Raw genomic sequence first — 54,785 nt, 5'->3', positions numbered from 1 at the left:
ATAGATGGCGCCGTCGAGATGCCGTCCTGCCTGCTCCAGCCGTCCCGCCAATTCGCGGAGGGACGCGAGCTGAGCGCCGCTGGTGAACTGATCGGTTATGTAGAGCTCGGCCCGCACGCTGCTGACACGGCGAGCGTTGTCCTCCAGCGCCGAAGCCTCATTCTGTGCGCGGGCGGTTTCGACGCTGGCCAGCAGATGCTGCACTCGCCGAGCGCGCACCACGCGCTCCCGCTTGGCGATCAGCCGCTTCATCCGCCGAACGCCTCTTGCAGGGAGGCGGTGCTCGCAGCAAAGTCGATATGGCTTCGCGCGTCCTGCCTAAGGAACTCAAGCAGTTCGGACCGACGGGCAACCGCCTCGTCGATCACCGGATCATTGCCGGGGCGATAGGCTCCCATCAGGATCAAGTCGCGATTTTCCTCATAAGCAGCCCACAGCCGCCGGAAAGAGGACGCGGCGTGACGGTGCTGATCGCTCACCACGTCGGCCATAACGCGACTCAACGATTTGCCAATGTCGATGGCCGGGAAGATGCTTTGTTCCGACAGTTGGCGGGAAAGCACGATATGGCCGTCGACAATCGCGCGCGCGGCGTCGACAATCGGATCGTCGGTGTCGTCGCCATCCGCCAGCACAGTGTAAAGCGCCGTGATCGAACCGCCCGAGCGGCTGTCCACGCCGGCGCGCTCCACCAGGCGTGGAATGAGCGAAAGGGCAGAGGGCGGATAGCCCTTCATGGCGGGAGGTTCGCCCAACGCCAGTCCGATTTCCCGCTGAGCATGAGCGCAACGCGTGAGGCTGTCGATCAGCAACAGCACCTTTTTGCCCCGCGCCCGGTAATATTCGGCAATGGAGGTCGCACGCGCCGCGGCGCGAAGGCGCAGCACCGGCGGATGATCGGCGGGTACCGCTACAACGATGCTTTTCGACCGGATCATGCCCTCCAGCTTGGTTTCCAGGAAGTCGCTGACCTCTCGTCCGCGCTCTCCGATAAGGCCGACCACCACGACGTCCGCCTCTGCGCCTGCGATCATCTGGCCCATCAGCACCGATTTACCGACGCCCGATCCGGCAATAATGGCGATACGCTGACCCCGGCCGGCGGTGAGCAGCGCGTTTACGGCGCGCACGCCCAGGTCAAATGCTTCAGTCACTCGCCCGCGGTCGAGTACATTGCCCTTCACGCCTGCAAGTGGCCAATAGGCATTGGCCATGATCGGCCCCTTACGGTCGAGCGGCATGCCCATGGCGTCGATCACGCGGCCCATCAGGCCGTCACCCACCTGCACCATGTTCGCAGCGCTATCGGGTTCCACCCGCGCTCCGCTTTCATGCGGCGCATCGAGATCGAGAGGAACGAGCAGGGCCCGGTTGCCGCGAAATCCCACGACTTCGGCGCGCGCTACAGTGCCGTCCGCCGCTATCACCCGCGCGCCCGCGCCTATCGGCCGGTTGAAGCCCGTCACTTCCAACATGCCGCCATCGTGCGCCACCAGCCGCCCAACATGGCGGGGCCCCGCATGCGCGACCTGCATGGTTTCGAGCAGGGTATCGGCCTGTTTGAGAACCGCGCCGATCATGAGCGTCCCGTCATGTCATCGAGCAGACTTTGGAGGCGCGACAATCGGATTTCCGGTCCATCCTCCACCCAGCCTTCGGACGTCTCAAGACGGACGGATCCGCGCAACATCTCTTCATCGGGAAGCAGCCGAACGGGCAGGTTCTTGGACCGCATCAATTCGATGTCGTCGGGATGGAGAAAGAGCGCTGGCTGGCCAATCTCGGCCTCGACGCATTCGGCAATCGCCAGGCAACGCTTTTCCAGCAAATCGGCGTCGACCTCGACCTCTCCTGCGATTTGACGCACCAGGCGCAACACGGCTGTAGACAATAAAGCCGAAAGCGCCCCGCTCGATTGCGGCTGAAGCTGTTCCAGCGCCAGCGCCAGGCGCAGATGCGCGGCACGATCCGCTTCTATCTCCGCCCGGGCCACCCGCACGCCTTCATCGAAACCCTGCGCAAAGGCTTCGCCGGTCAGTTGCTCCACCGATGGCTCTTCGACAGCGGGCTGTTCCGCGTCCAGGAAAGATGAATCCAGCGGCGTGAAACCAATTTCGTCCAATCCATAGAGCGGCCGAAAACTGTCCTGGGGGTCAATATCCCCCCAACTGCCAAACCGCGCAGCCTGCGCTTCAACGCCCTGCCAGAGATTAGACAAAGTCCTCGCCTCCCTTGCCACCCAGCATGATCGCGCCCGATTCCGCCATGCGGCGAGCGGCGGCGATCACCTGCTTCTGCGCCTCTATGACATCGGCGAGACGAATGGGTCCGCGATCCTCGATCTCATCCTGGATGGCCTGCGCGGCACGGCTGGACATGCAGCCAAAAATCTTGGCCTTCAACAAGTCGTTGCAGCCCTTCAGCGCCACTACCATGACATCATTGTCAACGGTACGCAGCAGCGCGCCCAGATTCTTGTCGTCCATCTCGATAAGGTTATCGAAGACGAACATTTCCTCCTCGATGGTCTGGGCGATGGCCTTGTCGCGCTTGCCGATCTGCTTGATGATCCGTTGTTCGTTAACCTTGCGAACATTGTTCATGATCGCTGCCGCTTCGGTCGTTCCGCCGCGCTGAGAGGCTGTCCCTGTAGCGGTTTTCGTGCCCCGCCGCACGAGCAGCGCCTCCAGATCGTCAAGCGCCTCGGCAGTGACCGGCCCCAGCGTCGCGATCCGGTAAACAATGTCGTCCTGCATATCCAGCGGCAGCAATTGCAGCACATCGGCGGCAACCGGCGCATCGAGATGGGCAAGCACCAGCGCCATGATTTGCGGATGTTCATGCTCAATGATTTGCGAGATTTCCTTGGGCTCCATCCATTTCAGCATTTCCAGCTTGTTGGAACGCGCAGGCGGCGTGATGCGCGCCAGCATATTGTCGGCGCGGTCTGGCCCCAGCGCCTTGTGCATCATCGCCCGGATATGCTCGCCCGCGCCATAGCCTACGGTCGTCCGGCTTTTTGCCTTGCTGACGAACTGATCGAGGGCGGAGTCGACCTCCTCCACGGCAACATCGGCGACGTCATACATCGCAAAACCGAGCTGCCGCACCTCATCTGGTTCCAGGCGGGAAAGAATCTGCGCTGCCTCATCATCCTCGAACAGCATCAACAGGACAGCAGCGGCGGCGCTACCGGACATGGGACGCTTCATCAGAGCTGCCTCAGGCATTGACCGCTTCCTTGCGATTGGAGTCACGCAGCAGGTCGCGCACCACGAGGGCGGCGCGATCAGGATCCTGCTTCACGAAATTACGGATGAGCGCCGCACGTTCGGCATAACTCTGGGTAGAAGAGATCATGTCCAGCGTCACCGGCCGGCTGGGATCGGCAACGGCAGCGCGGCTGATCTCCTGCGATATTTCGGCGCTGAGGGTTGCGCTGCGACTGGCGGACAGACCCACATCGGCCTCCTTCATCGCAGCGCGACGTTTCATCAGCGGACGGCCGATCCCGAAGATCAAGGCAAGCGCCACCATCAGGGCGGACAGATTGCGGGCGAGCATTGATACCCAGCCCGCTTCATACCAGCTGCCAGTCGCTTCTGCTTCGCTGCTGGCGGCGAACTTGCGGGCCGTCAGCGCGACGACGTCGCCGCGCGCCTGATCGAAGCCCACCGCGCCTTTCACCAGCGCTTCCAGCGAAGCGATTTCCTGAGGCGTGCGGGGCTTGCCGGTTTCAGGATTGCGCAGAGCGACCGCGACCGACAAACGCTTGACGGTGCCAAGGGCGTTGCGCGTCACCGACACCTCCCGGCCCAGTTCAAAGTTCCTCACGTAATTTTCGGCGGTTTTCGCAGCGGCTTCAGCCGTCTGCGCCACCGCTGCGGGATCGGCCGGCTGCGCGCCTGGCGTCGCGGCGGGCGGAGCTTGGTTCGCCAGCGCGCCGGGGATGCCATAGGCGGGGGGTTCCCCTTTGTCGGACGTCCAGCTTCCCTGTTCCGATTTGACCCGGCTTTCATCGGAAGGGAAAGTTTCCCGCGTCGCCTGGCTTTCTGCGAAGTCGAGCTCCGCATGCACTTCGGTACTGAAATTATCTGCACCCAAAATTGGCGTCAGCAGCGCGATCACTGCCTGCCGATACCGTTCCTCGACCTTGCTTTGCACGGCAATCTGCCGGTCGGTTTCCGCCGAGCCGCCGGCATCGCTGGGGTTTGAAAGCAGACGGCCATTCTGGTCAACTACTGAAACGCCATCCGGCGAAAGCCCCGGCACCGAAGAGGCGACGAGGTGAACGATGGCCTGGACCTGCGCATCGGATAGCGCCCGACCATCGGCCAGGCGCAGCATGACCGATGCTGCCGGCTTGCTCTTGTCCCGAAGGAAAATGCTGGGCTGTTCGACCGCCAAATGGACGCGGGCGCTCTGGATCGCATCGATGGCCTCGATCGTACGAGCAAGGTCCATTTCTCTCGCGGACCGAAGCTTTTCCCCTTCCACAGCCCGGCTGGCGCCCATTGGCAGGGAGTTGATGAGGCTGTCTCCGTCCGGTGCACTTTTGGGCAGGCCCTCGGCAGCGAGCGCCATCTTCGCCTTGTGATAATCGTCTTCCGACACGGTGAGCGCACCGGTCGCATCATCGAGGTCAAATGCGATGCCCGAAGCGCCGAGCGCCTCTGCCACTGCCGCCTTGTCGCTGTCCGGCAAGCCCCGGAACAGATCCCGTTGGGGCGGCTCACGCAGCGACAACCAGGCAAGCGCCGCCAGGGCGACGACCGCCAGCATGCCGATCATCGGCAGGCTCCGGGCGACTGCGGGCTGGCGGATGAATTCCTGGAAACGAAGGCGCACGTCGTCAAAACCGCCTTTGCCGCCGACAGGCGAACGGGCGGGAAGATTGCGGGCGGGCGAAGGCGGATTGTCTATGGTCAGGCTGGTTTCGCTCATATCACACCGGCATGCTCATGATGTCTTTGTACGCAGACAGAAGCTTGTTCCTGACCTGCAAGGTGGCTTCAAAGCCGATAGACGCCTGCTGCTTGGCGAGCATCACCGACGCGATGTCGGTGGTCTCGCCGCGTTCATAAGCGGCGGCGGCTTCGGAGGACTGGTTCTGGAGTGCGTTAATCTCGTTCAGCGCCGACTTCATCGCCGCCCCGAAATTGGTCGCGCCCGCACCCGAAGAACCGGATACGGGCGATGCGACCGGATCGGCAGCAGAACTGGCTTCACGAAGCGCGGCGTTCTGCTGAAGGATGGCGGCGCGCATCGCCATCACGCTGTTGGTGTTGATGACCGTCATAGCTCAGTCCCCATCAGGCTGCCGCAGCCAGCTCTCGCATTTCTGCAAGGCGATAGCGCAGGGTTCGTTCCGAGATGCCGAGCCTTTGGGCGGCGCGGGCGCGATGGCCATCGACCTCGTCAAGCACCGACTTGATCCGGTTGAGCATTGAAGCACGAGCGATGTCGTGCAGCGTTGCCGACTGGGGCGCTGCGATGGACGGCGTTTGGGCCAGTGCAGGCGTTGGAGCCATGGCGGCGGCAGCGACCGATGTGATCTGAAGATCGTCAGCCTCAATGCGGTCCCCTTCGCGGAGGACCAGCGCGCGTTGCAGGACATTCCCCAGTTCACGCGCATTGCCGGGCCAGCTATGCGCCATCAGCTTTTCGAGCGCCTTGGCGGTCGGCCAGACGAAAGCCGCGTCCTGCGCCTGTTGGCGCAGCAGCAGCGCGGCGGCGATGGCGCGGACGTCCTGACGCCGCTCGGCGAGTGGCTTGAGGTTCAGCGCCATCACGTTGAGTCGCCAGTAAAGATCGGATCGGAACCTGCCTTCATCGCGCAGGGCCGCAAGGTCCCGGTTGCCCGCCGCGATGATCCGCACATTGACAGGCACGGGATGCGTCGCGCCGACGGGCAGCACTTCGCCTTCCTGGAGAGCGCGAAGCAGCTTTGCTTGCAGAGCGAGCGGCAGTTCGGCAATTTCATCAAGGAGCAGCGTGCCGCCATCGGCCGCCTGGAACAGGCCATCGGAGGAGGCCGACGCGCCGGTGAACGCGCCCTTGCGATGACCAAAAAGCATCGCCTCCATCATGCTTTCCGGAAGGGCGGCGCAATTGACCGCTATGAAATCCTTGTCGGCCCGGCCGCTGCTCGCATGAACGAAACGCGCTATGCCTTCCTTGCCCGTACCGGTATCGCCCTGGATCAGAACGGTGGCGTCGCTCTGGGCTATACGGACCGCAAGTTGCAACAGGCGGGCGCTGTCCGGTTCCCCCACCGCCGGCTGGCTGGCCGGCCGCACCAGTTCTGCCACCAGCGCATGACCCAGAGCGGCATCCGGGAAACCAAAGGCGATGCGCGCAGGCATGCCCGAACGGGCGCGAACCAGCTCCGGCTCGCCGTCGCGCCATTCGATCAATATGTCCCTGTGGGTAGCTCCGCCAATTTCCTCAGGCGTAAGCAGTCGTAGCGCATTGCGATCAGGACGTGGCGTTTCCGCCAGAATGGCGACGTCGAAACATGCCCCCTTCAGCCAAGCTGCCAGCGTTGGAATTTGCTCATTGAGTGTCGCGCTCAGCTCAACGTGCTGCATCAAATGCCCCCCAATATTTGGCGACCCCTCGCCAACTCAACCAGCGACCCCCGCCAGCAGAGACAATTTTAAGCAACAAGCATGCCAATTTCTGCTCGCCTCGAAAGGCGCAGTTTTTCTGGGGTTTCCGGACTCCCTACGCGCGTGCGTCGCTCGCCCGACGCGCGCGCGTCAAATTTTTGACGGGCAACAAGGCCGCCGACAAAAATTTGACGGCACGATTTAAAGTCCCCTGAGCCCCGCCGTTATCCCCATTCGAGACCGACGAACTGCAATTCACCTGAGGTCTCGACAACATAGCGCGGAAGGAATTTTGAAATGACTGTTATCGGAACCAATGTATCGGCGATGCGATCGTCAGCCGCCGCCAACCGGGCGGAAATGTCACTCGCCGTGTCGCTGGAGCGCCTGTCGAGCGGCAAGCGCATCAACAGCGCCAAGGACGACGCTGCGGGCCTGGCAATCGCCAGCAAGATGACCTCCCAGATCAAGGGCATGACTGTTGCCATTCGCAACGCCAATGACGGCATTTCGCTGGCGCAGACGGCGGATAGCGCTCTTGGTGAAATCAGCAACTTGGTTCAGCGCCTTCGGGAACTGGCAGTACAGACGGCAAACGGAACTGTTTCGAACACAGACCGTGAATCGACCCAGGCCGAAGCCAGTCAGTTGATCGCCCAGATCGATGATATCGCGAACAACACCTCCTTTAATGGCGTGAAGTTGACCGACTCAACGGCAGCGATCACCATTCAATCCGGTGCCAGCTCCGGCCAGACGATCACCATCAATCTAACCGATGCAAACGCCGCGGTGCTCAACCTGACGGACCAATCAGCGTCCGGCTCCACGGCTGGCGTACCCAATGTCGGCGCCGTGACAGCGGCCGGCATCAGCCTTGAAACCCAGGCGAACGCAACCGATGCTCTGACCAAGCTCGATGCTGCGCTTGATACGATCAACTCCAGCCGAGCCAATTTGGGTGCCGTACAGAACCGGCTTGAATCGGTTGTAACCAATCTCCAGTCCACATTGACCAACCTGACGGAAGCCAGGTCGCGGATTGAAGACGTCGACTTTTCGGCGGAGACCACTGCCCTCGCAAAGGCGCAGATCCTCAGCCAAGCGTCGACCGCCATGCTCGCTCAGGCCAATCAGAGCCAGCAGGGCGTACTGAAATTGCTTCAATAACATAAGCGTGGGCGCCGGACCGTAACCCCGGACCGGCGCCAAAATTGCGGGGACATCATACCATGAAGAAGGAAGACGATTATGACTGTAATTGGTACGAATGTCGCCGCAATGCGTGCAGGAACTGCGGCCTCCAACGCCTCTATCGGCCTGCAGAAATCCATGGAGCGCTTGTCCTCCGGTAAGCGCATCAACGGATCGTCCGACGATGCTGCCGGCCTTGCCATCGCAAGCAAGATGACCTCGCAGATCAAGGGCATGGAACAGGCCGTCCGTAACGCCAATGATGGCATCTCGCTGGCCCAAACCGCCGATGCTGCGATGGGCGAAATTTCCAACCTTGTGCAGCGCGTTCGTGAACTGGCCGTCCAGGCATCCAACGGCACGCTTTCCAATACCGATCGAGAGTCCATCCAGCTTGAAGCCTCCGAACTGCTGAAGCAGGTCGATGACGTTGCGAACAACACGTCCTTCAACGGCGTGAAGCTTACCGACGGCAGTACTGGATCAATCACCATCCAGGCCGGTTCCGGTGCGGGTCAGACGATCTCGATCAGCCTGACGGACGTGAACGCAGTCAAGCTCGACATCAAGGATGATGCAGATAACACCGTGACAGCGGGCGTTCCGAACGCCGGTACTCCTACGGCCGCTGGCGGTCCTGGCGTCGGTGGCGGCGGCATCAGCCTTGAAAACCAGGCCAACGCGGTCGACGCCTTGGCAAAGCTGGACGTAGCTCTCAACACAATCAACGAAGGTCGCGCGAAACTTGGTGCCGTCCAGAACCGTCTGGAATCGGCCATCACCAACCTGACCTCGCAGTCCACCAACCTTACGGAAGCCCGTTCGCGGATTGAAGACGTCGATTTCTCCTCGGAAACCACCGAGATGGCGAAGTCGCAGATCCTGAGCCAAGCTTCCACCGCAATGCTGGCGCAGGCAAACCAGAGCCAGCAGGGCGTGTTGCAGCTGATCCGCTAAGGCTTGGCTGAAGAATAAAAAGAACAGACTTGATCGTTGAAGGTATTGGTCCACCTTTAGCCGATCAAAAACGGCTCCCGGGGCGCTATTGTCCCCAACGTCCCCGGGAGCCTAACTTATCCCTGAAAGGGGTGTCCGCGCGAGTCCCCATCCTTTGCAGAGGGTGGGGGCTTTCGCACGTTGGAGGATTGGCATTGGCCGGCTGGTTTCGCCGTGCTCCTGCGGAAGCAGGAAGCCAAGGAAGCCTGGTGTGGCGCATGAAACCCTGAGCTCCTGCTTTCGCAGGCGTACAGGCCAATCACAACGATCCTTTACACCCCGCACCCCGGTTGAAGGTGGCAATCGCCAGCGTCGCTCAGTTCCACTTGCACCGTGGCGTGACCGATATGGAACTCATGCTCCAACCGCTCCTGCACATCGAAGAGAAAGGCGTCGCCCGGATGTCCGGAAGGGATCACCAGGTGAACCGTGAGCAATGTCTCGGTCGTACTGATTGGCCAAATATGCAGATCATGCACATGATCGACGCCGGGCAAAGCGGCCAGCATCGCTTCGACCGCATCGATATCGATACCGGCAGGCACCGCAGCGAGCGACATTTTCACCGAGTCAATCAGAAGCCCCCATGTGTTCCACAAGATGATGGCGGCAATGACAAGGCTCATCACCGGGTCGATCCATGCCGCGCCTGTGCTCATCATCACTAGTGCGCCGATGACGACCGCCGCCGAAACAGCAGCATCCGCCGTCATGTGGATGAACGCGCCGCGAATATTGATGTCGCCCTTACGTCCGCTGGCGAAAAGCAGCGCGGTCGCGGTATTGATCATGATACCGATCGCGGCGACAATAATAATTGTCTTCCCAGCAACAGGCTGCGGATCGCCAAGCCTGGTGATGGCTTCCATCGCAATCGCGCCGATTGCGACGAGTAACAACAGCGCGTTGAGCAGTGCCGCAAGTATGGAAGAGCCACGCAAGCCATAGGTAAAACGACGGGAGGCGGAACGCTTGGCAAGGCTCGCCCCCACCCAGGCAATGATCAGGCCCAGCACGTCGGAGAGATTATGGCCGGCGTCGGCCAACAACGCCATCGACCCTGCGATCAGGCCATAGGTCGCCTCCACTGCCACGAAACCGCCGTTGAGCAGGATACCGATGGCAAAGGCGCGGCCAAAATCGACCGGGCCATGGCTGTGATCGTGCCCGTGACCGTCACCGTGTAAAGGAGAGTGATGAGGATTTCCGTGCATTCGTCCTGACCCAAGCTGTTGGGCAGGCTCATTATCAGCGGATGCATAGGTTACACTAGGACATGATCCAATAAAAAAGCCCCGGCGGGGGCCGGGGCTTGGTCTTTCGGGTCAGCAGCTTACGGCGTCATTCCCATTCGCTCAGCATTTCACGCAGTTTCGTGAGCGCCACTTTTTTTATCTGGCACACACGGGCTGCGCCAATGTCCAGAGTTTGACCGATTTCTTCCAGGTTCATTTCCTCGACGAAATAAAGCTGCAGCACCATTGCCTCGCGTTCGGGGAGCTGGCCGATGCCATGCGCCAGCGCCTGCTTCATGGACTCTCGCTCCATCACATCGTCCGCGCGATCCTCGACATCGGCAAACCACATGCTCTGGTCGGAATAGACTTCGTCCATGCTGTGATGCTGGGCGATCTCGCTGCTGTCGACGATCTGCCGATAGTCCGCCGGAGTGAGCCCCATCTCCACCGACATTTCGGCGTCCGTGGGAGATCGGCCCAATTTCTGCTGAAGCCGGGCTCGGGCGGCGGCCAGTTGTTTGCGCCGGGCCATGGCAGAGCGGCAAATGGTGGCATGGCGACGCAGGTGATCGATCATCGCGCCTCTGATCCGCATCTGGGCATAGCTCGCAAAGCCAAAGCCGCGATCCTCGAAGCTATTGGCGGCTTCGACGAGGGCGACCATACCGATCTGCAGCAGATCTTCGATGTCGATGGCGTTGGAGACCCGGCCATGAACGTGCCAGCCGATTTTGCGGACAAGCGGCATATATTTGCGGGCCAGCGCCTCGGGCGTCACCGCAACGGCCCTGCGGCCATAAGTGAGGCTGTCTTCCTGAGCCTTTATATCCTGCATTAACATCTTTTAGTCCCCCGACTTTCAGAAGGTTTTGTCCGCCGCTTGCGACGTCTTGTTATCCCGCCGGTTCACCGGCGCCTCTCCTCCAACAACCGCAACCACTTCAACCGGTTTGCTGTCCGGGATTTCCAGGAAGGACAGCACCGGCGTTTCCGGAAGGTGCGGTTTGAACAATCGCGCCAAAGCGCGGCGCGCTACGGGCGAGGTCACAATGGCAAAGCTGCGCGCCTGACCCATTATGGGTCGCGCAGCATTCATCACCGCTTCAACGATACGGTTGGCGAGCGCCGGCTCGATCGGATGTTGCGCGCCGCCCGACACACGCATCGCCTGCGCCAGCATTGCTTCCAGGTCGCCGTCCAGCGTGATCACTGGCAGCGGCATCTTCACTGGCACTAAGTTCTGAATGATAAGGGAACCGATGCGTTGACGGACGCCCTCGACGAGTTGGTCCGGACCAACGTCGGGCGTCGCGACCTCGATCATGGCCTCGCAAATGCGGCGGAAATCCTTGAGTGGAACGCCCTCGGCCAACAGCGAACGGCAGGCAGCAGCAATAGCCGCCAGCGAGAGCGGGTTTGGCGTCAGCCCGTCGACCAACTGAGGCGCCTTTTCCTTGAGCGCGTCGAGCAGCTTGCGTGCTTCATCGAGGCCGAACATTTGAGAGGCGTTAAGCGCAATCAAATGATTGAGATGCGTGGCCATGACCGTCGGCGGATCGACGACGGTATAACCCGCCACCACCGCTTCCGACCGCTTGTCGGTTGCTATCCAGACCGCATCCAGCCCGAAGGTCGGATCCTTCGCCTTCCGGCCGGAAACTTCATTCTCCAGATCGCCGCTATCGAGCGCCAGCAGGTCTTCGGGCCACACTTCATCCTCACCGACGATGACGCCCGCAATGGTTATACGGTAACTATTGGGCTCCAACGCCAGATTGTCCTTCACGCGCACCATAGGCACGACGAAGCCCAGTTCCCGCGACAATTGCTTCCGGATGCCGGTTATCCGCGCCATCAGCGGAGCGCCCTTGCGCTCATCGACGAGGCCGATCAGGCCATAACCGATTTCCAGGCCAAGGGTCGCGCCATCGGACACGTCGTCCCAGTTGATATGCGTGGGATTTTCCGCCTTTTTCTCTTCAACAGCGGGTTGTTCTGCGGCAACCTTTTCGCCCTTGCGCAGCCGCCAGGCGGCATATCCGGCCAGGCCTGCAGCCGGCAGGATGATCAAGTGCGGCATGCCTGGCAGCAGGCCAAGGATCGTGAGAATTCCGGCGACCGGCGTCCAGGCTTTGCTGGAGCCAAACTGGCTGGAAATCTGCCCCGAAAGATCGAGCGGCGAGCTGACGCGCGTCACGATGCCCGCCGCCGCAATCGAAAGCAGCAAGGCAGGCACCTGCGCGACCAGGGCGTCGCCAATCGCCAGCAGCACATATGTCTGCGCGGCGTCCGCAAGCGATAATCCATGGCTTACGGTGCCAAGGACGATGCCGCCGAGGATATTGATCACCAGGATCAAAACGCCCGCGACCGCGTCACCCTTCACGAATTTCGATGCGCCGTCCATGGAACCATAGAAATCGGCTTCGGTCGCCACTTCCTGCCGCCGGCTTTTCGCATCTTCGGGCGTGATGAGACCGGCATTGAGATCCGCGTCAATCGCCATCTGCTTGCCGGGCAAGGCATCAAGGGTGAAGCGGGCGGAAACTTCCGACACCCGGCCTGCGCCCTTGGTGATGACGACGAGGTTGATGATCATCAGGATGGCGAAGACAAAAATACCGACAACATAGTCGCCCCCGATCAGGAAATTGCCGAACGCTTCGATCACATGTCCCGCCGCCCCTGGCCCTGAATGTCCGTCGACCAGCACGACCCGGGTTGAAGCCACGTTAAGCGACAGGCGAAGCAGAGTGGCGAAGAGCAGAACCGTCGGGAAGCTCGAAAAATCCAACGGCCGGGCGGCATTCAACGCCACCATCAGCACCGCCAGAGAAATCATGATGTTGGTGATAAAGCCGATATCCAGCACAAGCGAGGGGATTGGCACCACCATGAACATGACCAGCATAAGCGTGGCAGCGGGCAGGATTGCGCCCTTTGCCGCTCCCATCCAGACTTTGCCGTTCACTTGGGTGCGCGTCATAAGGCCCTTACCTTCCAAAAGTCGCGAGCATTAGATAGGCGAGGCGAGCCGTTTCAGGCTGCGGCGCGACGGTCGGGTAGCTACGGTTTTCCAGCCGCGCGGTTTCGATCCGCACATAATCGGCGGGCTGAACCTGCTGGCTGTCCGGCAGGTCCGGCAATTGCCGGGGGTTGCCGGACGGCAAATAATTGCCGTCGCCACCGAGCTTTTCCGCGAAACGCTGGCGCACCTCGGCCAAGCTGCGCGGCGCGCCGTTGCGATCATAAAAGACCCACCGATTGGCCGCTGCTGCCGACGGCAGCACCGCAGCAGCGGAAGCTCCCGGATTTTGATCATGAGCGCGCAGGAACTTGGCGGCCCCACCTACGCCCAGGAAATGAGCAAGATAGAGGTCCGTCGACGTAACGCTGCGGCCGAGTTGGCCTTCAAGCGTCGCCTGATTGTCGGCGGCGTGTTCGGCCGCCATGATCGAGGCAACCTCCGGCTGGGTGCGCAAATCCATAATCTGCTGGCGCAGCGTAGTGTCGGCTACATAATAGCGTCCGCCGCTGGTTTTGCCGATGGCGTTTGCCGCCCAGCCAAGGCCGTGCTTTTCGCCATGATCGTTGATGACGCCCAGCCAGCTTTGGTCAATGAACTGATACAGGCCGGTGGCGCTGGAAGTGCTGGCCTTGGCCTCAGGATTAAGGCTGCTTTCAATCTTGGCCTGGTTGAGCAAATAGTTGAAGTCGACGCCCGTCCGCTGACTAGCCATTGCAATAGCATTGGTTACGCGGTTGCCGCGCCCTGCTCCTGCTATGCTCATTTCGCCAAAGGACGGCATGAAACTTCCTCAATTCACCGGACAGCAAAAAGCCCCCGATCTCTCGGGGGCTAAAGAAGCAATGTTCGTGCCAATTTTTAGAACGGCCCGAGGAATGGAAAATCAGCGCTTATAGGTACTCAACGTCATACGGCCGCCATGGTGCGCCAACATGTCGACGCGCTGGCGATTCTGGTCCGTCAGGAAATTGACGCGGATACGCGCCGCCTCCACCAGAGGCATGATTTCGCGAATACGGCCGGTCACCTCCTGAGCGTCGCGCCACGCACCTTCGGCACGAACATCCTCAAGGGCGATCCGCACGTCAGCTATCACGGTTTCCAGCCGTTCGACATCATCGCCGTCGAGCAGTTCGATAAGCTCGGAAAAGCCGTTTCCGAGACGATCAAGCGCTTGTGCGGTCATTTCAACCTTCTTTGCCCGGCAGGTCCAGGTCCATCATTTTTTCAGCAATTTTTTGGGGATCGACCGGATAGTTGCCGCTGGCTATGGCCGCCTTGATCTCAGCGACTTTGAGGCTGTCGACCGGCGAACCTTCAGCCGCCATGCGCGAGGCAGGGCTCAGCGTTGCTGATGTTTTCGAAGCGCCGTCGCCAAGCCCTGCGGACGCCTGACCCTTCCCGGCCTCGCGGAGCTTGATCGAATTGAGTGCTGACGCCCTTGCCTGTCCGATGGGTTCAACCATTGATCTCTTCCTTTGCTCGTCCCGCTACGCTCTATAACGGCGGGAGTAAGAATTAATTAAATCCTGGTGCGCTGACTATACCTGCATCGACAATGCGCGCCACCACCGGCGCGGATTTCCGGTCAGCCCGGACGCGAATCATATCGCCTTTGGCGCCGTCTTCATCAGCGATCATCTGGGTGGAAACCGAAAAAGCGAGGCCGCTGGCCACCATTTCCACCGGGTCGCCCTTCCGTACCAGCATTGCTGCCGGGGCCGCCGGAGCCATGTTCGTAGCTCGCAAAGGCACGCGGATACGCCAGCCAAGGGCCTCGCAACGCACGACCGCAGCGCCTAGCACGGGACCTTCTACGACCGGAGTGCCCGGACAAGCAGCAAGCTTCAATCGCCGATCCACGGGTGCTGCGGGGCCGCCAGGCTGACCAACGGAAGCGCCCAGCCTGCCCACCACCAGCGCTTCAAGGCCGTTAATATCCTCGAAACGCTGCGTCTGGGCATGGGCGGGGGTCACCGAGCCGATCATCAAGACAATTGCGACAATGGCTTTACGCACGATTCACTCCTTGGCATTTCAATCCCGCATCGGGAAGCAAGATACATGCCAAGGTGGCTCATCCTATTGTTTTCGGCACCTCCTTGCGCCAAATGACGAGGCGCTGGCCACGCTCGCCTGCTGGGGCTTCATCAAGGCCGCGAAGCTGGATCTGATCCTCCGCCAAGCCCGTTTTGCGCAGCGCGCGGGCCGCCGCGGTAAGCCGGGCAGCGGACAGTTCCCAACGGTCGAAGCGGCGACCAGCTCGATCCTCTCCCACCGAGGACATCACGAGAATATGTTGTTTCTCAACAGCTTCCTTTCCAATGCGCTGAAGCTGCAGAGCACCTTGCCGCGTCAGCATTGCTTCGCCAGGCTGAAACAGGCGGGCGGCAGGAATGGAGAGCATCGCTGATACAGATGGCTTGCCGCCGAAATATTCCGAAAGTTGGGCAACGGCGATTTCGGCACGGCGCGGGGCGGCGTTCAGCAACACGAAAAAGCCAAGCAACAAAAGGCAAAGGTCGGCGAAACTGAGGGCCCAACGGCCGCGGCGAAGCGTCGTCACGCCGCCTCCCTGACAGGATTTTGACGCGGCCGGACGACGTCGGGACGACGCGCCACGGGCTGGGATGAAGGGATTTCTGCGCGTGCCAACTCCACCATTCGGTCGATCAGGTCCCGTTGCCAACTGATTTCCATTTGGGATAGCAGCGCCAACCGCGCAGCGAACGGTCCAGCCACCATATTGGAAAGGATCACGCCATAAAGAGTGGTCAACAGCGCCATTGCCATGGCGGGCCCAATGGTTGCAGGATCGTCCATTCCGGCAAACATCCGGATCAATCCAAATATGGTGCCTGCCATGCCCAGCGCGGGCGCAGCATCCGCAAGCGCGTTCCAGGTTCGAGCCATCATGTCGTGGCGCTCGGTGCGAGCCGCCAGTTCCTGGGTCGCCCAGCGTTCAAAATCAGAAACATTTCGGGCATTCGCCAACTGATCGACCGCCTGTTTCAGAAAGGAGCCAGTGGCGGCGATCCGATCGGTGCAGGCAAGCCCTTTCAGATGGGCGACATGTTCCACGCGAAGCATCGCATGGCGGGCCGCATCCCTATCCGCACGCGGGCGCGCGCGCAGCAAGGGTCCGAACGATCGCGGCAGACGCCGGATATTGTCGGGCCCCATCTGAACGAGGGCGATGGCCAGCGAACCGGCAAAAATCAGCAGGGCAGCGGCCGGGTCAAATATTCTGCCCATTAAAGCTAGAAATTCTGCCACTTTTCACTCCATCCGGCAGGAGACGGCAAGATATTGCCGCCGACCGGCAAAAATGTGCCGCCATGCTTGCCGTCAGCAGGAGGAACCCTAGAAATGCGCGCCAAACTGGCACCGATGAGCCGGCCTTCAGAAATTGGCACGGCCCTTGCTAGATGCTTTCCGTTAACCAGCCGCAACGCCTGCAAGGACAAGAACGGCAGCGGCGGAGCGAGATTTAACGGAGGCCTTTAATGGCGGTGGAAGACAGTCTGTTCGGAGTGCATGGAAAGGCGCTGGCGTTGCGTTCGCAGCGCCTGAGCCTGCTTGCCTCCAACATCGCCAACGCTGCCACGCCGCATTACAAGGCGCGCGACATCGATTTCGACAAGGCGCTGGCCAATGCAACGCAGAAGGGCGTCAGCGCCGATAGCGCCGCGACCCAGGCCATGGGCTATCGCGTGCCACTGCAATCCTCGCTCGACGGCAATACGGTCGAGCTGTCCACCGAGCAGACGCTCTTTGCCGAAAACGCCGTGCAGTATCGCACCACCCTCTCCTTCCTTGAAGGGCGGCTGAATACGATCACGCGGGCGCTGAAGGGAGAATGACGGCAATGGCAGGACCCATGAACATTTTCGATATCGCCGGACGCGCCATGTCGGCGCAGCTGGTGCGGCTTAACGCTACCGCATCGAACCTCGCCAACGCGGGCACGGTTACGGGCGATGAGAAAACCGCCTACCGGGCGATCAAGCCAGTATTTCAGACCATCACCGATGAACCCGGCGTCGCTACGGTCAAGATCGACAAGGTTGTCCAATCGGACGCCCAACCCGTGAAGCGCCACGACCCCGGCCATCCCCTCGCCGACGCCAATGGCGACATATGGGAAGCCGGCGTGGATCAGAGCGCCGAGCTGGTCGAGATGATCGAGACCGCTCGCCAATATCAAAACAATGTGCAGGTACTTCAAACGGCCAAGTCGCTGCTGCTCGACACCATAAGGATGGGCAAATGACCTCCATCGCAAATAACTATATTTCAAGCCTGAGCAACCCGACGAACGGCATCAAGACGGCCGGATCGGACAAGCTGGACCAGTCGAGCTTCCTGACGCTGATGACGGCGCAACTCAAGATGCAGGACCCCTTTGAGCCCATGGATAATACGCAAATGGTAGCGCAAATGGCGACTTTTTCGCAGGCCACCGGTATATCCGAGATGAATCAGTCGCTGGGCAAGATCGCCGGCATGCTGGACAGCATGGCGGGCAGCCTCTCGACCTCGCGGATCCCGGACGCCGCCAACTGGATCGGCAAGTCGATGCTGGTCAGCAGCGATATCGCGACGCCCGACCGGTACGGCGTTTATGGCGGCGAGGTGAAGCTGAATGAAGCCGCGAGCGACCTTTCCATCGATCTGGTGGATGCCAGCGGCAATGTCGTGAAGACGATCGACTTCGGACAGAAGGCCGCAGGCTCCACGATCCCTTTCTTCTGGGACGGCACCGATGACGCCGGCAACATGATCGACAGCCAGGCGCTGCAGGTCGTGGTCAATGGGACCAATCCCTCCTCCATCTCCACCTGGGCCGCCATCGCCGGCGTGCAATCGCCAGCCGATGCGAGTTCGGCCCGCCTTATCACCGCCATTGGCGAATTTTCACCCAGCGACGCGAAGAAGCTGAGCTGAATTGTTCACGTAGGAGTAGCAAGCCATGTCATTCTACATCTCTCTTTCAGGGCTGAAGGCGGCGCAATCCGACCTCACCACCATTTCGAACAACGTCGCTAACGTCAGTTCCACCGCGTTCAAGAAAAGCCGCGCCGCGTTCGGCGACATCTTTTCATCCTCGGCGCTGCAAACGGCCGGAACCGTAGCGGGACAGGGCGTTCGCCTGAATGGCCTGACGCAGCAGTTCACCCAGGGCACGTTGGAAACGACGGACAAGACGCTGGATCTTGCCATTACCGGCGAAGGCTTCTTCACCGTCTCCACGGAATCCGGCCAGATTGGATACACCCGCAATGGCGCTTTCAGTCTGGATGAAAACCGCTTCATCGTCGACACCACCGGCAGTCGGCTCCAGGCGCTTCAGGTGGACCCGGTAACGGGCGTTGTAGCCGGCACCACCGCCGCCAACCTCATCGACGTCGAAGTCCCCGAAACCTATACCGACGCGAATGGCGATGCCATCGACCTTTCCAGCCTCGGCATTTCGAAAGCGGGCCTGATCACCGCCACCTTCGCCGACGGACACACTGAGGCGCTCGGCAACGTCGCATTGGCGAGCTTCCCGAGCCAGGAAAGTCTGCGCCAGAGCGGCGACGCGCATTGGGAGGCCAATGCCGCAACTGGCGCCGCGACCTACGGCACCGGCGCTTCAGGCCTGTTCGGCACCATCCAGTCCGGCGCGCTCGAACGGTCGAACGTCGACATTACGGAGGAACTGGTTGGCCTCATCTCTGCCCAACGGAATTTTCAGGCCAACGCGAAAGCCATCGAAACCGCAAGCACGATGACGCAGGCCATCGTCAATCTGCGGACCTGATGCAAGCGGACCGGATTTAGAGGGCTGATCCATGGACAGGCTGGTTCACACGGCGATGACGGCGATGCGAGGCGCGATGGCGCGCCAGACCGCAATCGCCAACAATCTGGCGAATGCAAACACCACCGGTTTTCGCGCAGAAATCGCCAATGCGAGCACCACCTGGCTGAATGGTCCGGGCGTAAACGCCCGCGCCCAGGCCAGCGAACAGGTCATCGCGGCCGACATGGCGTCGGGATCGGTAACGCACACCGGCAACGCTCTGGACGTCGCCTTGAACGGAGACGCCTTGCTGACGGTGCAGGCTCCTGATGGGGACGAAGCTTATACGCGGCGTGGTGATTTGAAGTTGACCGATAGCGGCCTGCTGACGACGGGGGACGGCAATCCGGTGCTTGGGGAGGGGGGTCCCATCACCTTGCCGCCCGCCGACAGCATCACCATCGCCAAGAATGGCGGAATATGGATCGTCCCGCAGGGCGGTGATCCAGCACAGCCGCAACAAGTGGACACGCTGAAGCTCGTTTCGCCCAAGGGTTCGCAGATCGCCAAGGGACTGGACGGCCTGTTCCGCGAAAAAAATGGGGGGGCTTTGCCGCAGGATCCGGACGCCACCGTCACCGCCGAGGCGCTGGAAGGTTCCAACGTCAACGCTACGCAGGCTTTGGTTCAGATGATCGAAGCCAGCCGCGCCTGGGAAACGCAAATCAAGCTCGTCAGCACCGCAAAGGATATGGACGACGGCGGCGCCAGCCTGATGCGGCTGCCGGACTGAAGATAATTTAGGGGAATCCACGCCATGACCAACGCCGCCTTGCATGTCGCCCGCACCGGGCTCGACGCGCAGAACATGAAGATGCAGGTAATCGCCAACAACCTGGCGAACGTGAACACCACCGGCTTCAAAAAGGACCGGGCGAATTTCGAAACGCTCGCCTATCAGCAAATGGTGACGGCGGGCGCGCAGTCCGATGCGCAAAACCAATATGCCGTCGGCCTTTCACTGGGTTCGGGCGTGCAGATGGCCGGAACGGCGCGCGTCGATACTCAGGGATCGCTTACCACCACCGGCAATGCGCTTGACCTTGCGATCGAAGGCCAGGGTTATTTCCAGGTGGAGATGTCCGACGGCACCACGGGCTATACCCGCGCTGGCAACTTCAACCTGTCGAGCGAAGGCGTGATTGTCACTGCCGATGGACTGCCGCTGCAGCCGCAGATCCAGGTTCCCGAAGGTGCCACCGGTCTTACCATCGGCGCGGACGGCACGATCTCGGCAACTCTGGCGGGATCGTCGGAGCCCAGCGAAATCGGCAGGATCGATACCGCCCGCTTCATCAATCCAGCAGGACTGCAGGCGCTGGGAAACAACATTTACGCTCAAACCGCCGCCAGCGGCCAGCCGCTTGTCGGCGCTGCGGGCACCGAAGGGCGCGGCGCATTGAGGCAGGGGGCGCTTGAGGGCTCCAACGTCAATGTCGTCGAGGAACTGGTCGACATGATCGAAACCCAGCGCGCCTATGAGGTCAACAGCAAGATGATCTCCGCCACCGATGAGATGCTGCAATATGTCAACCAGAACCTCTGACATGCGGGCGGTCCTTATCGCCGTCGGATTGTACGCAACCGGCGCTGTGCAGGCGCGGGAGGCGAAGGCCGATTATGCGCCCACCTATGCGCAACCGGCGAGCGGTCAGGGCAGCAATGGCGCAATTTTTCAGACGTCGCACGGCTATGCTCCGCTTACGAGCGGTACGCGCGCATCGATGGTAGGCGACATCCTCACCATTGCGCTGGTCGAACGGACCCAGGCCAAGAAAAGCACCGCGCAGACCACCGACCGCGCCGGCAGCATCGGCCTCACCCCACCCAGCAGCGGACCGCTGTCCTTCTTCAGCAGCAGCGATATCGGCATGGGTGGAAAGCAGGACTTCAACGGCGGCGGCGAGGCCGAACAGTCGAACGCCTTGTCAGGAGAGATTACCGTTACCATTGCTCAGGTTTTCCCCAATGGCACCATGTTGGTGCGGGGCGAAAAACAGCTGACGTTGAACCGGGGCGACGAGTTCATCCGGATTTCGGGTCTCGTCAGGCAAGCCGATGTAGGGCCGGACAATCGCGTGGCTTCCACGCGCGTTGCCGATGCCCGGATCACCTATTCCGGCAAGGGCGAGTTTGCGCGGTCTAGTCGCCAGGGCTGGCTGCAGCGCTTCTTCTCCCGCATCAGCCCATTCTGACGGAGCCTGTGATGACATTTCTGTCCCGCTTCCTTTGCGTTTTCGGCCTCGCGCTACTCTGGGCTAGCCCGGCTGCGGCGGAGCGTATCAAGGACCTTGGCACGTTCGAAAGCCTGCGCGCCAACCAGCTGACCGGCTATGGCATTGTCGTAGGCCTTGCCGGGACGGGCGATGACAGCCTCGATTATTCGACACAGGGCGTCAAAGGCATGGTGTCGCGCTTTGGCCTGACACTGCCCGCCGGGGTCAATCCCGCACTCAAGAACGCGGCCGCAGTCATGGTGACGGCGGAACTGCCCGCCTTTGCCAAGCCAGGTCAGCGGGTGGATATCACCGTATCGGCGCTGGGCAAGGCCAAATCCCTGCGCGGCGGCACTCTGGTCATGATGCCCCTGCGCGGTGCAGACGGGCAGATCTATGCCATGGCGCAAGGCAATCTGGCGGTGGGCGGCCTAGGCGTCGAAGGCGCTGATGGTTCCAAACTCTCGGTCAACATACCCTCGGCAGGACGCATTCCAGGCGGGGCGACAGTTGAGCAGGCGGTCGCGACGGGCTTTGCGGACAGCCCGTCGCTGACCTTCAACCTGGCAGAGGCCGATCTGACGACGGCGCTCCGGGTGGCGGATGCCATCAACCTGACTTTCGGTGATAATCGGGCGCAAGCAACGGATGCCGTCTCCATCAGGATCAATGCCGAACCCGGCGCGGAAAAGCGTATCATGATGATGGGCCTTATCGAGAATATCAGCGTGAAGCCGGCGGAGGCCCCTGCAAGAGTCATCGTCAATGCGCGCACGGGGACTGTCGTCATCAATGGGGCGGTGCGGATCAATCCCGCAGCCGTCAGCCATGGCAAGCTGACGGTCCGGGTGGGCGAAGCGCCGCGCGTGGTTCAACCCCTGCCCTTTTCCAAAGGAGAGACGGCGGTGGAACAATCGAGCACCCTCGACGTGACAGAGGAGCGCAATCCCATGTTCCAATTCAAGGGCGGAGCGTCACTCGCCGACATCGTGAAGGCCGTGAACGCCATCGGCGCGTCTCCTGCCGATCTTGTCGCGATCCTTGAAGCCATGAAGCAAGCCGGGGCCATGAAGGCCGAACTGGTGGTGTTGTAATGGCCATAAGCAAGATTTCCGGGTCAAACGGTTCCGTCGCGGCTGCTGCAACAGCCGCGGCGGATCGGGACGGGCTGAAGCAGGCGGCGAAAGCATTCGAGGCCGTCTTCGTCCGTCAGATGATCTCGTCGATGCGGTCGGCTAGCCTTGGCGATGACCTGCTGGGATCAAATGCGGGCGACCAGTTCCGCGACATGTCCGACGCCCGTGTTGCCGACTCCATGGCGGAAGGCGGCGGCCTGGGCATCGCGACCATGCTGCTCAAACAATTTGAGGGCAAGATATGAGCGATCTTCTCTCAATCGGCGCATCGGGCGCCAAAGCTTATAGGGCGGCGCTGGGAGCCATTTCGGAAAATATCTCCAACGCCGATACCAATGACTATGCCCGGCGCACGATCCGAATGAGAGAATCGGCGGTATCGACAAGCACCTCAATCTATTATGTGCCCAGCGCCACGTTCGGCGGTGTGGAAATTGCCGGTGTAGTGCGCGCCAGCGATCCCTATCTCGATGCCGCGGCACGGTTGACCGGCACGCAACTTGGCAGCGCCACCGCCCGCGCGAAATGGCTGACGGATACGGAAGCTGCACTCAACGATACCGAAAATGGCGTCGGCCAATTGATGACCAACATGTTCTCTTCGGCCGAGACACTTGCCGCCAATCCGACCAGCCAGACATTGGCTACCAATTTCCTGTTCAACGTCGAACAGATCGTTACAGCTTTCAAGCAGGCATCGAGCGATTTGCAGACCGTTTCTGAAGGGATCGGGTCAGCGTCCGACGTCAGCGCGTCGACAATAAACGATGCCCTGGCGGAACTGGCGCGGGTCAACGATGGATTGCGCCGCATCATTCCGGGCACTACCGCCGAAGCGCAACTGCTGGACAGCCGCGATACCGCCTTGTCGGTTCTTACCGATCACCTTGATGTCAGTATAGCGTTCGGCACGAATGGCACCGTCACCGTCCAGCATGCCGGCAACACCATTGTCGAAAACAGCGCGGCAAGCAGTTTTGCGGTCACCCAAAATCCTGACGGCACCTTGGCGCTCACTCTGGACGGCAACGCCATCGGCGCGCCCAGTGGCGGCACGATGGGCGGACTGTTCGCCAGCGCCAGCGTCACCAGCAGTCGGATGGCGAGCCTCGATACGCTTGCGGTGCAATTTGCGCAGGATATGAACAGCTGGCATCAGGGCGGCTTCACTCGCGCAAATGCGGCCGGGGGACCAATTCTGTCGGTCGGGACGACCGCGGCCTCGCTCCAGGTCCTCATTACCGACACGGATGATCTTGCTATTGCGGATGGGTCGATCAACGGCAATCTGCTCAATATCGGCAGCATTCGCGGGTCCGGAGGTGTCGAGGATGGCTGGACTCAGCTTGTCAGCACCCATGCGACGCTGCTCACCTCCACGCTCACCGAAGAGAAATCCGCCGCCGCACGAGACCAACAGGCCCGGGCGGCGCGGGAATCCGTGTCCGGCGTCGATCTGGACATGGAAGCCGCCGAGCTATTGCGAATGCAGCAGGCTTATTCGGGCTGCGCAAAAGTTATCCAGCTCGCCCGCGAAACATTCCAGTCCATTTTGGAAATCATGTAAAGGATAAGCAGCCATGGTCGCCATCAGCCGTCAGACTGTAGCCGACGAAATCAAGCGCCAGCAGGCGTTGACCCAGGAAATCGCAAAAGCGCAAATTTCCGTTTCCTCCAAAAAGAGACTGAACGCGCCATCCGACGATGTTCATGCCTGGGTCGAGATATCGGAAATCGGCAGGATGCAGTCGAGCTATGCCGCGTGGACGCAGAATATCGGTTATGGCGTGAGCCGATCCGAAAAGGCGCTGACCAACCTCCAGCAGATCAATTCGCTAATGATACAAGCCAAGGATTTGCTGTTGCAAGCCTCGTCCAGCCCTACTGGCGACAGCGGGCGAGCCGCGATAGCCGAAGAACTGAAGTCCGTGCGCGAAGCGGTGGCAGAAATGCTGAATGAAACGGATTACCAGGGCATACCGGTATTTGACGACACAACGACCGTGAAAATTCCGGTAGGCCGTGGCATCCAGTTGGAAGCTGTGGGCACTCGGCAAGCCATAGGCGAAGGCATTGACGTTGAGGGCACCGCAATGACCCTGGACGACATTTTGGGATCTGCGATAACAGCCGTGTCTACCGGCGATGACGCCGACCGGGAGACAGCACTGAAGGCCTTGGGCTTTGGACTGGACCATGTCATACAGGAACAGGCGAAGCAGGGTATCCGGTCGGAACGGCTGTCATCTATTGCGGATCGCGTGCAAGACATAGTGCTGACGTTGAAGGAACGGCGTTCCACCCTGGAGGATACGGACCTCACTGAAACCATCGCCAAGATGCAGCAAAATCTGCTGACGCTGGAGGCGGCGCAGTCGGCCTTCGCGCGGATCAACAGGCAGTCCTTGTTCGATCTGATTAGTTGAAGACATTCATAGCCTGAGATTTGTTGCGCAATTCGAGCTTAGTTCCAGACGTCGAACCAAGAAGATGGATAGGTTCCCGCTTTCGCGAGAATGATGATGCTGGATTTGTGGCGGGAATAGCCTCAGCACCGCATTTGCGAAGTTCCACTCCCTAAACCTTCGCCCTCTCCTGCCGTTCTCCCGCATGTCGGTCCGTATCTTCAGGGCCGGGACCAATTGGCACCAGCGCGGGGATCATCATGTTTGCAGGAATCGGGCTTGTCGTCCTTCTCGTCATGGTATTTGGCGGGTTTATCATCACTGGCGGCGACATCGGTCCGGTTCTTCATGCCCTGCCCCATGAAATGATGATCATTGGCGGCGCGGCCGTCGGTGCGCTGATCATCGGCAATAGCGGCGCCGATTTGAAAGCGCTGCTCGGCGGCGTGAAAAAGGTGTTCAAGGGTCCCCAATATAAAAAGCAAGATTTCCTGGATTGCATCTTCCTCGTTTCGCGCCTGATGAAGACGCTGCGCGTCGAAGGGCCGGTGGCTTTGGAGCCGCATATCGAGGATCCCAAATCTTCGGTCCTCTTTACGGAATATCCCCGGCTGCTGGCGGACAACACGCTGATCCACCTCATCTGCGACACATTGCGCTTGGTCGTCGTCTCGTCGGGGACGCTCGACCCGCATGCCGTGGAGGACGTGATGGACAACAGCCTGAAGACCCACCACCACGAAGCCATTCGCCCCGCCGACAATCTTCAGGGTCTTGCCGACGCGTTACCGGCACTTGGCATCGTCGCGGCGGTTCTGGGCGTCGTGAAGACCATGGGCTCTATCGACAAACCGCCCGAGATTCTGGGCGGCATGATCGGTTCGGCGCTGGTCGGCACCTTTCTTGGCGTTTTGCTGGCTTATGGCATGGTCAACCCGTTCGCCAACCGTTGCCGTTCAGTGATCGAAGCGGACGGCGCCATTTATCATGTGGTGAAGCAGATCATCATCGCCTCTTTGCATGGCCACCCGCAGCCCTTGGTGATCGAGGCGGCGCGGTCCAGCCTCAATCACGCGAACCAGCCGGCCTTTGCCGAGGTGTTCGACGGCATGCGGGGCAAATAAGCCATGGCTCAGCCATCCAAGAAGCGTGGTTCCAACGAGCCGGAACCACGGCCGATCATCGTCAAGAAGATTATCGTCGATGGCCATGGCGGCCATCATGGTGGCGCTTGGAAGGTCGCCTATGCCGATTTCGTGACGGCAATGATGGCTTTTTTCCTGTTGCTCTGGCTGCTGGGTGCGACCACCGAGCGACAAAGAAAGGCGCTTGCCGATTATTTCACCCCTACTTTGGTTGAAATGAAGCTGGAAAGCGCGGGTTCAAACGGCATGTTCGGCGGCGACAGCCTGGTTGCCAAGGACAGCTATCCCACAACGGGAGGCAAGGGTAATCGGTCCATCACCATTCCGCGCGACGCAACGGGTGTGAACGATGAAGGCGGCAAGGACATGAAGAGCCGGGACCGCGCGAAATTCGAAGAAATGAAGAAAGCGCTGGAAAAGCGCATGGCCAAGAACAAGGATATGCAGCGCCTGCGCAAGAATATCCGCTTCACCGAAACCCGCGAGGGCCTGCGCATCGACTTGATTGACGAAGCCGATTTCTCGATGTTCTCGCTTGCCACCGATCGGCTGTTGCCGCAAGCGCGGTCATTGGTTGCAGAGGTCGCTAAAGTCATTGAAACTATGCCCAATGACGTGATTGTCAGGGGCCACACGGACGCACTGCCCTATGCCGGCGGGCGAACCATGAATAACTGGATGCTTTCGACGGCACGGGCAGAAGCAACGCGGCGTGCACTGCACGAAAACGGCGTCCCGCTGTCCCGCTTCGCCCGGATTGAGGGCGTGGCCGATCGCGAACCCTATGCTCCGGAAAATGTTTATGATCCACGCAATCGCCGGATGTCCGTTACGCTTGCCTGGACCGGGAGCGCCGCCGCCAGCAAACAGGGTTCCGTCATGCTTCGCGACAAGCCGGAGGAGATTCGGAAACGCCCGCCGGGAAAACATCAACCAGTCCCACAAGCCGACAATCATGAACTCGGCGGCTCTGCCCTTCCCGAAGGCGTGGAATTGAAGAGCATCCGCTGAAGAAGGCGGCAATCTCTGTTTATTAATTTCATTGGTTTTTTCCGGAACCATTTCTTTTCACAAGGTGTTTCAGCCCGGTACGTCGTTAGGGATATGCTCGGTGGAGATCCCTGACGGGTCGCAGCCATGGGGCGACAGGTAAGGGATAGCCTGACGTCCCCTTTTTTGGTTGAAGAGCTAGGGCGTCGCGCCTTGTATGAGGATCGCTCGGTTTGCCCACCGAAGTCGAGAACGTTGCGCTATGTGTCTCGACTTTGCTCGACACGAAACGGGAAGTGGGTCAGATTTTCCGCACAGGCCTTTTAGGGTGTCATAGCAGCTTCGCGCTGCGCCAACCTGACTTCCGGCTGGGCATCCGCGCCGTCGGGCAACAGAAAATAGACTTTCTTTCGCCCAAAATCGACGGCCACTCGATCAAACCGCCGCAGTACGTCCATACCCAGCAACAGCGCAGGTTTTTCATGCAGTTCCAGCTGTTCAAAGGGGCTGGCGTCCGTGAATGCGACCGCCAGATTGTTGAGGCTGAAGCCGCCCACACGAACATTCCGGATGACGTTCCATCCGCCGACGATCGTCTCGCCGGTGACGCTGGTGATCTCGACCGGCCTTAAGGCATCGATTTTTCGTTTCTTCGTCAATTTCCGCAGCAGCGCCAGATTGCCGATGCTCTGGTCGGTTCCTGTATCAAGGATGACGTTGATCTTCTCTCCGTTCGCCTGCGAGTCGACCAGGATGAGTTGGCCAAAGCGGCTGCGCGCCCGGACGACGATAGCGTCGCCATAGTCCATCTCCACCGGCTCACGGCTATGGCTGATCTCCATTTTTTTCTTGCGAAAGTCGATGGTGAGCCGTTTCGATCCGAGCCCGTCCAGCCCCAACAATCCCGCCGCACCCAGATTGGCTTCCGCGAAGACGGGCGCCTGCACCATCGGCATTTCCCCATGGCCATAGGAAAGGCGCGGAATGGTGACGGTGTCGACCTGGCTTATTCCCGAGAGGCTGTTGATCCGTACCGGCTCATTGGGCTGCAGGGCGAGCTTAGCCGCCAATTCGCGCGATATGACGGTACGCTCGGCACCCGTATCTACAATGAATTCAAAGGGTCCCTTGCCATCGATATGAATGGGAAGCGTAATGCGGCTGCCACGATCCTGACCAGTCTCTATGGTCATTGAGTCTGCCAGAGGGTCAGGCATCGGTTGCGCGGTGGGAGCCGCCACAGAGCTACCGACGACCGCCAGCGATAGCGCCAGCCCCAAGGAGCCCGCGAGAAACGACCGTCTCATGACATCCGTCTCCTTCTTATGCAGGAGATATTAGCATTTGGGCGGATCAGCGGCAATCGTGACGAGCTTTATCTGGCCAACGTCAATCCTGCCGCATCGCCTCTGCCGCCAGCGCCTCCGCCTCGATCAGGAGTGCGTCATCAGTCGTGGATTGCGCCACATGCTCCCTGCCGATCAGGATCAATACCGGCACGGCGAGGGGACTGACGCGGGGCAAATCCATATGCAGCATCGTTCCAGAAGCCCGCTCCAACAGGTCCGCCAGGCGTCCGACATCGGTCATGCGGGCGCGGGCATCCTCCCAGGCCGCCTTCAGCAGCAAGTGGTCGGGCTCATATTTCCGCAAGACATCGTAAATGAGGTCTGTTGAGAACGTGACCTGCCGGCCCGTCTTTCGCTTGCCTGGATGCTGCCGCTCGACAAGGCCACTGATTACCGCAACGTCACGGAAGGCGCGCTTGAGGAGCGAACTTTTTTCCACCCATTCGACAAATTCATGCTCCAATATGTCGGCCGAAAACAGCGCCGCAGGATCGGTAACCGGCTTCAGGCTATAGACGCCCAGAGCGTAATCATTTGACACGAATCCGATGGGAAGCAGCCCTCGGTCCTCCATTCGGCGCGTGAGCAGCATGCCAAGCGACTGGTGAGCGTTCCATCCTTCAAAGCTGTAGGCCACCATATAATATCGGTCTTCATGCGGAAATGTTTCCACCAGGAGCTGCCCCGGCTGCGGCAGGCGCGAACGCCGCGCCTGCACCTCCAGCCATTCCCTGACATCAGAAGGAAAACGCTCCCACTGCGCGGGATCGCCCAGAAATGCGCGCACGCGCTTGGCGAGGTTGGTGGACATCGCCATGCGTGTGCCGCCCCAGCTGGGAATGCGTGCCGATTTGGCCGATGCACGGACGAGAAGGTCGGTCGCATGCATCCTGACGACTTCTAGCGAAAGTCCGGAAAAGAAGAAGCGGTCGCCGGGGGATAATGTGGCGGCAAAAGCTTCCTCCACCGTTCCCAGCTTCCTGCCATTGACGAAACGGACATCCAGAATGGGCTGGTCGACGATGATACCGGCATTCATGCGATATTGCAGAATAAACTTGGGATGGGATACCCGCCATAGCCCCTTGGCATCCTTGGTAAGCCGCCGAAAACGATCATAGGCACGAAGCGCATAGCCACCATTTTCGATGAAGCCGAGCACTTGCCGGAACGTCTCTTCGGCAAGGCTGCTATAAGGAAGCGCCGAACGCACTTCATCCAGCAGTTCCGCTTCATAAAATGGGGCGGCGCTTGCTATTCCCATGATGTGCTGTGCCAGCACGTCAAGACTGCCCGGGCGAAACAGGTCGGGATCGCGCTCGCCCGATTCCACAGCGTCGAGAGCGGCCCTTGCTTCTAGATATTCGAATCGGTTGCCAGGGATGATTATGGCTTCGCTCGGTTCATCCAGCCGATGGTTCGCGCGCCCGATCCGTTGCAACAAACGGGAACTGCCCTTTGGCGCCCCCATCTGGATCACGCAATCGACGTCCCCCCAGTCGACCCCCAGATCGAGCGAAGCGGTCGCTACCAATCCGCGCAGTTTTCCGGCGGCCATCGCAGCTTCGACCTTCCGCCGCGCTTCTCGGGACAGGCTGCCGTGATGAATGCCGATCGGCAGGCTCGTGTCATTCACCGCCCATAATTGCTGAAAGATCAACTCGGCCAAACCGCGCGTGTTGGCAAAGACCAGCGTCGTCTTCCGCCGCGCGATTTCAGCAATCACCTGGCGCGCGGCATAGACGGCGCTATGGCCGGACCAAGGGACAATCCCCTCCGGAAGCAGGATGGCGATGTGGGGCTCTGCTCCCGGATCGCCCAGTACTGGGGTAACAGCGTCAATGTCGCCATCAGGAGCCAGCCAGGCGCGATAGCTGTCCACGTCAGCCACAGTGGCGGATAGCGCGACGCGCCTTAGGCCCGGAGCAATGCGAGTCAGCCGGGCAAGCAACAGCGCAAGCAAATCACCGCGCTTTTGGGTGGCGAAGGCATGCACCTCATCGACGATCACTGTCGTCAGGTCGGCAAACATCCGAAAGCTGTCTTCGTGACTGAGCAGCAGCGCGAGCGACTCAGGAGTGGTCAGCAAGATCTGGGGCGGTCTGGCCCGCTGCCGCGCCTTGCGATCGGCAGGTGTATCGCCAGTGCGCGTTTCCACGCGAATGTCGAGCGCCATCTCGGCTATGGGCGTCAGAAGGTTACGCTGCACATCAACGGCGAGCGCCTTCAAGGGCGAAATATAGAGGGTGTGCAACCCTTCGGCGGGACGGGCGATGAGATCGGTAAGCACCGGCAAAAATCCGGCAAGAGTCTTTCCCGCCCCCGTCGGCGCGACCAACAGTGCGTGACGCCCCGCCCCCGCCGCCTCCAGCATTTGCAGCTGATGCCGACGCACCGTCCATTTGCGGTCCTCGAACCACTTTAGCAGGATGGAAGGCAGACCGCTGTTGGGCATGAAGCGGATCTAATGTGTTTCGCTACGAAGCCAAGCGAGTTCCAACACAACCCAGTCGCTTACCGATCGTCCTGTTCCTCACGCGCGATCTGTTCGTGCATTCGACGGGTGGCGCGCTCCGTATGTTCAATACCCCGCTTGCCGCCACGGGTGCGATTCCGCACGATGGCATAAATCAGGACCAGTCCCAGCAGGATGGGGCCCAGGATCGTCAATAATGCCCAAAGGCCGCCCATTTCACTCTCCATTATTACCATTGCGATAGGGCAACAACGAACAGACGAGGGAAGCTATCCGAAAAAAAGCCGCCCCGAAGGGCGGCGTGAAAGTTTTAGGAGAGGATGCCTGAAAGGCAGGTTCCTTGTGCACTGCAATAAATGTTTTCGCAAGAACAAAATGCACTTCTTTTTAGAAAATGTCATTTTTCCCCATCTGACACGGTAGATGCCGTTCCAATTTCCGGACATCCGGCTTCCGGCTACTTTTCGTTCAGTCCCAATTAATATTGTCTGAATCCAAAGGGTTTGGCTGAACCATGAACCAAAACCTCCTTAGGTCAGCCCCTGCAGTTCACAACGATGACCAAAAAAAAGCCGCCCCGAAGGGCGGCATAAAGTTTTAGGAGAGGATGCCTGAAAGGCAGGTTCCTTGTGCAGCGCAGCAGCTATATTTGCAATTGCGAAATAAGGATGCCGGTTTGCACAAAATGCAACTGAGCGATTTACGCTAGGGAATACTGCCTTCCGGAATTTAAAAATAAGGTGATTGCTCAATGACTCGCCTGCGCTCCACGCTTTAATCCCGACAAAGCCAGCTGGCCGTCGATCTGGGCCATGAGCCGTTCGAGTCCGGCTTCATCCTTTGCTTCGGCCCTGGCGACCAGCACGTCCTGTGTGTTGGATGCCCGAAGCAGCCACCAGCCATCGGCCGTGTTGACCCGCGCGCCGTCCGTGTCATTCACCTGCGCCCCATCCGCCTTCAGCCGCGCCAGAACCTCGTCTATCACGGCAAATTTGCGGCTTTCATCCACTTGAAACCGCATTTCGGGCGTATTCACCATGGCAGGCATGCTGCCGCGCAGTTCGGTCACGCTCTTGCCCAAGGTAGTAGCAGCTCGGATCAACCGCACCGCCGCATAGATGGCATCGTCAAAGCCATAATATTGATGCTTAAAGAAGATGTGCCCGCTCATTTCGCCAGCGAGCGGGCTACCGGTTTCCTTCATTTTGGACTTGATAAGGCTGTGACCTGTCTTCCACATCAACGGGGCGCCGCCCAGCTCGGATATCCGGTCATAGAGCGCTTGACTGGCCTTCACATCGGCAATGATCGTCGCCCCAGGCACCTCTTTCAGGACCGGCTCCGCCAGGATCGACAGAAGCTGGTCGCCCCAGATGATCCGCCCTTCGCCGTCGATCGCGCCTATGCGATCGCCGTCGCCATCAAAGGCTAGTCCAAAGTCGAGGTTCTTTTCCGCGACAAGCGCCCGAAGGTCGGCCAGATTCTTCTCTTCAGTGGGGTCAGGGTGATGATTGGGGAAATTTCCATCCACATCGGTGAAAAGCAGATGATGCTCTCCCGGGAGCAGCTTGACGAGCTTCTCCACAACTGGTCCCGCCGCACCATTGCCGGCGTCCCAGCCGACACGATAGGCGGCTCCGTCAAAATCCTGGACAAGCCGCTCGACATAGCGGTTCATGATATCGACGCTTTCCGATCCCGCCGTACCTTCGACCCAATCGCCGGCCGCGGCCATTTGCCCCAGTTTCTGAATGTCGGCGCCGAAAAATGGACCGTGCTGAAACACCATTTTGAAGCCATTATAATTGGCGGGATTATGGCTGCCGGTTATCTGGATGCCGCCATCAACGTCCAGCACCGCTTCGGCATAATATAGCATCGGCGTCGGCCCCATTCCGACTCGCACAGCATGCACGCCGCTGGCGTTCAGCCCCTCGACCAGTGCATCTTCCAGGGTAGGGGAGCTTAGACGCCCGTCATAACCAATGGCCACCCGGCTACCCCCCGCCCGCACGATCAGCGTGCCAAATCCTCGGCCAATGGCATAGGCATCCCTTTCGGTCAGCGTTTCTCCCACTATGCCCCGAATGTCATATTCGCGGAGGGAAGTAGGATGGAAATTGTGGGTCATGCTCTGTCCTTCTGATTTTCATATTCCCGCGGGGCAGGAAACTGGGGGTCAAGATCAAGAGAGACTCCCAAATTCCTGGTTTCGCAGGAGCACCAATTGGATCAACTGCTTATTAGTGGCACCTATTTTTCGCCATGATGACGCAACAGCACGTCGCGTGCCGCATTGATCCTGCCGGCCAATGCTTCTGTGCCGCCCCGGTCAGGATGGGTTAACGCTATAAGCCGGCGATATGCCGCCTGGATTTCGTCCGGATCGGCGCTTTCGTCAACGCCCAGCAAGGCGCGCGCCTCGGCCACGTCCATGGCAACGGGAGTCGCTTCTGAAACTCTTGCTTTGGGTTCCGGTCGATTGAAGCGCCACAAAGCGTAAAGTCCGGTCAGCAACGCTGGAGCGACACCCAGCAGGGGCCTGCCCTTAGCCAACAGTACAAGGCCAAGAACGCCCATCGCAATGGCCATCGCATCTTGTCCGGTGATCCGTTTCAGCCGGCCTGTCCACCACATCCAGCCCAGAAGGGCGATGACGGCAAGGGCAATCGGACCCATTAGAAGACGCCATGCTCCACGGCCATGGGAAGAGAAAGACCGGACACCATTTCCCGCAATTCCTGCCGCGCGGCGATATGGCTGACGCCCAGTTCGCCCAAATGCCCCTTGTCCAGAAGAGTGAGGCCGGACGGAAAGAGTTCCCGATAGATAACGCGTTCGGACAGGCCCGGAATAACCCGAAAACCGACGCGTTTGGAGAGTTCCGTCAGGGCCTCTCCCACCCGGCGCATATTACGCGCCTCGATATGTTGGAGGCGGTTGCGCAACAGCACCCAGTCTATAGTTACCCCGTCGGCCTTGGCGCGGGTCTTTCGGGCTTCCCAGATCAGCTCGGAATAGAAACTCAGCTTCCGAACCTTGAAATTTTCTGGATCCACCTGACCAATCAAGTCAAAATCGACGAAACTGTCGTTCATTGGCGTCACCAGCGTGTGCGCTCGAGCCGCCATATATTTGGCGAAGCGATCATCGCGTCCGGGCGTATCGACAACCAGGAAATCCATTCCCTGCTCCAGCGATTCGACGCGCTGCTCAAGCTCCGCCAGCACATCGCCTTCATGCACGGCATATACAGGTGTCGGCAGGACGATCTGCCGCCGTCGGGCAGTTTCCTCGCGATTTTCCAAATAGCGGGTCACGGTGCGCTGCCGGGGATCGAGATCCAGAACGGCCACTCTATGCCCTTGCATAGTCAGTGCAACGGCAACATGCACGGCCGTTGTCGACTTGCCGGTGCCCCCTTTTTCATTGGCGAACACGATATAATGCGGCTGTCCGTTCGGCATCATCCCGGCTCTTCCCCCCATTGCGCTACCCAATCGATTCGCGATCTTGATCCTGTCATCTTGTCGCTGCATAGCAACATGAACAGGCATAAATCGCCCTTATCGGAGCCTTGATCAACGTGCAAATCATCCGTGAACTTGCGCTCCTTAGGGAAGCGGTCGGGATCCTGAGAAACGGAGGCCGCAAGCGGATCGCGCTTGTGCCCACCATGGGCGCCCTCCATGACGGGCATCTCGCATTGATTGATGAGGCCCGGACGCACGCCGATCATGTCATTGCCTCGATCTTCGTTAATCCAAAGCAGTTTGGCGCGAATGAGGATCTGGACAGCTATCCCCGTCGCGAGGCGACCGACGCCAAATTACTGACGGATCGGGGTTGCGACGTGCTTTGGTGTCCGACGGTCGATGAAGTCTATCCCGACGGTTTTGCCACAACTATTTCTGTAAGCGGCATAAGCGAGGGCCTTTGCGGTGGCGCTCGGCCGGGCCATTTCGACGGCGTTGCCACGGTCGTCGCCAAACTGTTCAACCAGGTTCAACCTGACGTGGCCATATTTGGCGAAAAGGACTATCAGCAACTGGCCGTGATCCGCCGCATGGCGCGGGATCTTGATTTCAACATCGACATCATCGGTGTGCCGACTCAGCGAGATACGGACGGATTGGCTCTGTCTTCCCGCAATACTTACCTGACCGATGAGGAACGCAAAGCGGCCCATGCGCTGCCCAGAGCCCTTGGTCAGGCCGCAGCGCGCATTGAAAAGGGCGGCGACGTTGCTGAAGCACTGGACAAAGCGAAAGCGGCGCTGGCGGCGGCGGGCTTCGATCCCATCGACTATGTGGAATTACGGGATGCAGTTACGCTGAAGCCTGTATCGAACGCGAAACAACCGGCGCGGCTGCTCGCTGCGGCAAAGATCGGTCAAACAAGACTGATTGATAACATCGAAGTAAAACGGAAATGATTTTCAGCCCGTGACATGCGAATAATTGCGTTTTATCGCATGGTGTCTACGCCATTAACCATTTCTTCACGGGCGTGCATCAAAAGTCGACCCTGACGAGAACCGATGGGGTTGAATGTCATGGGTAACAGTTTCAAGAGCGCTGCGTTCCTTATTGAAAGCCGGCTTGCCGATGCGGCCCGGGGCGATCCCAATGCTTATTTCGAGCTCGGCATCGCCTATTCTTCCGGCTCCGGTCGTGAAGTCGACCTGATCCAGGCGCATAAATGGTTCAATCTCGCCGCCCTTGCAGGCAGCGAGGAAGGGCAGGCATGCCGTGCGGAGATTTCCGAAGAAATGTCCGCCCGCGAAGTCGCCGAAGCCCAAAAGCAGGCACGAGCTTGGCTGCACGAAATTGGCAGACGCGCGGCCTGAGCGTCAGCGCAATTAGCGTTCGGACATCCTGTCGCGTAGCCGGTTTTCCTGGTCCTGAAGCTCCGGAGTCAGGATATCGCCGAAGTCGGCGGCTTCGAACACCGGCCGGATTTCTATTTCACTGGGGCCGGGCATTGGATTGGGGCAACGTTTCGCCCATTCGACCGCTTCGGCCATATCCTTGACCTCCCACAGCCAGAAGCCGGCGACCAGTTCGCCGGTTGCCGCGAAGGGACCGTCAATCACGGTGCGGTTAGGCCCGTCGAAGGCCACCCTTTTGCCTTTTGAGGAAGGATGCAGGCCTTCGCCAGCCAGCATTATACCGGAATTGACCAGCTCCTCATTATATTTGCCCATTGCCTCCAGCAGTTCAGTAGAGGGCATCTGGCCCGCTTCGCTGTCCTTCGTCGCTTTCACCAGAACCATAACGCGCATCGCCTAGTCTCCTTCGTCAAGAGAAGGCCGCTCATGTTTTCCTGAACGGCGTTCTTTCCCCCAGCCATTCCCGTTCCTGCGCCGCCGCCTCTCGTTCGCGAACCAAGAAATCCTCGACCGCCTGCCGAAAGCCGGAATCAGCGATATAATGCGCGGAATATGTGGGCACCGGGGCGTAGCCGCGAGCCAGTTTATGGCCGCCCTGCGCGCCCGCCTCCACTGTCTTCAATCCTCTGGCGATCGCCACGTCTATGGCTTGATAATAGCATAGCTCGAAGTGCAGGAACGGTACATCCTCCATGCAGCCCCAATAGCGGCCGTAAAGCGTTTCAGAACCGATCATATTGAGCGCGCCGGCGATCGGCCGCCCGTTCCGTAGCGCCAGGATCAGCAAGATCCGATCGGCCATCCGTTCGCCCAGCAGGGAAAAGCAGGAGCGGGTCAGATAGGGCCGGCCCCATTTGCGCGACCCGGTGTCCTGATAGAATTCCCAGAAAATATCCCAGTGGGCCTCGCTTATGTCACTGCCAGTAAGGTGCAGGATGTCGAGACCCTTGATCGCCGCCGCCCGTTCCTTGCGGATGTCCTTCCGCTTGCGGCTGGACAAGTCGGCAAGAAAATCATCGAAACTGGCATAATCCCGGTTAATCCAATGGAATTGGCTGTCCTCCCTGATCATCCAGCCGGACCTCTCGAACAGCGGAAGTTGCGCGGGTTCCACAAATGTGGCGTGGGCGGACGATAGGCCATTCTGTTCCACGACCATTGATGCCGCCGATAGCAAAGCAGGCGCCAGTCTGGTATCGCGCAGCAGCAACCTTGGCCCTGGCACCGGCGAAAAGGGCGATGCGATCTGCAGTTTGGGATAATAGCTTCCGCCCGCTCGCTCATAGGCGTCAGCCCAAGCATGATCGAATATATATTCGCCCTGACTGTGGCTCTTCAAATAAGCCGGTAGAGCCGCCGCAAGCCGGCCGTCGGATCCGACGATGACGATCGGCGTGGATTTCCACCCAGTGCCGGGTCCCACGCTGCCCGAATCTTCAAGCGCACTCAAGAAATCGTGCGAGACAAAGGGATTGCCGCTACCAGCACAGGCGTCCCACTCCTCTTTGGGCAGCGCCGCCACCCCATCTGCAATGCGGGCGGTGATACTTTGCGGATCGCGATCAGCCATGAAGCATTCGCTCCGAGGGAAAATTAGGCGATTTTCTCATAGATGATTTGATCCGAATGCTCCATTGCGATCCGCTCCTGCGCGGCATTGCCCACGGTCCATGTCAAAACCGGAAGCTTGCGAGCGCGGGCGTGCGCAGCAAAAGGCGAAGGCAAATCCCTTATATCATATGCCAGGAACTCGGCGCGGGAACGCCACAGCGACAATCTGCGTTCAACGCGGCCCTTGAGCCCTTTCTTATCCTCCTCGCTGACCACTAAACCCCGCACCAGATGGGGCGCGTGCGTCGCGAACCAGGCGGGCACCAGAGGATTGAAGGACATGATTGCAGCCTTGCCTCTATAGCCCTCCAGCGCGCGCCGTACGCCCAGGCACATGCCGGTGATATTGCGGTCAGCCGATTTGATTTCAATAAGGATCGGCTTACGTCCGCCAAGCCGGGCCAATATCTCGCTCAGGCGAGGAATGCGCTCGTCCGTGCCCTTCAGCAGCACTTTATCCAGATCCGCGGCCAGACGCGATGCAACAGCGCCCTGCTCCGCCGTCAGCCGACCGAGTTCATAATCGTGAAAGACAAAGGGAACCCCATCGGTGCTGATTTGCACGTCGCATTCAAAGCCATGTTCCTCGCCCAGCGCCGCATCGAACGCCGCCCGGCTGTTTTCGATCAGCCCCCGGCCGTGCAGACCCCGGTGGGCAAAGGGCTGCTCATACAGAAAGGCAACCCGCGACCGTTCCGGAGCGGGACTGAAAAAGGAATCAAGCCTGGCGGACTGCGACAATCGCGTCGATCTCTACAGCCGCGCCCAAGGGCAGCACCGGCACACCCACAGCGCTACGGGCGTGTCGCCCGGCATCCCCAAAGACCTTCTGCATCAGCTCGGACGCCCCATTTGCGACTTTGGGCTGATCGGTAAAATCAACTGCGCTGTTTACAAAAGCGCCGAGCTTCACAATCCGTTCTACCCTAGAGAGGTCGCCCAGGGCCAGTTTCATCTGCGCAATCAGCATCAGGCCACAACGCTCCGCCGCCTTGACGCCAAAATCGAGGTTCCGGTCCTCGCCCAACCGGCCGGTCATCAGAACACCGTCATCAAAAGGCAGCTGTCCGGAAATATGCAGAAGGCCGTTCGCTTCGACGGCCGGCACATAAGCGGCAACGGGCGCTGCCGCCTGAGGAAGGGAAAGGCCGAGTTGCTCAATCTTTTCTTCGATGGTCATGCAAGGGCAGAAGCATGACGGAAAGGGAGAGGTCAAGGACTTATTCCCTCCCCGAGGAGAGGAAGATGGTGGGCGCGGCAAGGATTGAACTTGCGACCCCACCCGTGTGAAGGGTGTGCTCTACCACTGAGCTACGCGCCCGCCGGCCATTATCCGGGGTGGCTTCCGTTGGCATTGGACGGTCCGGGAGTCAAGGCGTTCAACGCCATTTCAACGCTACGTCCCCTTGACCCTGCGTCGCGCCCGGCGAGCCGATCCGTCGCGCAGCGCCCAGCGGAGCGCCATTGCCATGCCCTGCGCTCCACCTCTTACTATCGGCCTTGCTTGCCTGGGCATCGGAAGCCTGTGCATGCGGGCGGCCCATTCGGGCAAGAGGTCGATTGCAGCGCTATTGGTGACGGATTGAAACAGCAGTGGCCCCAGATGCACGGATCGCGGCACCAGCAGCGCCCGTGCGACTTGGCGTGTTCGCTCATCGCAGCGAAGGGTTGGACGCATGTCTTCGATAAACGCCATAGCGTCAGCCAGTGTTTTGGGCACATGAAGAGCGCCCAATCGATCTGCAATTTCCGCCATCTCCGCGAAATAGCGGTCTTGGGCGGACTGGGGGAACCAGGGCGCGCGATAGCGAACATAGGCATTCAGAAAGCTGGTGGTCTCTGTCACATGAACCCAGGCCAACAGGTCCGGATCATGCGCCGAATAATGTGCCCCGTCCTGGGTCCAGCCTTGCACGTGGTCGTGAATGACCTGCACCTTCGCGATGAGCGCCAGCGCCTGCGCGGTAGAGCCATAGGTCGTGCCGGCAATGAATTGAGCGGTTCGCCGCAACCGGCCGAGCATATCCTGCCGGAAATTGGAATGATCCCAAACCCCAGCCAGCACGCCCGGATGCAGCATCTGCATCAACAAGCCTGCAAGACCGCCGATCATCATCGTGGTGAAATCGCCATGCACCTTCCATGCCGCCGAAGCGGGGCCGAACAGGCCCGGATCGCCCGCGGGCCGGTCCAGGTCGACCTCACCGGAACCAAAGCCCACCAGCTGATGGACCTGCCTTTCAATCCCTTCGCGTATGCCCAGCATCGTTTGAAACCCGGTGAGTCACGCCGATCTTTGGCGACCGCCTGCACCATTCCACGATAAAGATAGGCAGGCGGCGCTCATTCGCCAATGCCTTTATCCTCGCCATGCGAGATGCGATTCATAATCCGCCCCGGCCAACTCATTCAAATATTCCCTTCGGCAGATATGTTATCCGGCAGGCAAGGTCGGCTTCGCCACTCGCCACGATATAATGATCGCCTGCATCAACGATGCCAGTGGTGAACACCACTGGTGTGGGCAGATACATTTGCTTTCCAAGCGGCTCCGTAAGGGCCGGATTAGCCTCCAGCACTGGCCGTTCATCCTCCAGCCGCAAAATCCGGGAGGGGTCATCCTGGTCAAGCAACGCCCAAAAGGTGCGATAGACGCCAACAGCGGCGCGGGGCTCAACGCCGTGGTAGAGCATCAGCCAGCCTTGCCTTGTAAATATCGGCTGGCTCCCGCCTCCGACCTTCCCGGCGCAGGCGGAATGTTTTTTTGCGCGGATGAAGGGCGCGTCCAGCGGCTTCCAGTGAAGCGCATCGGGCGATTGAGCCAGATTGATGGATGGTCCGCCCTCAAACGGACTGTCAGATGGGGAGGCGAAATAAACCTCGCCCAAGGGCCGGGTCAGAGCCATGAACTTGTCGCCCACCTTGCCTTCGAACAACAGCATGTCCTTGTTCTGATGATCGAGAATTATTCCCTCTAGCCGGTAATCCAGGCCGTTGACCGAGGTGTGAAGCGTCGTGCAATGCCGCTCGGAACTCACCGAACAGGCCGTCATATAGTATATGCCGTCGATAAGGCTGATCCGCGCATCCTCGACACCATATTCCTGATAGCTGGCTGCAGGTTCGATAGCCCTGTCATAATGGATTGTCACGATCGAGCGGCCATCCGGCGTCAGTTCGACGGGAAGCAGCCAGGAAAGAGAGGTCAGCGCCATCAGCTGATTGGCCCTATCCAGGATCATAAGACGGCGCGGATCGCTGAGATCAACCGAGCTCAGCGGATGGGGATCGAGAATGTAGCCATGGGGCGTCCAGCGAACCGATCGCACATGATCTCGCGCAACCGGCTGCCGCAAGGCTTCGGCGACACGCACCATCATCAGTAAATTACCGTTGGGCAACCGAGTGAAGCCTGGGTTGAAAGCGCCTAGGACATAGGTCGGTTCGGCTATCCCGCGGCGCAGCGGGGATCTGGTCAAATCGACGTCATCGGGCCGGAAGATCAGGAAATCATCGCCCAGCATGTAAAGCTCCTTGCGTCAGCGCGGAACGCCTGCGGCATTGGCAGGTTCCACAATCTGCATGGAAGCAATGGTTTGCAGACCCCGGCAAATGCTCTCTATGGCACCAGCACGGTATCTGCTGCATGGGGCAGCATAGTGGGGTAATCCAGCGTATAGTGCAGCCCCCGGCTCTCCTTCCGCCGCAATGCGGACCGAACAATAAGCCGCGCTACTTCCACCAGATTGCGCAATTCGATGAGGTCTGGGGTAACCCGGAAATTTCCATAATATTCATCGACTTCCTGGGCGAGCAGGTTCACGCGATGAAGCGCCCGCTCCAGCCGCTTCGTCGTTCGGACGATGCCGACATAATCCCACATGAACCGACGGATTTCGCGCCAGTTATGCTGGACGATCACTTCTTCGTCGCTGTCGGTGACGCGGCTTTCATCCCATGCGCGGATTGGCGGCGGGGGCGGCAGGCTGTCCCAATTGGAGTGGATGTGCTGCGCTGCCGCCTCGCCAAAGACGAAACATTCGAGGAGGGAGTTGGACGCCAGGCGATTGGCCCCGTGCAGGCCGCTCTCCGTGACTTCGCCGGCCGCATAAAGGCCGGGCAGATCCGTGCGGCCGTCAAGATCGATGATCACGCCGCCACAGGTATAATGCTGCGCGGGAACGACGGGAATCGGCTCCTTGGTGATGTCGATGCCAAGTTCCAGGAGGCGGGTATAGATAGTCGGGAAATGCTCCCTGACGAACTCGGGGGGCTTATGGCTGATGTCGAGGTGGACATAGTCGAGGCCAAGGCGTTTGATCTCATGGTCTATCGCCCGCGCCACTACGTCGCGCGGAGCAAGTTCGCCCCGCTTGTCGTGCCGGTCCATGAAGCGTTCGCCGCCATCGGGAACGCCGGGGGGGAGCTTCAACAAGCCGCCTTCGCCGCGCATAGCCTCGGTAATCAGGAAGTTCTTGACCTCCAGATTGTAAAGGCAGGTGGGATGAAACTGGTTCATCTCCATGTTGGAGACGCGACACCCCGCGCGCCATGCCATGGCGATTCCGTCCCCTGTGGCTCCGCGCGGTGCGGTAGAGAAGAGATAGGTCCGGCCCGCTCCGCCTGTCGCCAATATGGTCGCCCTACCGGTGAAAGCCTCGACGCTGTTGGTCGCCTTGTCAAAGGCGTAAATGCCCCAGACATGCCCGTCGCCCGAATATTTTTCCCCATGACGGCTGGTGATGAGGTCGATTGCGACCATATCGGGAAGCAATGTGATGTTGGGATTGGCCTCCGCCGCCTGGATGAGCGCGCGCTGCACAGCGGCACCGGTCGCATCGTCCACATGCACGATCCGTCTGTGGCTGTGCCCGCCCTCTCGTGTCAAATGCCAGCGTTCGCCAAAATCCTCACTGGCGTTGAAAGGGACGCCCAGCGCAGCCAATTGCTCGATGGCCGCCGGGGCGTTGGAAACCACGAACTCCACGGTTTCGAGCTTGTTGAGTCCCGCCCCTGCCACCATCGTGTCTTGAACATGGCTTTCAAAAGTGTCGCCGGCGTCCAGCACGGCGGCAATCCCCCCTTGCGCCCAATTGGTGGATCCGCTGTTCGCAGCGCCCTTTGCGAGAACAAGTACCTTCTTGTCCTGCGCCAGATTGATGGCTGCGGTCAGGCCCGCAGCACCGGAACCGATAATGACCACGTCGAAATTCTGGGTAGGCATAGTCTCTCTTATCTATCCGGTCAGGTTCAGCAGAACCTAGGGTCTGGACCTAAGCCACCGACCGCGTGAGATGCAGAAAGACATCTTCCAGGTCGGGTTCTCGCGTCGACACGTCCACTATTCCCAAGCCGCCTTGCTGCACCGCAGCCAATACATCGCCTGCATTGGCCTTGGTCTTCATATACGTAATTGTTAGCACCCGGCCCGCCGTCAACTCAATCTTTTCAAAGCAGGGGTGCATAGGTGCCTCATCCAGGTCGCGGTCCACTGTCACTTCGACCATTTTCTCTTGCGCCATGTTGACAAGCTCGCGGGTGGGCTTGTTGGCAATCAGGCGTCCATGATTGATGATGGCAATCCGGTCGCATAGCTCTTCGGCTTCCTCCAGATAATGGGTGGTGAGCACGATTGTGACGCCCTGTTCGTTCAACTGTCGCACATAGGCCCAGAGTTGCTGTCTCAGTTCGATGTCCACCCCGGCCGTTGGCTCGTCAAGCACCAGGATCGGCGGCGAATGCACCATGGCTTTCGCCACCAGCAACCGTCGTTTCATGCCGCCCGAGAGGGTTCGGGCATAGGCATTGGCCTTGTCTTCCAAATGCACTGCGCGCAACAGCTCCCATGTCTTCCGCTGCGCCTTGGGCACACCATAGAAGCCCGCTTGATTTTCAAGGGTCTCAAATGGCGTAAAGAAAGGATCGAAGACGATCTCCTGCGGGACGACGCCGATACTGTTCTTGGCGTTGCGAGGGTTAAGCGCAATGTCGAATCCCCAAATCCGCGCCGTACCACCAGTTTTATTGACCACGCCCGACAGGATGTTGATCAACGTCGATTTGCCTGCGCCATTGGGCCCCAAAAGCCCGAAAATCTGGCCCCGAGGCACATTGAGGGTCACATTGTCCAGCGCCAGCTTGCCGCCGTGATAGACTTTCGACAGCCCGTCGATTTCGATCGCGCTTTGGAGGGTAGAGGGTTGAGTCATGTCCCGCGTCATAGCCGCGCGGGACGAGCGAGCAAAGAAAAGTCTGGCTAGGAGATCCTGTGGCCAGCCCCACCATCGCCCATTGCACCGTCAAATCTCCGATGATAAAGCGCCCGACCATGATCCAGCCGCCCGAAACCGTCCGCATAAACAAAAGCCGTGTCGCTTGCGACGGCGCTTCCGACATTCCTGGCGGCGCGGCGCTCGGCCATCCTCGCGTTTTCCTTGAAATCGACGAAAAAGGCTATGTCGAATGCGGCTATTGCGACCGCCGCTTCGTGCTGATTAGCGGTCCGGCCGATATTTCCGAAGATAAGGGTGCACAAGCGGCCTGATCATCTTATATCGGGCGGCATGACCGATACAGCCGCATCCGAAATCCACGACGTCCGCAAATTCCTTTATCGTGAAGGTGCGCTTGACCCGGAAGGGGCTGCTCGCCTGACGAACGAGGCGCTCAAAAATTGCGACGATGGCGAGCTTTACCTGCAATATCGCGCCAGCGAGAGCTTCGGCTTTGACGATGGCCGACTAAAGACCGCCGATTACAGCACCGATGCAGGCTTTGGCCTGCGCGGCGTTTCCGGCGAGATGACCGGCTTTTCCCACGCCAATGACATCAGTGAAGCGGCGATCCGGCGCGCGGCGGAAACGCTGACGCTGCTCGATCCCGCCAAGGGAAGCATCGCGCCGTCGCCCAAGCGCACTAATCGCCATCTTTACACGGACGCCAATCCGCTCGAACTCGTACCCTTCGCCAAAAAGGTGGCGCTTTGCGAACAGATCAACGCCGTCGCCCGCGCCCGGGATCCGCGCGTGTCGCAGGTGTCGGTGAGCCTTGCCGGAAGCTGGAGCGTCATCGACATCATCCGTGCGGATGGTTTTACGGCGAGCGATATTCGGCCGCTGGTTCGCCTTAACGTCTCGGTCATCCTTGAAGAAAACGGCCGGCGCGAAAGCGGCGTCTTCGGCATGGGCGGCCGCTATGTTTACAATGACCTCTTCAAACCCGAAAGCTGGGACCGCGCCATTGACGAGGCCATCGCCCAGGCAGCGGTCAACCTTCGGTCCGTCCCCGCTCCTGCCGGGGAGATGACCGTGCTGCTCGGCCCCGGCTGGCCCGGCGTCCTGCTGCATGAAGCGGTGGGTCACGGACTGGAAGGTGATTTCAATCGCAAAGGCACCTCCACCTTTTCCGGCCGCCTGGGCGAACGAGTCGCAGCGCCAGGTGTGACCGTTGTTGACGATGGCAGCATCATGAACCGCCGCGGCTCGCTCAGCATTGACGACGAAGGTACGCCCACGCAGGAAAATGTGCTGATCGAGGACGGCATTCTCAAAGGCTATATGCAGGACCGCCTGAATGCGCGGCTGATGGGCGTTGAACCCACCGGCAATGGCCGCCGCGAAAGCTATGCCCATGCTCCCATGCCGCGTATGACCAACACTTTCATGCGTGGCGGCAATGACGATCCCTCCGAACTGTTGAGCCGCGTCAAGAAGGGCATTTATGCAAAGAGCTTTGGCGGCGGGCAGGTCGACATCGTATCGGGCAAGTTCGTCTTTTCCTGCACCGAGGCATATAAGGTCGAAAACGGCAAGATTGGCGATCCGATCAAGGGCGCTACGCTCATCGGTGATGGTCCCACCGCGCTCACCAAGATCATCGGGATCGGCAACGACATGGCGCTCGACGAAGGCATCGGCGTCTGTGGCAAGGGCGGACAATCCGTCCCGGCGGGCGTTGGCCAGCCCACCTTGCTGCTTGAAGGGCTGACGGTAGGCGGTACGGCGGCATAAGGGTTAGAAGGCATGTCGGAATTTACGGACGCGCTGACAGAGGCTCATTACGCCTTCATTGAACGGCAGCCCGTGTTTTTCGTGGCGACCGCGGCGGAAGGCGCTCGGATCAACTTGTCGCCCAAGGGATATGACAGCTTCCGCATATTGGGACCGGAACGCGTCGCCTATCTGGACCTCGGCGGCTCCGGCAATGAGACGCAGGCCCATTTGACCGCAGATGGCCGCATCACCATCATGTTTTGCGCCTTCGACCGCCCGCCCCTGATCCTGCGCATCTATGGCCGGGGCAAGGCGATATTGCCGCAGGATGACGGCTTTGAGGAACTGTCATGCGGCTTCCCTCCCCTGCCCGGCATAAGGCAGATCTTCGACATTGCCGTCGACAGCGTGCAGACCAGCTGCGGATGGGGCGTGCCGCACATGACGTTGGAGGAGGAGCGGGAGACCCTGGCCAAATATCATGCACAGCAGGACCCCCAGGATCGCCTCGCGAAAATCAGCAAGCGCACCAAGAGCATCGACGGACTTCCGCTGCGGGTGCAATCAGCCATTCCTGCCGGTGAATGGCCAGTTGCGGAGCGGGAGTTGGCAAAGCCGTGATGCCCAAAATTTAAGCACTCTCCCTCCATTGCCCAAAAATGCGGCTGCCGCCTCTGCAGGGCGGAACCCAAACCCCGCCTTAACGCTTGTTTAAGGAGTTTGGCACGCCTCTTGCTACCTGGGTAGCGCACACCAGAATTAGGGGGCGAAATGAAACTAGTCATAGCTATCATTAAGCCGTTCAAGCTGGACGACGTCCGAGAAGCTCTGTCTTCGATCGGGGTCGCCGGGATGACGGTCAGCGAAGTAAAGGGCTTTGGCCGACAAAAGGGCCAGACGGAAATCTATCGCGGCGCCGAATACAGCACCAACATGGTTCCCAAGATCAAGATCGAGGTCGTTTGCGATGACGATCTTGCGCCCCGCGTTGTCGAAGCCACGCAGCAGGCCGCGAACAGCGGCGCCATTGGCGACGGCAAGATCTTTGTCCTGGATGTCGGTCAGGCCGTGCGTATCCGCACCGGCGAAACCGGCGAAACCGCGCTCTAAGAAAAAGGGGGAATGATGACTATTTCCAAGAATATCTTGGGCGGGATCGGTGCGCTCAGCGCGTCACTGATCACCGCCGCGCCCGCATGGGCGCAGGATGGGCCCATCAAGGCGCCCACCGCCGAGCAAATGGCCGGCATGGTCGACAAGGGCGATGTCGCCTGGATGCTCGTTTCCTCTGCGCTGGTGCTGATGATGTCGGTGCCCGCGCTTGCCCTGTTCTATGGCGGCCTGGTGCGGACCAAGAACATGCTCAGTCTGCTGATGCAGGTGTTCATGATCGTGTCGGTGGCCGCTCTGGTCTGGTGCGGCTGGGGCTACAGCCTTGCTTTCACCAGCAATAATGCGTTTGTGGGCGGGCTTTCCAAGGCTTTCCTGGCGGGCGTTTCCAGCTCGACCTATGCCGCCACTTTCTCGAACAACGTCTATCTGCCTGAATTCGTGTTCGTGATGTTCCAGATGACCTTCGCCTGCATTACGCCAGCTCTGATCGTGGGAGCCTTCGCGGAGCGCGTGAAGTTCAGCGGCCTGATGGTCTTCATCGTGCTGTGGCTGACGGTGATCTATTTCCCGATCGCACATATGGTATGGTATTGGGCGGGTCCCGACTTCCTGCCTGATGCGCCGACGGATTACGGCTTCCTGTGGGGCATGGGCGCTCTCGATTTTGCGGGCGGCACCGTCGTTCACATCAATGCCGGCATTGCGGGCCTTGTGGGTTGCCTTTTGATCGGCAAGCGCGTGGGCTATCCCCGCGAACCCATGCCGCCGCACTCGCTGACCATGACCATGATCGGCGCTTCGCTTCTGTGGGTTGGCTGGTTTGGCTTCAACGCCGGTTCCAACCTGGAAGCCAATGGCGTCACCGCTGTTGCGTTCATCAACACGATGGTCGCCACCGCTGCTGCTGCTGTTAGCTGGGCGCTGGTCGAACAGTTCCACCATGGCAAGCCTTCATTGCTGGGCGCGGCCACGGGTGCTGTTGCCGGTCTGGTGGCAATCACCCCGGCTTCGGGTTTTGCTGCTCCGATGACTTCGATCCTGCTCGGCTTCATCGTGTCGCCAATCTGCTACCTCTTCGTTTCTTTCGTGAAGAAGAAGTTTGGCTATGACGACAGCCTGGACGTTTTTGGCGTACACTGCATCGGCGGCATTGTCGGCGCGATCGGCACCGCCATCGTCGCTGATCCGGCACTGGGTGGCCAGGGCTTCTTCGAATATACCGTGTTCCCGGCGGCGGTCGGCGCCTATGACATGGGCGCGCAGCTTGTTACCCAGATCAAGGCAGTCGTGTTGACGCTGCTCTGGTCGGGCATCGGTTCCGCGATTCTGTACTTCATCATCGACAAGACCATTGGTCTGCGTCCGACGGTGGAAGAAGAGCTGCAGGGGCTGGACCTCTCCAGCCATGGCGAACGCGCCTATAACTACTGAAGTTCGGAGGGTGGCTCGCCAAAACGGGCCGCCCTCCATAAGATGTTCCTCCTGCGAACATCCTGGGCCGGTGCCTAAGCACCGGCCTTTTTTGTAGCCCGACATTCTCTTGCAGTTTGCACAATCATCTTCGTCTATTTTGCAAGCTTCAGCCGCGCTTTGGAGATGCGCCGCTTAACGAGGCTGCTATGGTCCGCCCGGTTGAGAATCGTCGGGGGTGCTGCAATATGCCGGATGCCGAACTTGCGCTTGTGCTGGCCCGTGCTCAATTCGCATTCACGATCAGCTTTCATTTCATTTTCCCGGCCTTCTCCATCGGTCTTGCCAGTTACCTGATGGTGCTTGAGGGGCTTTGGCTGAGGACAGGCAGCGGCGTTTACGCCAATCTTTACCGTTACTGGCTGAAGATCTTTGCCGTGACCTTCGGCATGGGCGTAGTGTCCGGCATCGTCATGTCCTATCAGTTCGGCACCAACTGGTCCGTTTTTTCCGACAAGGCTGGCCCCGTGGTCGGGCCGTTGATGGCCTATGAGGTTCTTACCGCCTTTTTCCTGGAGGCGGGTTTTCTCGGCGTGATGCTGTTCGGGATCGGCAAAGTCGGCAAGGGGCTGCACTTCCTCGCCACCTGCGCGGTTGCGATAGGCACTTTCATCTCCGCCTTCTGGATCTTGTCGGTAAACAGCTGGATGCAGACGCCGACCGGCTATGCCGTCAACGCAGCGGGACAGTTTGTACCAGGGGGAAGCTGGATCGACATCATCTTCAATCCCAGCTTTCCCTATCGCCTCGTTCACACCGTCATTGCCTCCTATCTCACGACCGCCCTCGCGGTCGGCGCCGTCGGCGCATGGCATCTCTTGCGGGATCGGACCAATACCGGCGCGCGAACAATTTTTTCCATGGCGATGTGGATGGCTGCCCTGGTGGCGCCGCTACAGATTTTGGCCGGGGACCTTCACGGGCTCAATACGCTGGAACATCAGCCTGCCAAGATAATGGCGATGGAGGGACATTATGAAAGCCATCCGAGCGGGGCGCCCTTGATCCTGTTCGGCGTTCCGAACAGCGCTGAGAAGCGGATGGATTATGCAGTGGAAATTCCCAAAGCTTCTTCGCTGATCCTGAAGCACGACCTCGATGCGCCGCTCGCAGGTCTCGACACCATTCCAGATGATCGGGAGCCTCCCGTGGGGATCATATTCTGGTCATTCCGCGTCATGGTGGGACTTGGATTTGCAATGTTGGGGCTTGGTCTCTGGAGCTTGGCGGCCCGCTTGAAAGGCAGGCTGTATGACTGGCCCTGGCTGCACCGCGCCGCAATCTTGCTGGGTCCGTCCGGCTTCGTCGCCGTCATTGCAGGCTGGGTCACGACAGAGGTGGGGCGGCAACCCTGGACTGTATATGGGCTGCTCCGGACCTCCAATTCCGTGTCACCATTGGCGGCGCCCGCGGTCGGCGCGTCGCTGGTCGCCTTTGCAATCGTCTATTTCTCGGTGTTCGCAGCGGGCACCTGGTACATTCTAAAGCTGATGGCAAAGCCGCCCCAGCCGCACGAGTCCGCTCCCAGCGAGCATCCCGAACGCTCAGCGGGCATCACCCCCGCTCCGGGCCTGCAAGGTGGTCATTGATGGATATCAATTTTGATCTGACCGTCATTTGGGCAGCGATCATTGCCTTTGCCGTTGCCGCCTATGTGGTGATGGACGGTTTTGACCTCGGCATTGGCATCCTCTTCCCGCGGCTGAAGGTCGGACGGCAGCGTGACATGGCGATGAACAGCATTGCGCCGGTATGGGATGGAAACGAGACCTGGCTGGTCCTCGGCGGTGGCGGGTTGATGGCTGCGTTTCCACTCGCTTATGCCATCATCCTTCCCGCCCTTTATGCTCCGCTCATCGCCATGCTGTTGGGCCTTATCTTTCGTGGGGTGGCGTTCGAGTTCCGCTGGCGCGATCCGGGACATCGGCCTTTCTGGGACTTCGCCTTTGTCACCGGCTCTCTTACCGCCACCCTGGCGCAGGGCGTCACGCTCGGCGCATTGCTCCAGGGGATCACGGTGGAAGGCCGCGCATATGCGGGCGGTTGGTGGGAGTGGCTGACGCCCTTCAGCCTGCTTACCGGGGTGAGCCTGGTCATCGGCTATGCGCTGCTCGGATCATGCTGGCTGATCTGGAAGACCAGCGGTGAGCTTCAAGCCCTCGCCATATACTATGCCCGGCCGTTGGGAGTTGCGCTGGTCGCGGCGATCATGGCCGTGAGCGCCTACACGCCTTTTCTTGAAAAGAAATATTATCAGGCCTGGTTTGACTGGCCAGGCATCCTTGCAACGGCACAGATGCCCCTGCTTGTTGCCCTTACCGCCTTCCTCCTTTGGCGCAGCATCGGCGGGCGACGCGATTATCTGCCCTTTCTTTTGACGCTGGTTCTCTTTGGCCTTTCAATGGTCGGTCTCGCCATATCCATTTGGCCTGACGTGATCCCCGGCCGCGTCTCCATCTGGGCCGCCGCCGCACCGGAACAGAGCCAGATTTTCATGCTGGTGGGTTCGGCCATTCTAATCCCCATCATCCTTGCCTACACCGCCTGGGCCTATTGGGTCTTCCGCGGCAAGGTGGGAGCGGAAGGTTATCATTGATGAAATTGAAAGCCGCCGCGCCCGACCTGCCGCTATGGAAACGCCTGCTCTGGTTCGGAGCGATCTGGGCAGGCGGCGTGCTGACGCTCGGTCTGATCGCAGCTGTCATCCGCTTTGTCCTGCGCCCCTGACGCAGCTTGAATTTGCGAAAGAACCGCTATAGAGGCAGTCACCCGCACCAAGCGGCCCCTTCGTCTAGCGGTCAGGACGCGGCCCTCTCACGGCTGAAACACGGGTTCGATTCCCGTAGGGGTCACCAAAATCCTCTCCCAGAGGGTTCCAGAAGATGCCACAAGTGGCTGATTTCTCCGGGTTTTCGGTGGTATAGGTATCCCATACGGAGCGGCTTCGTGCCACCGGATACCACCATCTTGATGGTATATCTGATGGTAGCGCGGCCCTCCCCCAAAAGGAGATACCATCATGGCGCTTACCGCCGCTGCGATCAAAAACGCCAAGGGCAAAGCCAAGCCCTATGAACTCACCGATGGCGACGGACTGTTCCTGTATGTAACCCCCAATGGCGGACGCTATTGGCGGATGAACTATCGCCACCTTGGCAAACAAAAGACACTGGCGTTCGGCGTCTATCCGGATACCGGCCTTGCCGACGCCCGCGAGCAGCGTGACGCCGCCCGCAAGGTTCTGGCGAAGGGTGACGATCCCGCCGAGAAAGCCAAGCTGGATAGGCTTGCCGCCACCGTCGCCGCAGCCAACAGCTTCAAGGCGGTTGCCGACGAGTGGCTGGTGAAGGTCGAGCGCGAAGGCCGCTCGGACGTGACGATGAAGAAGCTGCGCTGGCTGCTGAACTTCATCAACGCATCGCTTGGCAAGCGTCCGATCACCGCCATCACCGCGCAGGAGGTCTTGACCATGCTCCGCAAAATGGAGGGCAACGGCAAGTATGAGACGGCAAAGCGCCTGCGCAGCACGTGCAGCCAGATATTCCGCTACGCCATCGCCACCGCCCGCGCCGAGCGTGACGTTGCCGCCGATCTACGCGGCGCGCTGATTGCGCCCCAGCCTATCCACCGGGCCGCAATCACCAACGACGCTAATGCGGGCGGGCTGCTGCGGGCGATCGAGGCGTTCGAGGGCTTCGCCAACACCAAGGCGGCGCTGCAATTGCTGCCGCATGTGTTCGTCCGTCCCGGCGAGCTACGCCATGCCGAATGGGCCGACTTCGATCTGGACAAGGCTGTGTGGACCATCCCGCCCCACAAGACCAAGATGCGCCGCATCCACAGCATCCCGCTTTCCCGGCAGGCGTTCGCCATTCTCGAAACGATCGAGCATGACGCGGAGTATAGCAGCTACCTATTCCCCTCGCTGCGTTCGGTCGATCGGCCCATGTCGGAGAACACCATCAACGCCGCCTTGCGCCGCTTGGGCTTCGCGCAGGATGAAATGACCGGCCACGGCTTCCGGGCGATGGCGGCGACGCTCTTGAACGAAATGGGCCTCTGGCATCCCGACGCCATCGAGCGGCAGCTTGCCCATTGCGACAACAACGCCGTTCGCCGGGCCTATACGCGGGGCGAGTATTGGGATGAGCGCGTTCGCATGATGCAACATTGGTCCGACCATCTCGACTTCCTCCGCGACGGCGCGAAGGTCATCAAGGGCACGTTCCGCAAGGCCAAGGCCGGGCAATAGCCCGGCCTTGTGTCACTCGGCGCGATCTTCGCGCCAGGCGGCGGGGTTGGCAATCCAGCGATCCACAGCAGACTCATGCCAGCCGGTGCCGTGGACGCTGATTGTGATTTGCCGGGGGAAGCTGCCTTCAGCGATCTTGCGATACAGGGTGGAGCGCGAAAGCCCCGTGCGGGTCAGCACGGTCTTGAGACGGATAATCTTTTCCTTGTTGGACATTGATGTAACTTCCGGTTTCGATGTTGGCATATCCCCCTGCGAACAGAATTGGCGGCACGGATTCGCAGCGCAAGAGCGTCCCGGCCAAGATATGGCGAAGATGCGGCTCACGGCGGTCTAAGTGTAGGTAACGGCGGAAAACGGTGGCGAACTACGGAAAACGGCGGCGCATGAGGGTGGACGGCGAAGATAGGCAGAGATCTGCGACCTATACTTTGATGTTTATTTGTCGGCCGTGACAAATAAACCACGCCGTCACGCGACTTTCTGGCAATCAATGCGACCCGATGAACTTGGCGCGATTCCGATTCGCACGACATGGCGGAGCCTTTCTTTCAGGTGGCCCGCCATTGCCACGAAACCATGCTGTATCAGTTCATTCCGCCGCGCAAGAGAGGGAGGCATTACACTGCCGCCCATAGCCAACTTAGTAGCAAAAGCGCGAAATCAGTCTTTTTCGGCAGGCGCGCTTTCGGGCATCCGGCATTGAACCATAACGCTATGTGTTATATATAGACGGCGAAGCAGGAGAACCGCCATCACGCGCATTTTCAAGAATGGCTGGTTCGAGCGTTTCGCACGGAAAGAGCGGCTGGCCGATTCGGCCCTTCGCGCTGCCGTGCAGCGGGCCGAAAGCGGGCTGGTGGATGCCGACCTTGGCGGCGGCGTCATCAAGCAGCGCGTGGCGCGACCGGGAAAGGGAAGATCGGGCGGCTATCGCACCCTGATCCTGTTCCGGCATGGCGACCGTGCGATATTCGCTTTCGGCTTCGCCAAGAGCGCACAGGCGAACATATCGAAGGCGGATTTGGCATTGTTACGCGATGCGGCGGCCGAAGCGCTGGAATGGAGCGGCGAGGAACTGGACCGGCTGGTAGCATCAGGAACGCTGGTGGAGATCGAAGATGGCAACGACGACGAAGGATAAGGGCTATCGCAGCGAGATCGCGGGCGCGATCCACGAAATGATGAGCGACGCACATGACGCGGGAGTGGTGTCGCGCGCGACGCTCCGCACGTTTGACGAGGCGTGTCTTGCCCCGGCCCCGGTGCTGGCGGGCGATGAAATCCGCGCGATCCGCGAGCGCGAGCATGTCTCGCAGCCGGTATTCGCAGCCTATCTCAACGTATCGCGCAATCTGGTGTCCGATTGGGAGCGCGGCGTGAAGCGTCCAGGCGGCCCCGCCTTGCGATTGCTGTCCATTATCCAGCGCAAGGGATTGCAGGCCGTGTCCTAGCTTTAACCTGCTAACCTGATGAGCGTTTCACCGCCTGCGGGATTGTCGTGACGGTTCTCAGGCACGCACTTGCTCTAGAGCGTGGGACCTGAAATGTGAATCGCTGGGGATTCCCCTGGCGTGAGATTTGTGATTCACCGTTTTTGGAGGTGGATGATGGGCAAGAGCAGTTCGGTTGATCTTCGGGTTCGGATTGTTGGCGAGATCGAGCGCGGGCAATCGTGCCGTGCGGCGGCGCGGCGGTTCGGGGTGAGTGCGGCGACTGCGGTTCGCCTGGCGCAGCGCAAGGCGCAGACGGGAACGGTTGCCCCTGCGCGGCAGGGGCGCCCGGCGGGCAGCGGTCTGCTTGCGGCCCATGTCGAGGCGCTTGTGGGCTGGGTGGAAGCCGATGGCGACATCACCATGCCGGAGCTGGCCGCGTGGGGTGAAGGCGCACCCGGCCTCGCTGTCGCGGTTGCTGATCCGGCACGGTTTTACCGTCAAAAAAACGCTGCTGGCGTGCGAAACCGATCGCGCTGACATCGTCCGGAGGCGTCGGATATGGACGGTGCACCGCCAGCCTTGGATGAAGAAACGCCCCGAACGGCTGGTGTTTATCGACGAGACTGGCACGACCACCAAGATGGCCCGGCTCAGAGGCCGCGCACGTCGGGGAAAGCGGCTCAAGATGAAGGCGCCCTTCGGCCACTGGGGCACTCAGACCTTCATTGCGGCTCTGCGCCATGACGGCCTCACCGCGCCTTGGGTGATCGACCGCCCGATGAACCGCCAAATCTTCGAGGCCTATGTCGAGACCCAGCTCGCTCCGACGCTGAAGCCCGGCGACATGGTCATCCTCGACAATCTCTCCAGCCACAAAAGCGAACGGGCCAGCGCGATCCTCAAGGAACGCGGCGCCTGGTTCCTCTACCTCCCACCCTACAGTCCCGATCTCAATCCCATAGAAATGGCCTTCGCCAAGCTCAAAGCGCATCTGCGAAAGGCCAAAGCCAGGACCATCGATGCCCTGTGGCAGGCCGTCGGATCAATCTGCCAACTCTACTCGCCAGAAGAATGCTGGAACTACCTCAAACACGCCGGTTATGTTGCAGATTAATGGCTCGATGCTCTAATCGGTCACCGCGCAACCCAACGATTTTTCTAACGACCCGCCAACAAAGCAGTGAGTGCGGGGAGAATCGGGCCAAATACGCCCATATGGTCGCCCACCAACCCGATGAACTTCTGGTATGCAGTGACAAAAGTCGATGAACTGGAAGCCCGCTCCATTTCACGATTAGAGCGTCGGATTGGAAATGTGAATCGCTGGGGATTCCCCTGGCGTGAGATTTGTGATTCCTTCTCTTTGGAGGTGGATCATGGGCAAAGCAC

59 protein-coding genes, 2 tRNA genes and 1 pseudogene (1 of these 62 running past the window's edge) are annotated in these 54,785 nt (G+C 59.9%); 30 read left to right on the top strand and 32 right to left on the bottom strand.

Annotated elements, in window-relative coordinates; all coding sequences use genetic code 11:
• The 7 genes in view from HNQ99_RS13695 to HNQ99_RS13665 are tightly spaced (at most 13 nt apart) and all read right to left on the bottom strand, a layout consistent with a single transcriptional unit that may run on beyond the window.
• Positions 1-252: the 5' portion of a hypothetical protein gene (locus HNQ99_RS13695; RefSeq protein WP_184476605.1), read on the bottom strand. Its footprint begins 174 nt before the window's first position; only the first 252 of its 426 coding nucleotides appear in the window; its start codon is at positions 250-252; the stop codon falls past the left edge of the window.
• Positions 249-1,580 (bottom strand): FliI/YscN family ATPase, encoded by a 1,332-nt coding sequence (locus tag HNQ99_RS13690; protein ID WP_184476603.1) that lies wholly within the window; start codon positions 1,578-1,580, stop codon positions 249-251. The genes HNQ99_RS13695 and HNQ99_RS13690 overlap by 4 nt, the downstream gene beginning before the upstream one ends.
• Positions 1,577-2,218, bottom strand: coding sequence for a FliH/SctL family protein (locus HNQ99_RS13685; protein WP_184476601.1), 642 nt, complete (start codon positions 2,216-2,218; stop codon positions 1,577-1,579). Before HNQ99_RS13685 ends, HNQ99_RS13690 begins: the two co-directional genes overlap by 4 nt.
• Complete coding sequence (gene fliG / locus HNQ99_RS13680; protein WP_184476599.1) at positions 2,211-3,230, bottom strand: flagellar motor switch protein FliG; 1,020 nt, start codon at positions 3,228-3,230, stop codon at positions 2,211-2,213. Before fliG ends, HNQ99_RS13685 begins: the two co-directional genes overlap by 8 nt.
• On the bottom strand, positions 3,223-4,944 hold the full coding sequence (gene fliF, locus HNQ99_RS13675) for a flagellar basal-body MS-ring/collar protein FliF (RefSeq protein WP_184476596.1): 1,722 nt from the start codon (positions 4,942-4,944) through the stop codon (positions 3,223-3,225). The genes fliG and fliF overlap by 8 nt, the downstream gene beginning before the upstream one ends.
• Before the next feature lies 1 nt (position 4,945).
• Complete coding sequence (gene fliE, locus HNQ99_RS13670) at positions 4,946-5,299, bottom strand: flagellar hook-basal body complex protein FliE (RefSeq protein ID WP_184476594.1); 354 nt, start codon at positions 5,297-5,299, stop codon at positions 4,946-4,948.
• A gap of 13 nt (positions 5,300-5,312) precedes the next feature.
• Positions 5,313-6,590 (bottom strand): sigma-54 interaction domain-containing protein, encoded by a 1,278-nt coding sequence (locus tag HNQ99_RS13665; protein ID WP_184476592.1) that lies wholly within the window; start codon positions 6,588-6,590, stop codon positions 5,313-5,315.
• A gap of 318 nt (positions 6,591-6,908) precedes the next feature.
• Here HNQ99_RS13665 and HNQ99_RS13660 point away from each other — a divergent pair, with 318 nt between their 5' ends.
• Both HNQ99_RS13660 and HNQ99_RS13655 read left to right on the top strand, forming a co-directional pair.
• Entirely contained in the window at positions 6,909-7,781 is an 873-nt protein-coding gene (locus tag HNQ99_RS13660; RefSeq protein ID WP_184476590.1) for a flagellin N-terminal helical domain-containing protein, read from the top strand.
• Between the two features lie 81 nt (positions 7,782-7,862).
• Entirely contained in the window at positions 7,863-8,762 is a 900-nt protein-coding gene (locus HNQ99_RS13655; RefSeq protein ID WP_184476588.1) for a flagellin N-terminal helical domain-containing protein, read from the top strand.
• Between the two features lie 311 nt (positions 8,763-9,073).
• Here HNQ99_RS13655 and HNQ99_RS13650 read toward each other — a convergent pair whose 3' ends face one another.
• The 9 genes from HNQ99_RS13650 to HNQ99_RS13610 all read right to left on the bottom strand — a co-directional run bounded on the left by HNQ99_RS13650 (position 9,074) and on the right by HNQ99_RS13610 (position 16,343).
• Positions 9,074-10,015: a cation diffusion facilitator family transporter gene (locus HNQ99_RS13650; RefSeq protein ID WP_184476586.1), complete on the bottom strand. Its 942-nt coding sequence runs from the start codon at positions 10,013-10,015 to the stop codon at positions 9,074-9,076.
• A 127-nt stretch (positions 10,016-10,142) separates the two neighbouring features.
• Positions 10,143-10,874 (bottom strand): sigma-70 family RNA polymerase sigma factor, encoded by a 732-nt coding sequence (locus tag HNQ99_RS13645; protein WP_246414960.1) that lies wholly within the window; start codon positions 10,872-10,874, stop codon positions 10,143-10,145.
• 24 nt (positions 10,875-10,898) lie between these two features.
• Positions 10,899-13,025, bottom strand: coding sequence for a flagellar biosynthesis protein FlhA (flhA, locus tag HNQ99_RS13640; protein WP_184476582.1), 2,127 nt, complete (start codon positions 13,023-13,025; stop codon positions 10,899-10,901).
• A gap of 7 nt (positions 13,026-13,032) precedes the next feature.
• A complete protein-coding gene (locus tag HNQ99_RS13635) occupies positions 13,033-13,848 on the bottom strand; it encodes a lytic transglycosylase domain-containing protein (protein WP_246414959.1) in 816 nt (271 codons plus the stop codon).
• Between the two features lie 102 nt (positions 13,849-13,950).
• Positions 13,951-14,253: a hypothetical protein gene (locus HNQ99_RS13630; protein WP_184476580.1), complete on the bottom strand. Its 303-nt coding sequence runs from the start codon at positions 14,251-14,253 to the stop codon at positions 13,951-13,953.
• A 1-nt stretch (position 14,254) separates the two neighbouring features.
• Positions 14,255-14,533: a flagellar biosynthesis anti-sigma factor FlgM gene (gene flgM / locus HNQ99_RS13625; RefSeq protein WP_184476578.1), complete on the bottom strand. Its 279-nt coding sequence runs from the start codon at positions 14,531-14,533 to the stop codon at positions 14,255-14,257.
• Positions 14,534-14,585: 52 nt separating this feature from the next.
• Positions 14,586-15,056, bottom strand: a complete 471-nt coding sequence (locus HNQ99_RS13620) for a flagella basal body P-ring formation protein FlgA (protein ID WP_184476759.1) — start codon at positions 15,054-15,056, stop codon at positions 14,586-14,588.
• An 88-nt stretch (positions 15,057-15,144) separates the two neighbouring features.
• Positions 15,145-15,633, bottom strand: a complete 489-nt coding sequence (locus tag HNQ99_RS13615; protein WP_184476576.1) for a flagellar motor protein MotB — start codon at positions 15,631-15,633, stop codon at positions 15,145-15,147.
• Positions 15,630-16,343, bottom strand: coding sequence for a motility protein A (locus tag HNQ99_RS13610; RefSeq protein WP_322790371.1), 714 nt, complete (start codon positions 16,341-16,343; stop codon positions 15,630-15,632). Before HNQ99_RS13610 ends, HNQ99_RS13615 begins: the two co-directional genes overlap by 4 nt.
• Before the next feature lie 230 nt (positions 16,344-16,573).
• Here HNQ99_RS13610 and flgB point away from each other — a divergent pair, with 230 nt between their 5' ends.
• The 13 genes from flgB (at position 16,574) to HNQ99_RS13545 (ending at position 26,828) form a co-directional block, all read left to right on the top strand.
• A complete protein-coding gene (gene flgB, locus HNQ99_RS13605) occupies positions 16,574-16,930 on the top strand; it encodes a flagellar basal body rod protein FlgB (RefSeq protein ID WP_184476574.1) in 357 nt (118 codons plus the stop codon).
• A gap of 17 nt (positions 16,931-16,947) precedes the next feature.
• Positions 16,948-17,340 (top strand): flagellar basal body rod protein FlgC, encoded by a 393-nt coding sequence (flgC, locus tag HNQ99_RS13600; RefSeq protein WP_184476572.1) that lies wholly within the window; start codon positions 16,948-16,950, stop codon positions 17,338-17,340.
• On the top strand, positions 17,337-18,014 hold the full coding sequence (locus tag HNQ99_RS13595; RefSeq protein WP_184476570.1) for a flagellar hook assembly protein FlgD: 678 nt from the start codon (positions 17,337-17,339) through the stop codon (positions 18,012-18,014). The genes flgC and HNQ99_RS13595 overlap by 4 nt, the downstream gene beginning before the upstream one ends.
• A 25-nt stretch (positions 18,015-18,039) precedes the next feature.
• Positions 18,040-18,873, top strand: a complete 834-nt coding sequence (locus HNQ99_RS13590) for a flagellar hook-basal body complex protein (RefSeq protein ID WP_184476568.1) — start codon at positions 18,040-18,042, stop codon at positions 18,871-18,873.
• Positions 18,874-18,904: 31 nt separating this feature from the next.
• Positions 18,905-19,648, top strand: coding sequence for a flagellar basal-body rod protein FlgF (gene flgF / locus HNQ99_RS13585; protein ID WP_184476566.1), 744 nt, complete (start codon positions 18,905-18,907; stop codon positions 19,646-19,648).
• A gap of 24 nt (positions 19,649-19,672) precedes the next feature.
• Complete coding sequence (flgG, locus tag HNQ99_RS13580; RefSeq protein ID WP_184476565.1) at positions 19,673-20,461, top strand: flagellar basal-body rod protein FlgG; 789 nt, start codon at positions 19,673-19,675, stop codon at positions 20,459-20,461.
• Complete coding sequence (locus HNQ99_RS13575; protein WP_184476563.1) at positions 20,442-21,110, top strand: flagellar basal body L-ring protein FlgH; 669 nt, start codon at positions 20,442-20,444, stop codon at positions 21,108-21,110. The genes flgG and HNQ99_RS13575 overlap by 20 nt, the downstream gene beginning before the upstream one ends.
• An 11-nt stretch (positions 21,111-21,121) precedes the next feature.
• Entirely contained in the window at positions 21,122-22,225 is a 1,104-nt protein-coding gene (locus HNQ99_RS13570; RefSeq protein WP_184476561.1) for a flagellar basal body P-ring protein FlgI, read from the top strand.
• Entirely contained in the window at positions 22,225-22,512 is a 288-nt protein-coding gene (locus HNQ99_RS13565; protein ID WP_184476559.1) for a rod-binding protein, read from the top strand. Before HNQ99_RS13570 ends, HNQ99_RS13565 begins: the two co-directional genes overlap by 1 nt.
• Positions 22,509-23,834, top strand: a complete 1,326-nt coding sequence (flgK, locus tag HNQ99_RS13560; protein WP_184476557.1) for a flagellar hook-associated protein FlgK — start codon at positions 22,509-22,511, stop codon at positions 23,832-23,834. The genes HNQ99_RS13565 and flgK overlap by 4 nt, the downstream gene beginning before the upstream one ends.
• Before the next feature lie 13 nt (positions 23,835-23,847).
• On the top strand, positions 23,848-24,693 hold the full coding sequence (locus HNQ99_RS13555; RefSeq protein ID WP_184476555.1) for a flagellin: 846 nt from the start codon (positions 23,848-23,850) through the stop codon (positions 24,691-24,693).
• A 239-nt stretch (positions 24,694-24,932) separates the two neighbouring features.
• A complete protein-coding gene (gene motA, locus HNQ99_RS13550; protein ID WP_184476553.1) occupies positions 24,933-25,796 on the top strand; it encodes a flagellar motor stator protein MotA in 864 nt (287 codons plus the stop codon).
• A 3-nt stretch (positions 25,797-25,799) separates the two neighbouring features.
• Positions 25,800-26,828, top strand: a complete 1,029-nt coding sequence (locus tag HNQ99_RS13545) for a flagellar motor protein MotB (RefSeq protein ID WP_184476551.1) — start codon at positions 25,800-25,802, stop codon at positions 26,826-26,828.
• A gap of 302 nt (positions 26,829-27,130) precedes the next feature.
• Here HNQ99_RS13545 and HNQ99_RS13540 read toward each other — a convergent pair whose 3' ends face one another.
• The 6 genes from HNQ99_RS13540 to HNQ99_RS13515 all read right to left on the bottom strand — a co-directional run bounded on the left by HNQ99_RS13540 (position 27,131) and on the right by HNQ99_RS13515 (position 34,099).
• On the bottom strand, positions 27,131-28,114 hold the full coding sequence (locus tag HNQ99_RS13540; RefSeq protein ID WP_184476549.1) for a retroviral-like aspartic protease family protein: 984 nt from the start codon (positions 28,112-28,114) through the stop codon (positions 27,131-27,133).
• 82 nt (positions 28,115-28,196) lie between these two features.
• Positions 28,197-30,611, bottom strand: a complete 2,415-nt coding sequence (locus HNQ99_RS13535) for a ligase-associated DNA damage response DEXH box helicase (RefSeq protein ID WP_184476547.1) — start codon at positions 30,609-30,611, stop codon at positions 28,197-28,199.
• A 59-nt stretch (positions 30,612-30,670) separates the two neighbouring features.
• The gene (locus tag HNQ99_RS13530; protein WP_184476545.1) at positions 30,671-30,847 is read right to left on the bottom strand and encodes a hypothetical protein; all 177 of its coding nucleotides are present in this window, start codon (positions 30,845-30,847) and stop codon (positions 30,671-30,673) included.
• A gap of 533 nt (positions 30,848-31,380) precedes the next feature.
• Complete coding sequence (pgmG, locus tag HNQ99_RS13525) at positions 31,381-32,763, bottom strand: phosphoglucomutase/phosphomannomutase PgmG (protein WP_184476543.1); 1,383 nt, start codon at positions 32,761-32,763, stop codon at positions 31,381-31,383.
• Positions 32,764-32,885: 122 nt separating this feature from the next.
• Positions 32,886-33,311 (bottom strand): J domain-containing protein, encoded by a 426-nt coding sequence (locus HNQ99_RS13520; protein ID WP_184476541.1) that lies wholly within the window; start codon positions 33,309-33,311, stop codon positions 32,886-32,888.
• Positions 33,311-34,099: a division plane positioning ATPase MipZ gene (locus tag HNQ99_RS13515; protein WP_184476755.1), complete on the bottom strand. Its 789-nt coding sequence runs from the start codon at positions 34,097-34,099 to the stop codon at positions 33,311-33,313. The genes HNQ99_RS13520 and HNQ99_RS13515 overlap by 1 nt, the downstream gene beginning before the upstream one ends.
• Positions 34,100-34,218: 119 nt before the next feature.
• Between HNQ99_RS13515 and panC the strand changes: the two genes are divergently transcribed.
• Entirely contained in the window at positions 34,219-35,067 is an 849-nt protein-coding gene (gene panC / locus HNQ99_RS13510; RefSeq protein ID WP_184476539.1) for a pantoate--beta-alanine ligase, read from the top strand.
• A 120-nt stretch (positions 35,068-35,187) separates the two neighbouring features.
• On the top strand, positions 35,188-35,481 hold the full coding sequence (locus HNQ99_RS13505; RefSeq protein ID WP_184476537.1) for a sel1 repeat family protein: 294 nt from the start codon (positions 35,188-35,190) through the stop codon (positions 35,479-35,481).
• Positions 35,482-35,565: 84 nt separating this feature from the next.
• On the opposite strand, the pseudogene HNQ99_RS13500 reads toward HNQ99_RS13505, so the two are convergent.
• The 9 genes and pseudogenes from HNQ99_RS13500 to HNQ99_RS13460 all read right to left on the bottom strand — a co-directional run.
• Positions 35,566-35,916, bottom strand: a pseudogene (locus tag HNQ99_RS13500) (YciI family protein); the annotation flags it as partial.
• A gap of 31 nt (positions 35,917-35,947) precedes the next feature.
• Positions 35,948-37,093, bottom strand: a complete 1,146-nt coding sequence (locus HNQ99_RS13495; RefSeq protein WP_184476533.1) for a GNAT family N-acetyltransferase — start codon at positions 37,091-37,093, stop codon at positions 35,948-35,950.
• 23 nt (positions 37,094-37,116) lie between these two features.
• The gene (locus HNQ99_RS13490; protein WP_184476531.1) at positions 37,117-37,875 is read right to left on the bottom strand and encodes a glycerophosphodiester phosphodiesterase family protein; all 759 of its coding nucleotides are present in this window, start codon (positions 37,873-37,875) and stop codon (positions 37,117-37,119) included.
• Positions 37,853-38,314 carry a RidA family protein gene (locus HNQ99_RS13485; RefSeq protein WP_184476529.1) on the bottom strand — a complete coding sequence of 154 codons (462 nt, stop codon included), beginning with the start codon at positions 38,312-38,314 and terminating at the stop codon, positions 37,853-37,855. Before HNQ99_RS13485 ends, HNQ99_RS13490 begins: the two co-directional genes overlap by 23 nt.
• 66 nt (positions 38,315-38,380) lie before the next feature.
• Positions 38,381-38,455, bottom strand: a tRNA-Val gene (locus HNQ99_RS13480).
• Positions 38,456-38,530: 75 nt separating this feature from the next.
• Positions 38,531-39,400, bottom strand: coding sequence for an oxygenase MpaB family protein (locus HNQ99_RS13475; RefSeq protein WP_184476527.1), 870 nt, complete (start codon positions 39,398-39,400; stop codon positions 38,531-38,533).
• Between the two features lie 139 nt (positions 39,401-39,539).
• Entirely contained in the window at positions 39,540-40,658 is a 1,119-nt protein-coding gene (locus tag HNQ99_RS13470) for a glycoside hydrolase family 130 protein (protein WP_184476525.1), read from the bottom strand.
• Positions 40,659-40,753: 95 nt separating this feature from the next.
• The gene (nadB, locus tag HNQ99_RS13465; protein ID WP_184476523.1) at positions 40,754-42,358 is read right to left on the bottom strand and encodes an L-aspartate oxidase; all 1,605 of its coding nucleotides are present in this window, start codon (positions 42,356-42,358) and stop codon (positions 40,754-40,756) included.
• A 49-nt stretch (positions 42,359-42,407) separates the two neighbouring features.
• Entirely contained in the window at positions 42,408-43,343 is a 936-nt protein-coding gene (locus tag HNQ99_RS13460; RefSeq protein WP_184476521.1) for an ABC transporter ATP-binding protein, read from the bottom strand.
• 119 nt (positions 43,344-43,462) lie between these two features.
• Between HNQ99_RS13460 and HNQ99_RS13455 the strand changes: the two genes are divergently transcribed.
• The 10 genes from HNQ99_RS13455 to HNQ99_RS13410 all read left to right on the top strand — a co-directional run bounded on the left by HNQ99_RS13455 (position 43,463) and on the right by HNQ99_RS13410 (position 51,960).
• On the top strand, positions 43,463-43,678 hold the full coding sequence (locus tag HNQ99_RS13455) for a zinc-finger domain-containing protein (RefSeq protein WP_184476753.1): 216 nt from the start codon (positions 43,463-43,465) through the stop codon (positions 43,676-43,678).
• 19 nt (positions 43,679-43,697) lie between these two features.
• A complete protein-coding gene (gene tldD, locus HNQ99_RS13450) occupies positions 43,698-45,143 on the top strand; it encodes a metalloprotease TldD (RefSeq protein ID WP_184476519.1) in 1,446 nt (481 codons plus the stop codon).
• Between the two features lie 12 nt (positions 45,144-45,155).
• Positions 45,156-45,746, top strand: coding sequence for a pyridoxamine 5'-phosphate oxidase family protein (locus tag HNQ99_RS13445; RefSeq protein ID WP_184476517.1), 591 nt, complete (start codon positions 45,156-45,158; stop codon positions 45,744-45,746).
• A gap of 150 nt (positions 45,747-45,896) precedes the next feature.
• Entirely contained in the window at positions 45,897-46,235 is a 339-nt protein-coding gene (locus tag HNQ99_RS13440; protein ID WP_184476515.1) for a P-II family nitrogen regulator, read from the top strand.
• 15 nt (positions 46,236-46,250) lie between these two features.
• Entirely contained in the window at positions 46,251-47,669 is a 1,419-nt protein-coding gene (locus tag HNQ99_RS13435; protein WP_184476513.1) for an ammonium transporter, read from the top strand.
• Between the two features lie 227 nt (positions 47,670-47,896).
• Entirely contained in the window at positions 47,897-49,297 is a 1,401-nt protein-coding gene (locus HNQ99_RS13430; protein ID WP_184476751.1) for a cytochrome ubiquinol oxidase subunit I, read from the top strand.
• Positions 49,297-50,304, top strand: a complete 1,008-nt coding sequence (gene cydB / locus HNQ99_RS13425) for a cytochrome d ubiquinol oxidase subunit II (protein ID WP_184476511.1) — start codon at positions 49,297-49,299, stop codon at positions 50,302-50,304. Before HNQ99_RS13430 ends, cydB begins: the two co-directional genes overlap by 1 nt.
• The gene (locus HNQ99_RS13420; RefSeq protein WP_184476509.1) at positions 50,304-50,435 is read left to right on the top strand and encodes a DUF2474 family protein; all 132 of its coding nucleotides are present in this window, start codon (positions 50,304-50,306) and stop codon (positions 50,433-50,435) included. Before cydB ends, HNQ99_RS13420 begins: the two co-directional genes overlap by 1 nt.
• Before the next feature lie 53 nt (positions 50,436-50,488).
• Positions 50,489-50,563 (top strand) — tRNA-Glu (locus HNQ99_RS13415).
• Positions 50,564-50,727: 164 nt separating this feature from the next.
• Positions 50,728-51,960: a tyrosine-type recombinase/integrase gene (locus tag HNQ99_RS13410; protein ID WP_184476508.1), complete on the top strand. Its 1,233-nt coding sequence runs from the start codon at positions 50,728-50,730 to the stop codon at positions 51,958-51,960.
• Positions 51,961-51,972: 12 nt separating this feature from the next.
• Here the strand turns inward: HNQ99_RS13410 and HNQ99_RS13405 are convergent, their stop codons facing one another.
• Entirely contained in the window at positions 51,973-52,176 is a 204-nt protein-coding gene (locus tag HNQ99_RS13405) for a helix-turn-helix transcriptional regulator (RefSeq protein WP_184476506.1), read from the bottom strand.
• Between the two features lie 493 nt (positions 52,177-52,669).
• On the opposite strand from HNQ99_RS13405, the gene HNQ99_RS13400 reads away from it, so the two are divergent.
• The 3 genes from HNQ99_RS13400 (at position 52,670) to HNQ99_RS13390 (ending at position 54,510) form a co-directional block, all read left to right on the top strand.
• The gene (locus tag HNQ99_RS13400) at positions 52,670-53,104 is read left to right on the top strand and encodes a type II toxin-antitoxin system RelE/ParE family toxin (protein ID WP_407692320.1); all 435 of its coding nucleotides are present in this window, start codon (positions 52,670-52,672) and stop codon (positions 53,102-53,104) included.
• Positions 53,082-53,414, top strand: a complete 333-nt coding sequence (locus tag HNQ99_RS13395; protein WP_184476504.1) for a helix-turn-helix domain-containing protein — start codon at positions 53,082-53,084, stop codon at positions 53,412-53,414. The genes HNQ99_RS13400 and HNQ99_RS13395 overlap by 23 nt, the downstream gene beginning before the upstream one ends.
• Positions 53,415-53,570: 156 nt before the next feature.
• Positions 53,571-54,510, top strand: a protein-coding gene (locus HNQ99_RS13390) for an IS630 family transposase (protein ID WP_246414978.1) whose coding sequence is annotated in 2 segments (ribosomal slippage) — positions 53,571-53,833 and positions 53,832-54,510 — 942 coding nt in all. Because the reading frame shifts where the segments join, the coding sequence is not laid out codon by codon here.
• Positions 54,511-54,785: the final 275 nt, after the last annotated feature.

The organism is Rhizorhapis suberifaciens (genome assembly GCF_014200045.1).
GTDB classification, from domain to species: domain Bacteria; phylum Pseudomonadota; class Alphaproteobacteria; order Sphingomonadales; family Sphingomonadaceae; genus Rhizorhapis; species Rhizorhapis suberifaciens.
This window is presented reverse-complemented; position numbering and strand designations above follow the sequence as displayed.

What these genes read in the sequence shown, in the direction of transcription:
- HNQ99_RS13690 (WP_184476603.1), bottom strand. Translation starts at nt 1,580, where the DNA reads ATGATCGGCGCGGTTCTCAAACAGGCCGATACCCTGCTCGAAACCATG.
- fliG (WP_184476599.1), bottom strand. Translation starts at nt 3,230, where the DNA reads ATGCCTGAGGCAGCTCTGATGAAGCGTCCCATGTCCGGTAGCGCCGCC.
- fliF (WP_184476596.1), bottom strand. Translation starts at nt 4,944, where the DNA reads ATGAGCGAAACCAGCCTGACCATAGACAATCCGCCTTCGCCCGCCCGC.
- fliE (WP_184476594.1), bottom strand. Translation starts at nt 5,299, where the DNA reads ATGACGGTCATCAACACCAACAGCGTGATGGCGATGCGCGCCGCCATC.
- HNQ99_RS13665 (WP_184476592.1), bottom strand. Translation starts at nt 6,590, where the DNA reads ATGCAGCACGTTGAGCTGAGCGCGACACTCAATGAGCAAATTCCAACG.
- HNQ99_RS13660 (WP_184476590.1), top strand. Translation starts at nt 6,909, where the DNA reads ATGACTGTTATCGGAACCAATGTATCGGCGATGCGATCGTCAGCCGCC.
- HNQ99_RS13655 (WP_184476588.1), top strand. Translation starts at nt 7,863, where the DNA reads ATGACTGTAATTGGTACGAATGTCGCCGCAATGCGTGCAGGAACTGCG.
- HNQ99_RS13650 (WP_184476586.1), bottom strand. Translation starts at nt 10,015, where the DNA reads ATGCACGGAAATCCTCATCACTCTCCTTTACACGGTGACGGTCACGGG.
- HNQ99_RS13645 (WP_246414960.1), bottom strand. Translation starts at nt 10,874, where the DNA reads ATGCAGGATATAAAGGCTCAGGAAGACAGCCTCACTTATGGCCGCAGG.
- flhA (WP_184476582.1), bottom strand. Translation starts at nt 13,025, where the DNA reads ATGACGCGCACCCAAGTGAACGGCAAAGTCTGGATGGGAGCGGCAAAG.
- HNQ99_RS13635 (WP_246414959.1), bottom strand. Translation starts at nt 13,848, where the DNA reads ATGCCGTCCTTTGGCGAAATGAGCATAGCAGGAGCAGGGCGCGGCAAC.
- HNQ99_RS13630 (WP_184476580.1), bottom strand. Translation starts at nt 14,253, where the DNA reads ATGACCGCACAAGCGCTTGATCGTCTCGGAAACGGCTTTTCCGAGCTT.
- flgM (WP_184476578.1), bottom strand. Translation starts at nt 14,533, where the DNA reads ATGGTTGAACCCATCGGACAGGCAAGGGCGTCAGCACTCAATTCGATC.
- HNQ99_RS13620 (WP_184476759.1), bottom strand. Translation starts at nt 15,056, where the DNA reads ATGATCGGCTCGGTGACCCCCGCCCATGCCCAGACGCAGCGTTTCGAG.
- flgB (WP_184476574.1), top strand. Translation starts at nt 16,574, where the DNA reads ATGGCGGTGGAAGACAGTCTGTTCGGAGTGCATGGAAAGGCGCTGGCG.
- flgC (WP_184476572.1), top strand. Translation starts at nt 16,948, where the DNA reads ATGAACATTTTCGATATCGCCGGACGCGCCATGTCGGCGCAGCTGGTG.
- HNQ99_RS13595 (WP_184476570.1), top strand. Translation starts at nt 17,337, where the DNA reads ATGACCTCCATCGCAAATAACTATATTTCAAGCCTGAGCAACCCGACG.
- HNQ99_RS13590 (WP_184476568.1), top strand. Translation starts at nt 18,040, where the DNA reads ATGTCATTCTACATCTCTCTTTCAGGGCTGAAGGCGGCGCAATCCGAC.
- flgF (WP_184476566.1), top strand. Translation starts at nt 18,905, where the DNA reads ATGGACAGGCTGGTTCACACGGCGATGACGGCGATGCGAGGCGCGATG.
- flgG (WP_184476565.1), top strand. Translation starts at nt 19,673, where the DNA reads ATGACCAACGCCGCCTTGCATGTCGCCCGCACCGGGCTCGACGCGCAG.
- HNQ99_RS13575 (WP_184476563.1), top strand. Translation starts at nt 20,442, where the DNA reads ATGTCAACCAGAACCTCTGACATGCGGGCGGTCCTTATCGCCGTCGGA.
- HNQ99_RS13570 (WP_184476561.1), top strand. Translation starts at nt 21,122, where the DNA reads ATGACATTTCTGTCCCGCTTCCTTTGCGTTTTCGGCCTCGCGCTACTC.
- HNQ99_RS13565 (WP_184476559.1), top strand. Translation starts at nt 22,225, where the DNA reads ATGGCCATAAGCAAGATTTCCGGGTCAAACGGTTCCGTCGCGGCTGCT.
- flgK (WP_184476557.1), top strand. Translation starts at nt 22,509, where the DNA reads ATGAGCGATCTTCTCTCAATCGGCGCATCGGGCGCCAAAGCTTATAGG.
- HNQ99_RS13555 (WP_184476555.1), top strand. Translation starts at nt 23,848, where the DNA reads ATGGTCGCCATCAGCCGTCAGACTGTAGCCGACGAAATCAAGCGCCAG.
- motA (WP_184476553.1), top strand. Translation starts at nt 24,933, where the DNA reads ATGTTTGCAGGAATCGGGCTTGTCGTCCTTCTCGTCATGGTATTTGGC.
- HNQ99_RS13545 (WP_184476551.1), top strand. Translation starts at nt 25,800, where the DNA reads ATGGCTCAGCCATCCAAGAAGCGTGGTTCCAACGAGCCGGAACCACGG.
- HNQ99_RS13540 (WP_184476549.1), bottom strand. Translation starts at nt 28,114, where the DNA reads ATGAGACGGTCGTTTCTCGCGGGCTCCTTGGGGCTGGCGCTATCGCTG.
- HNQ99_RS13535 (WP_184476547.1), bottom strand. Translation starts at nt 30,611, where the DNA reads ATGCCCAACAGCGGTCTGCCTTCCATCCTGCTAAAGTGGTTCGAGGAC.
- HNQ99_RS13530 (WP_184476545.1), bottom strand. Translation starts at nt 30,847, where the DNA reads ATGGGCGGCCTTTGGGCATTATTGACGATCCTGGGCCCCATCCTGCTG.
- pgmG (WP_184476543.1), bottom strand. Translation starts at nt 32,763, where the DNA reads ATGACCCACAATTTCCATCCTACTTCCCTCCGCGAATATGACATTCGG.
- HNQ99_RS13520 (WP_184476541.1), bottom strand. Translation starts at nt 33,311, where the DNA reads ATGGGTCCGATTGCCCTTGCCGTCATCGCCCTTCTGGGCTGGATGTGG.
- HNQ99_RS13515 (WP_184476755.1), bottom strand. Translation starts at nt 34,099, where the DNA reads ATGCCGAACGGACAGCCGCATTATATCGTGTTCGCCAATGAAAAAGGG.
- HNQ99_RS13505 (WP_184476537.1), top strand. Translation starts at nt 35,188, where the DNA reads ATGGGTAACAGTTTCAAGAGCGCTGCGTTCCTTATTGAAAGCCGGCTT.
- HNQ99_RS13495 (WP_184476533.1), bottom strand. Translation starts at nt 37,093, where the DNA reads ATGGCTGATCGCGATCCGCAAAGTATCACCGCCCGCATTGCAGATGGG.
- HNQ99_RS13485 (WP_184476529.1), bottom strand. Translation starts at nt 38,314, where the DNA reads ATGACCATCGAAGAAAAGATTGAGCAACTCGGCCTTTCCCTTCCTCAG.
- HNQ99_RS13475 (WP_184476527.1), bottom strand. Translation starts at nt 39,400, where the DNA reads ATGCTGGGCATACGCGAAGGGATTGAAAGGCAGGTCCATCAGCTGGTG.
- HNQ99_RS13470 (WP_184476525.1), bottom strand. Translation starts at nt 40,658, where the DNA reads ATGCTGGGCGATGATTTCCTGATCTTCCGGCCCGATGACGTCGATTTG.
- nadB (WP_184476523.1), bottom strand. Translation starts at nt 42,358, where the DNA reads ATGCCTACCCAGAATTTCGACGTGGTCATTATCGGTTCCGGTGCTGCG.
- HNQ99_RS13460 (WP_184476521.1), bottom strand. Translation starts at nt 43,343, where the DNA reads ATGACTCAACCCTCTACCCTCCAAAGCGCGATCGAAATCGACGGGCTG.
- HNQ99_RS13455 (WP_184476753.1), top strand. Translation starts at nt 43,463, where the DNA reads ATGATCCAGCCGCCCGAAACCGTCCGCATAAACAAAAGCCGTGTCGCT.
- tldD (WP_184476519.1), top strand. Translation starts at nt 43,698, where the DNA reads ATGACCGATACAGCCGCATCCGAAATCCACGACGTCCGCAAATTCCTT.
- HNQ99_RS13445 (WP_184476517.1), top strand. Translation starts at nt 45,156, where the DNA reads ATGTCGGAATTTACGGACGCGCTGACAGAGGCTCATTACGCCTTCATT.
- HNQ99_RS13440 (WP_184476515.1), top strand. Translation starts at nt 45,897, where the DNA reads ATGAAACTAGTCATAGCTATCATTAAGCCGTTCAAGCTGGACGACGTC.
- HNQ99_RS13435 (WP_184476513.1), top strand. Translation starts at nt 46,251, where the DNA reads ATGACTATTTCCAAGAATATCTTGGGCGGGATCGGTGCGCTCAGCGCG.
- HNQ99_RS13430 (WP_184476751.1), top strand. Translation starts at nt 47,897, where the DNA reads ATGCCGGATGCCGAACTTGCGCTTGTGCTGGCCCGTGCTCAATTCGCA.
- cydB (WP_184476511.1), top strand. Translation starts at nt 49,297, where the DNA reads ATGGATATCAATTTTGATCTGACCGTCATTTGGGCAGCGATCATTGCC.
- HNQ99_RS13420 (WP_184476509.1), top strand. Translation starts at nt 50,304, where the DNA reads ATGAAATTGAAAGCCGCCGCGCCCGACCTGCCGCTATGGAAACGCCTG.
- HNQ99_RS13410 (WP_184476508.1), top strand. Translation starts at nt 50,728, where the DNA reads ATGGCGCTTACCGCCGCTGCGATCAAAAACGCCAAGGGCAAAGCCAAG.
- HNQ99_RS13405 (WP_184476506.1), bottom strand. Translation starts at nt 52,176, where the DNA reads ATGTCCAACAAGGAAAAGATTATCCGTCTCAAGACCGTGCTGACCCGC.
- HNQ99_RS13395 (WP_184476504.1), top strand. Translation starts at nt 53,082, where the DNA reads ATGGCAACGACGACGAAGGATAAGGGCTATCGCAGCGAGATCGCGGGC.